This is a genomic window from Clostridioides sp. GD02404, assembly GCF_045898275.1.
In the GTDB taxonomy this organism is placed as follows: Bacteria; Bacillota; Clostridia; order Peptostreptococcales; family Peptostreptococcaceae; genus Clostridioides; species Clostridioides difficile_A.
The window spans coordinates 230,686-288,356 of the sequence record NZ_JBJOCA010000001.1; the positions used below are offsets into that span (position 1 = coordinate 230,686).

At 26.8% G+C, this 57,671-nt stretch carries 54 protein-coding genes (1 of these 54 running past the window's edge); 28 read left to right on the forward strand and 26 right to left on the reverse strand.

Annotated features, from left to right (window positions below; genetic code table 11):
• Window positions 1-22: 22 nt before the first annotated feature.
• Window positions 23-754 (reverse strand): glycerophosphodiester phosphodiesterase, encoded by a 732-nt coding sequence (locus Q3287_RS01055; RefSeq protein WP_054269883.1) that lies wholly within the window; start codon window positions 752-754, stop codon window positions 23-25.
• Between the two features lie 329 nt (window positions 755-1,083).
• Between Q3287_RS01055 and Q3287_RS01060 the strand changes: the two genes are divergently transcribed.
• From Q3287_RS01060 to Q3287_RS01070, 3 genes are all read left to right on the forward strand, one after another.
• Window positions 1,084-3,273 carry an amino acid adenylation domain-containing protein gene (locus tag Q3287_RS01060; RefSeq protein ID WP_407963363.1) on the forward strand — a complete coding sequence of 730 codons (2,190 nt, stop codon included), beginning with the start codon at window positions 1,084-1,086 and terminating at the stop codon, window positions 3,271-3,273.
• A 410-nt stretch (window positions 3,274-3,683) separates the two neighbouring features.
• Window positions 3,684-5,612, forward strand: a complete 1,929-nt coding sequence (locus tag Q3287_RS01065; RefSeq protein ID WP_054276369.1) for an OPT family oligopeptide transporter — start codon at window positions 3,684-3,686, stop codon at window positions 5,610-5,612.
• Window positions 5,599-5,946, forward strand: a complete 348-nt coding sequence (locus Q3287_RS01070; RefSeq protein WP_054269886.1) for a PqqD family protein — start codon at window positions 5,599-5,601, stop codon at window positions 5,944-5,946. The genes Q3287_RS01065 and Q3287_RS01070 overlap by 14 nt, the downstream gene beginning before the upstream one ends.
• 172 nt (window positions 5,947-6,118) lie before the next feature.
• Here the strand turns inward: Q3287_RS01070 and Q3287_RS01075 are convergent, their stop codons facing one another.
• The 4 genes from Q3287_RS01075 to Q3287_RS01090 form a co-directional block, all read right to left on the reverse strand.
• Window positions 6,119-8,038, reverse strand: a complete 1,920-nt coding sequence (locus Q3287_RS01075) for an ATP-binding cassette domain-containing protein (protein ID WP_407963408.1) — start codon at window positions 8,036-8,038, stop codon at window positions 6,119-6,121.
• A 25-nt stretch (window positions 8,039-8,063) separates the two neighbouring features.
• Complete coding sequence (locus tag Q3287_RS01080; RefSeq protein ID WP_407963364.1) at window positions 8,064-8,846, reverse strand: M15 family metallopeptidase; 783 nt, start codon at window positions 8,844-8,846, stop codon at window positions 8,064-8,066.
• An 82-nt stretch (window positions 8,847-8,928) separates the two neighbouring features.
• The gene (gene ddlR, locus Q3287_RS01085; RefSeq protein ID WP_054269888.1) at window positions 8,929-10,377 is read right to left on the reverse strand and encodes a transcriptional regulator DdlR; all 1,449 of its coding nucleotides are present in this window, start codon (window positions 10,375-10,377) and stop codon (window positions 8,929-8,931) included.
• Window positions 10,378-10,400: 23 nt separating this feature from the next.
• The gene (locus Q3287_RS01090) at window positions 10,401-11,300 is read right to left on the reverse strand and encodes a D-alanine--D-alanine ligase (protein ID WP_054269889.1); all 900 of its coding nucleotides are present in this window, start codon (window positions 11,298-11,300) and stop codon (window positions 10,401-10,403) included.
• A gap of 258 nt (window positions 11,301-11,558) precedes the next feature.
• Here Q3287_RS01090 and Q3287_RS01095 point away from each other — a divergent pair, with 258 nt between their 5' ends.
• Together Q3287_RS01095 and Q3287_RS01100 are read left to right on the forward strand one after the other, a co-directional pair.
• Window positions 11,559-12,815: a competence/damage-inducible protein A gene (locus Q3287_RS01095; RefSeq protein ID WP_407963365.1), complete on the forward strand. Its 1,257-nt coding sequence runs from the start codon at window positions 11,559-11,561 to the stop codon at window positions 12,813-12,815.
• A gap of 69 nt (window positions 12,816-12,884) precedes the next feature.
• A complete protein-coding gene (locus tag Q3287_RS01100; RefSeq protein ID WP_407813584.1) occupies window positions 12,885-13,664 on the forward strand; it encodes an HAD family hydrolase in 780 nt (259 codons plus the stop codon).
• Window positions 13,665-13,856: 192 nt separating this feature from the next.
• Here Q3287_RS01100 and Q3287_RS01105 read toward each other — a convergent pair whose 3' ends face one another.
• On the reverse strand, window positions 13,857-14,441 hold the full coding sequence (locus Q3287_RS01105; RefSeq protein ID WP_054269892.1) for a zinc dependent phospholipase C family protein: 585 nt from the start codon (window positions 14,439-14,441) through the stop codon (window positions 13,857-13,859).
• A 199-nt stretch (window positions 14,442-14,640) separates the two neighbouring features.
• Window positions 14,641-16,077: a sigma-54-dependent Fis family transcriptional regulator gene (locus Q3287_RS01110; protein ID WP_054269893.1), complete on the reverse strand. Its 1,437-nt coding sequence runs from the start codon at window positions 16,075-16,077 to the stop codon at window positions 14,641-14,643.
• Window positions 16,078-16,401: 324 nt separating this feature from the next.
• On the opposite strand from Q3287_RS01110, the gene Q3287_RS01115 reads away from it, so the two are divergent.
• A complete protein-coding gene (locus Q3287_RS01115) occupies window positions 16,402-17,346 on the forward strand; it encodes a DMT family transporter (RefSeq protein WP_407963366.1) in 945 nt (314 codons plus the stop codon).
• A gap of 242 nt (window positions 17,347-17,588) precedes the next feature.
• On the opposite strand, the gene Q3287_RS01120 is transcribed toward Q3287_RS01115, so the two are convergent.
• Both Q3287_RS01120 and Q3287_RS01125 read right to left on the reverse strand, forming a co-directional pair.
• A complete protein-coding gene (locus Q3287_RS01120; RefSeq protein ID WP_407963367.1) occupies window positions 17,589-18,524 on the reverse strand; it encodes a TIGR01212 family radical SAM protein in 936 nt (311 codons plus the stop codon).
• 119 nt (window positions 18,525-18,643) lie between these two features.
• Entirely contained in the window at window positions 18,644-19,192 is a 549-nt protein-coding gene (locus tag Q3287_RS01125) for a DUF308 domain-containing protein (protein ID WP_054269896.1), read from the reverse strand.
• Between the two features lie 152 nt (window positions 19,193-19,344).
• Between Q3287_RS01125 and Q3287_RS01130 the strand changes: the two genes are divergently transcribed.
• Together Q3287_RS01130 and Q3287_RS01135 are read left to right on the forward strand one after the other, a co-directional pair.
• On the forward strand, window positions 19,345-19,773 hold the full coding sequence (locus tag Q3287_RS01130) for a DMT family transporter (RefSeq protein WP_054276376.1): 429 nt from the start codon (window positions 19,345-19,347) through the stop codon (window positions 19,771-19,773).
• Window positions 19,774-19,846: 73 nt separating this feature from the next.
• Complete coding sequence (locus Q3287_RS01135; RefSeq protein WP_054269897.1) at window positions 19,847-20,515, forward strand: diphthine--ammonia ligase; 669 nt, start codon at window positions 19,847-19,849, stop codon at window positions 20,513-20,515.
• 108 nt (window positions 20,516-20,623) lie between these two features.
• Here Q3287_RS01135 and Q3287_RS01140 read toward each other — a convergent pair whose 3' ends face one another.
• Window positions 20,624-21,979: an MATE family efflux transporter gene (locus tag Q3287_RS01140; RefSeq protein ID WP_407811824.1), complete on the reverse strand. Its 1,356-nt coding sequence runs from the start codon at window positions 21,977-21,979 to the stop codon at window positions 20,624-20,626.
• A gap of 414 nt (window positions 21,980-22,393) precedes the next feature.
• Between Q3287_RS01140 and Q3287_RS01145 the strand changes: the two genes are divergently transcribed.
• The 4 genes from Q3287_RS01145 to Q3287_RS01160 all read left to right on the forward strand — a co-directional run bounded on the left by Q3287_RS01145 (window position 22,394) and on the right by Q3287_RS01160 (window position 24,503).
• Complete coding sequence (locus tag Q3287_RS01145) at window positions 22,394-22,624, forward strand: helix-turn-helix transcriptional regulator (RefSeq protein ID WP_054269899.1); 231 nt, start codon at window positions 22,394-22,396, stop codon at window positions 22,622-22,624.
• A complete protein-coding gene (locus tag Q3287_RS01150) occupies window positions 22,611-23,042 on the forward strand; it encodes a hypothetical protein (RefSeq protein ID WP_054276378.1) in 432 nt (143 codons plus the stop codon). The genes Q3287_RS01145 and Q3287_RS01150 overlap by 14 nt, the downstream gene beginning before the upstream one ends.
• A 113-nt stretch (window positions 23,043-23,155) precedes the next feature.
• Window positions 23,156-23,911, forward strand: coding sequence for a DUF1835 domain-containing protein (locus Q3287_RS01155; RefSeq protein WP_054276379.1), 756 nt, complete (start codon window positions 23,156-23,158; stop codon window positions 23,909-23,911).
• 19 nt (window positions 23,912-23,930) lie between these two features.
• Window positions 23,931-24,503: a DUF4145 domain-containing protein gene (locus Q3287_RS01160; protein ID WP_054276380.1), complete on the forward strand. Its 573-nt coding sequence runs from the start codon at window positions 23,931-23,933 to the stop codon at window positions 24,501-24,503.
• 314 nt (window positions 24,504-24,817) lie between these two features.
• Here the strand turns inward: Q3287_RS01160 and Q3287_RS01165 are convergent, their stop codons facing one another.
• From Q3287_RS01165 to Q3287_RS01180, 4 genes are all read right to left on the reverse strand, one after another.
• A complete protein-coding gene (locus tag Q3287_RS01165; RefSeq protein ID WP_407963368.1) occupies window positions 24,818-25,828 on the reverse strand; it encodes a substrate-binding domain-containing protein in 1,011 nt (336 codons plus the stop codon).
• Entirely contained in the window at window positions 25,828-28,041 is a 2,214-nt protein-coding gene (locus Q3287_RS01170) for an EAL domain-containing protein (RefSeq protein ID WP_407963369.1), read from the reverse strand. The genes Q3287_RS01165 and Q3287_RS01170 overlap by 1 nt, the downstream gene beginning before the upstream one ends.
• 361 nt (window positions 28,042-28,402) lie before the next feature.
• Complete coding sequence (locus Q3287_RS01175) at window positions 28,403-30,136, reverse strand: diguanylate cyclase (RefSeq protein ID WP_407963370.1); 1,734 nt, start codon at window positions 30,134-30,136, stop codon at window positions 28,403-28,405.
• A 222-nt stretch (window positions 30,137-30,358) separates the two neighbouring features.
• Complete coding sequence (locus Q3287_RS01180) at window positions 30,359-32,593, reverse strand: EAL domain-containing protein (RefSeq protein WP_407963371.1); 2,235 nt, start codon at window positions 32,591-32,593, stop codon at window positions 30,359-30,361.
• 755 nt (window positions 32,594-33,348) lie between these two features.
• Here Q3287_RS01180 and Q3287_RS01185 point away from each other — a divergent pair.
• On the forward strand, window positions 33,349-34,188 hold the full coding sequence (locus Q3287_RS01185) for a MerR family transcriptional regulator (RefSeq protein ID WP_074178959.1): 840 nt from the start codon (window positions 33,349-33,351) through the stop codon (window positions 34,186-34,188).
• 47 nt (window positions 34,189-34,235) lie between these two features.
• On the opposite strand, the gene Q3287_RS01190 is transcribed toward Q3287_RS01185, so the two are convergent.
• Window positions 34,236-34,502 carry a tyrosine-type recombinase/integrase gene (locus tag Q3287_RS01190; RefSeq protein WP_407963372.1) on the reverse strand — a complete coding sequence of 89 codons (267 nt, stop codon included), beginning with the start codon at window positions 34,500-34,502 and terminating at the stop codon, window positions 34,236-34,238.
• Window positions 34,475-34,756: a hypothetical protein gene (locus Q3287_RS01195; RefSeq protein WP_407963373.1), complete on the reverse strand. Its 282-nt coding sequence runs from the start codon at window positions 34,754-34,756 to the stop codon at window positions 34,475-34,477. The genes Q3287_RS01190 and Q3287_RS01195 overlap by 28 nt, the downstream gene beginning before the upstream one ends.
• 740 nt (window positions 34,757-35,496) lie before the next feature.
• On the opposite strand from Q3287_RS01195, the gene Q3287_RS01200 reads away from it, so the two are divergent.
• From Q3287_RS01200 to Q3287_RS01220, 5 genes are all read left to right on the forward strand, one after another.
• Window positions 35,497-36,351, forward strand: coding sequence for an SHOCT domain-containing protein (locus tag Q3287_RS01200; RefSeq protein ID WP_407963374.1), 855 nt, complete (start codon window positions 35,497-35,499; stop codon window positions 36,349-36,351).
• A 515-nt stretch (window positions 36,352-36,866) separates the two neighbouring features.
• The gene (locus Q3287_RS01205; RefSeq protein ID WP_167640078.1) at window positions 36,867-37,115 is read left to right on the forward strand and encodes a hypothetical protein; all 249 of its coding nucleotides are present in this window, start codon (window positions 36,867-36,869) and stop codon (window positions 37,113-37,115) included.
• Between the two features lie 60 nt (window positions 37,116-37,175).
• Window positions 37,176-37,523 (forward strand): DUF6054 family protein, encoded by a 348-nt coding sequence (locus Q3287_RS01210; protein WP_407963375.1) that lies wholly within the window; start codon window positions 37,176-37,178, stop codon window positions 37,521-37,523.
• A 240-nt stretch (window positions 37,524-37,763) separates the two neighbouring features.
• Window positions 37,764-38,393 carry a hypothetical protein gene (locus tag Q3287_RS01215; protein WP_407963376.1) on the forward strand — a complete coding sequence of 210 codons (630 nt, stop codon included), beginning with the start codon at window positions 37,764-37,766 and terminating at the stop codon, window positions 38,391-38,393.
• A gap of 142 nt (window positions 38,394-38,535) precedes the next feature.
• Window positions 38,536-38,724, forward strand: coding sequence for a hypothetical protein (locus tag Q3287_RS01220; RefSeq protein ID WP_054276387.1), 189 nt, complete (start codon window positions 38,536-38,538; stop codon window positions 38,722-38,724).
• Between the two features lie 217 nt (window positions 38,725-38,941).
• Here Q3287_RS01220 and Q3287_RS01225 read toward each other — a convergent pair whose 3' ends face one another.
• The 5 genes from Q3287_RS01225 to Q3287_RS01245 all read right to left on the reverse strand — a co-directional run bounded on the left by Q3287_RS01225 (window position 38,942) and on the right by Q3287_RS01245 (window position 41,792).
• Window positions 38,942-39,259: a hypothetical protein gene (locus Q3287_RS01225; protein ID WP_407963377.1), complete on the reverse strand. Its 318-nt coding sequence runs from the start codon at window positions 39,257-39,259 to the stop codon at window positions 38,942-38,944.
• A gap of 2 nt (window positions 39,260-39,261) precedes the next feature.
• Complete coding sequence (locus Q3287_RS01230) at window positions 39,262-39,405, reverse strand: hypothetical protein (protein ID WP_407963378.1); 144 nt, start codon at window positions 39,403-39,405, stop codon at window positions 39,262-39,264.
• Between the two features lie 135 nt (window positions 39,406-39,540).
• On the reverse strand, window positions 39,541-39,858 hold the full coding sequence (locus Q3287_RS01235) for a hypothetical protein (RefSeq protein WP_407963379.1): 318 nt from the start codon (window positions 39,856-39,858) through the stop codon (window positions 39,541-39,543).
• Window positions 39,859-39,887: 29 nt separating this feature from the next.
• Window positions 39,888-40,856, reverse strand: coding sequence for a CPBP family intramembrane glutamic endopeptidase (locus Q3287_RS01240; protein ID WP_054276389.1), 969 nt, complete (start codon window positions 40,854-40,856; stop codon window positions 39,888-39,890).
• 426 nt (window positions 40,857-41,282) lie between these two features.
• Entirely contained in the window at window positions 41,283-41,792 is a 510-nt protein-coding gene (locus Q3287_RS01245) for a type IV pilin protein (RefSeq protein WP_407963380.1), read from the reverse strand.
• 557 nt (window positions 41,793-42,349) lie between these two features.
• Between Q3287_RS01245 and Q3287_RS01250 the strand changes: the two genes are divergently transcribed.
• The 4 genes from Q3287_RS01250 to Q3287_RS01265 all read left to right on the forward strand — a co-directional run bounded on the left by Q3287_RS01250 (window position 42,350) and on the right by Q3287_RS01265 (window position 45,663).
• Window positions 42,350-42,859: a helix-turn-helix domain-containing protein gene (locus tag Q3287_RS01250; protein ID WP_407963381.1), complete on the forward strand. Its 510-nt coding sequence runs from the start codon at window positions 42,350-42,352 to the stop codon at window positions 42,857-42,859.
• Window positions 42,860-43,051: 192 nt separating this feature from the next.
• Window positions 43,052-43,282 carry a BlaI/MecI/CopY family transcriptional regulator gene (locus Q3287_RS01255; protein WP_407963382.1) on the forward strand — a complete coding sequence of 77 codons (231 nt, stop codon included), beginning with the start codon at window positions 43,052-43,054 and terminating at the stop codon, window positions 43,280-43,282.
• A 382-nt stretch (window positions 43,283-43,664) separates the two neighbouring features.
• Window positions 43,665-44,459: a MerR family transcriptional regulator gene (locus tag Q3287_RS01260; RefSeq protein ID WP_407963383.1), complete on the forward strand. Its 795-nt coding sequence runs from the start codon at window positions 43,665-43,667 to the stop codon at window positions 44,457-44,459.
• 58 nt (window positions 44,460-44,517) lie between these two features.
• Window positions 44,518-45,663, forward strand: a complete 1,146-nt coding sequence (locus Q3287_RS01265) for an agmatine deiminase family protein (protein WP_284181831.1) — start codon at window positions 44,518-44,520, stop codon at window positions 45,661-45,663.
• 206 nt (window positions 45,664-45,869) lie between these two features.
• Here Q3287_RS01265 and Q3287_RS01270 read toward each other — a convergent pair whose 3' ends face one another.
• The 3 genes from Q3287_RS01270 to Q3287_RS01280 form a co-directional block, all read right to left on the reverse strand.
• Window positions 45,870-46,544, reverse strand: a complete 675-nt coding sequence (locus Q3287_RS01270) for an MgtC/SapB family protein (RefSeq protein ID WP_054269910.1) — start codon at window positions 46,542-46,544, stop codon at window positions 45,870-45,872.
• A gap of 220 nt (window positions 46,545-46,764) precedes the next feature.
• A complete protein-coding gene (locus Q3287_RS01275) occupies window positions 46,765-47,319 on the reverse strand; it encodes a cysteine hydrolase family protein (RefSeq protein WP_407963384.1) in 555 nt (184 codons plus the stop codon).
• 77 nt (window positions 47,320-47,396) lie between these two features.
• A complete protein-coding gene (locus tag Q3287_RS01280; protein ID WP_407963385.1) occupies window positions 47,397-47,762 on the reverse strand; it encodes a winged helix-turn-helix transcriptional regulator in 366 nt (121 codons plus the stop codon).
• Between the two features lie 229 nt (window positions 47,763-47,991).
• On the opposite strand from Q3287_RS01280, the gene Q3287_RS01285 reads away from it, so the two are divergent.
• On the forward strand, window positions 47,992-48,126 hold the full coding sequence (locus Q3287_RS01285; protein ID WP_054269913.1) for a hypothetical protein: 135 nt from the start codon (window positions 47,992-47,994) through the stop codon (window positions 48,124-48,126).
• 197 nt (window positions 48,127-48,323) lie between these two features.
• Window positions 48,324-49,109 (forward strand): GNAT family N-acetyltransferase, encoded by a 786-nt coding sequence (locus tag Q3287_RS01290; protein WP_407963386.1) that lies wholly within the window; start codon window positions 48,324-48,326, stop codon window positions 49,107-49,109.
• Window positions 49,110-49,204: 95 nt separating this feature from the next.
• Here Q3287_RS01290 and pdaA read toward each other — a convergent pair whose 3' ends face one another.
• Window positions 49,205-50,029, reverse strand: a complete 825-nt coding sequence (gene pdaA, locus Q3287_RS01295) for a delta-lactam-biosynthetic de-N-acetylase (RefSeq protein ID WP_407963387.1) — start codon at window positions 50,027-50,029, stop codon at window positions 49,205-49,207.
• 222 nt (window positions 50,030-50,251) lie between these two features.
• Between pdaA and Q3287_RS01300 the strand changes: the two genes are divergently transcribed.
• Both Q3287_RS01300 and Q3287_RS01305 read left to right on the forward strand, forming a co-directional pair.
• Window positions 50,252-53,371, forward strand: coding sequence for a helicase C-terminal domain-containing protein (locus Q3287_RS01300; protein WP_407963388.1), 3,120 nt, complete (start codon window positions 50,252-50,254; stop codon window positions 53,369-53,371).
• Between the two features lie 18 nt (window positions 53,372-53,389).
• Window positions 53,390-53,989 carry a viroplasmin family protein gene (locus Q3287_RS01305; RefSeq protein ID WP_054276399.1) on the forward strand — a complete coding sequence of 200 codons (600 nt, stop codon included), beginning with the start codon at window positions 53,390-53,392 and terminating at the stop codon, window positions 53,987-53,989.
• Window positions 53,990-54,192: 203 nt separating this feature from the next.
• Here Q3287_RS01305 and Q3287_RS01310 read toward each other — a convergent pair whose 3' ends face one another.
• On the reverse strand, window positions 54,193-56,283 hold the full coding sequence (locus tag Q3287_RS01310; protein ID WP_054276400.1) for a peroxiredoxin: 2,091 nt from the start codon (window positions 56,281-56,283) through the stop codon (window positions 54,193-54,195).
• 265 nt (window positions 56,284-56,548) lie between these two features.
• Here Q3287_RS01310 and Q3287_RS01315 point away from each other — a divergent pair, with 265 nt between their 5' ends.
• Window positions 56,549-56,797: a hypothetical protein gene (locus Q3287_RS01315; protein ID WP_054269966.1), complete on the forward strand. Its 249-nt coding sequence runs from the start codon at window positions 56,549-56,551 to the stop codon at window positions 56,795-56,797.
• A 165-nt stretch (window positions 56,798-56,962) separates the two neighbouring features.
• Window positions 56,963-57,671, forward strand: the 5' portion of a protein-coding gene (locus Q3287_RS01320; protein ID WP_407963389.1) for a UbiD family decarboxylase. 683 nt of this gene lie beyond the right edge of the window; only the first 709 of its 1,392 coding nucleotides appear in the window; its start codon is at window positions 56,963-56,965; its stop codon lies beyond the right edge, outside the window.

Consider the following 57,671-nt stretch of genomic DNA (forward strand, 5'->3'; position numbering starts at 1 on the left):
AAGGAGTACAAATATTGTAAGGTTAACTATATTGTTTTGAACTTAAAAGATTTGAAGCTATATTTGGATAGTTAGTAAAAATGCCATCTACATTGAGCTTTAGACAATGTAGCATATCATCCTCTTCATTTACAGTATATACATTGATACCAAGTAAGTTTGTATGGCAAAGTTCAACAAGAGATTCATTTACTAAAATTAAAGGTGCATGAAGGTAACTATTACCTAGAAATTTAGCAAAATTGACTACATTGTTTATAGGTAAATAACACAATAATGCCGTTTTTACACTAGGGTCTAATTTATGAAAGTTTTTCAAGCTATTGCCATTAAAACTAGATATAAGAACTCGATTTTTCATATTGTATTTTAAAATAAGTCCCAAAACATCTTTTTCTATATTAGGATAGTTAACCTTGTCAGTTTTTAGTTCTATATTTAAAATAAGGTCTGTAGGTGAAATTAAAATTAATACTTCTTCTAAAGTTGGAATTTTACATTCTTTGTTGTTTTGATATCCTTCAAAAGATGAATTTAGAGTCTTTAGTTTTTTTAAAGTAAGGTCTTTTACAAATCCATGTCCATTAAAAGTTCTATCAACTTTTTCATCATGAATAACTACAATTTTTCCGTCTTTAGTCTTATGAACATCAAGTTCTATTCCATATATGTCCATATCCAAACATTTTTTAAAAGCTAAAATAGTATTTTCTGGATATTTTCCACTAAAACCTCTATGAGCGTAAATATTCATTTATATAGCTCCTTCCAATAAAAATAACTTATCTTAAAAAATTTTAATTAATATAATATATCATATTCTAAAAGGTATTGTTATATATTAATTAAATAACTATTTATAATTTATATATTATATAAATGTAGAAAAATAAAATCATATATGTGTTATAATATATTTTAAACATTGAAAATATTAAGAATTTAGCAGTTATAATAAGTATAATTTTATGCAAGCTCATGTGTTTAGAGCTTGCATATGTATTATTGATATATTTCTGTATCGCGAAAATAAAATTCCAAAAGAATTTTTCTATAGATTTAGTAGTAAGGGGGAATTTTGATATGTATGAAGTTAATTTAGAACGAGCTATGAATTATTGGATGGATTTGTTAGATGATTATACAAATATAGCAAAAATTCCAAATGATTTTTTTTATAAAGACTGTTCTGATGAAGTAGTAGATGAAGTTTTTAAGATGAATATTGAGAAACATGAAAGATTAATTCGGTATTCTAAAAATAATAATATCAGCATAAGTTCTATCATAGAAACTATATATGGTCTTATACTTCAAAAGTATATATATGAGGATGATGTAGTCTTTGGAAAAACAATAAATATAATTCCAATAAGAGTTAAAGTAAGACAAAGTGAGAAATTTATAGATGTTGTAAGAAAGTTAAAAAGACAATGGAGTAGGTCTTTAGAATATGGATATTATTTGTTATCTGATATAGAGAATAAAAATCATCTAAATACTAAACTTATAAATACCATATTTGTAGCTAAAAGTTTTGACTTATCATATGACTATGACATAGAAAAAAAAGGATATGATTTATCTGTAATAGTATATACAAAGAGGGCACTTAAAATAAAAATAAAATATAAGCCTTCTATATACAAAAGAGAGACTATTAGAAGAATACTGAATCAATTTGATTATATAATAGAACAAATAATAAAAGATAACGATATTTTAATAGAGGATTTAGAATTTGTCTGTAAGAAAGAAGAAAAAGTATTATTAGAAGACTTCAATAATAATCAATATAAAGTTCCATATGATAAAAACTACATTGATTTATTTAGTGAACAAGCTAAAATAACACCTGATAATATAGCAGTTAGAGATGAAAATAGAAATTTAACATATAGAGAATTAGATGAGTTAACTGATAAACTTGCAGGTTATTTAAATCATATCGGAGTAAAAAGTGAAGATATAGTAGCTGTAATGTTACCAAGAGATATTAATATAATTATTACAGCAATAGGGATTATGAAATCAGGTGGAGCTTTTTTTCCAATAGATACAAGCAATCCAGAGGAAAGATTAAATTATCTTCTTGAAGATAGTAATGCAAAAGTAGTGATAACTACAGATGAACTTAGATGCAAAGTTGTAAATGAAAATACTATAGTACTTGATATAAATAATGAAAATATATTCAAAATAGGATATGAGTTGACTGCAGAAATAACACCATCAAACTGTGCATATACAATATCTACATCAGGTTCAACTGGTAGGCCAAAGACTATAGCCATAGAGCATAAAAGTCTAGTAAATATGTGCTATTATAGTGTAAAAGTAATAAATGCTACAGAAGATGATATATGTGGTATATACTTAAGCTTTAGCTTTGATGCTGTAATGAAACAGTTATTTCCATATTTGCTTATAGGTGCATCAATAAATATTATGCCTGAAGAAGCTAAATTTGATGAATATACAGTAAATGAATATTGTGAGGAAAATGATATAACTATTTTAGCATTACCAACAGCATTTGCAAAATTGTTTATACAAAATTGTAATAATAGTTCACTTAGAGTTGTACAGACTGGGGGAGAAAGACTAAAAGGGTATAGAAAACGTAACTATGAGTTGTATAATGAGTATGGGCCAACAGAATTTACTGTTGTATCAACTTCTTTCCATGTAGATAAGGAATACGGAAAAATACCAATAGGTAAACCTATATTTAATACTTATGCGTATGTATTGGATAAAAAGAATAAACTATGTCCAATTGGAGTTCCAGGAGAGTTATGTCTATCAGGGATTCAAATATCAAGAGGTTATTTAAATAAAAAAGGGTTAACAGAGCAAGTATTTGTAGAAAATCCTTATAAAACTTGTGAATATAATAAGTTAATGTATAGGACTGGTGACTTAGTAAGATGGTTAGATGATGGAAATTTAGATTATATTGGAAGAATGGATAATCAAGTAAAAATTGATGAGTTTAGGATAGAGCTATATGAGATTGAAAATATAATAAACAATATTGCAGAAATTAAAAGTGTTGTTTGTATATCAAGGACAAATGATGATGGAGATATGTATATATGTGCCTATTATGTTATTGATGATAAAGATAGTGATAAGGTAAATGAAAGAGCAGTTAGAGAATATTTAAACGAGCATCTACCTCCATATATGATTCCAACAATAATAATGAGGATAGATAAAATACCAGTTACACCAATCGGAAAAGTAAATAAAAAAGCACTACCAGAGTGATTTTTTATTATGACAGGTGTTGTAAAGTTATTGCAGAAATTTCTTTATGACACCTGTTTTTTAGAATGAATCAATTTACACAAAAGAAAGAATTTTCTGTACATTTTTACTGTGATGAAAATTTGTTTATGGGAATGATTATTGTATTTTTTATACTTTTGCGTGTTTTAAAGTGTTTTTTTAACAAATTTAATTTTATATTAAAAATTTTTTTTATTTTTTATCTTAATGCTTTTTAGTATAATTGAAAAATAAAAAGAATATTAGCATAAAAATATCTAAAAATAGAAAATAATAATATGGGGTTAAATTTTAGTAACTTTAACTCGCTATTTGTAAAATAATAAAAAGTTAAGTTTTATATGTATATATGTTATAATATATACAAACTGAAAAGGGGTGAAAATTTTATGAACAAAAAATTACCTAAGGGTGCTTATGGTGAGGTTAGTGGAAAAGATTACGTTCCTTACATCACAGATAAGTCCAGAACCGGTGGAAATGTAGCTGTACTGATTATCGGTATCATTTTAGCTGCCATTTTTGCCGCATCTACAACTTATTCTGGAATGAAGGCTGGTCTTACTGTTGCAGCTGGTATTCCAGGAGCTATAATAGGTTCTGCTTTTGTTGGAGCATTTGCTCGTCAAAAGGGTATTCTTGGTAAGAACTTAATCCAAGGTATGTCAAGTGGTGGAGAATCTGTTGCAAGTGGATTCATTTTCGTATTACCAGCAGTTATATTAATTGGAAGCCAAATTACATTTTTAGAAGGCTTAGCTGTTGGAGTTGGTGGAGTTTTATTTGGTATAGGAGTTGCTGCTATAGTTCACAACTATCTAATAGTTGAAGAACATGGTAAACTTATGTACCCAGAATCAATGGCTATATCTGAGACACTTGTTGCTTCAGAAGCTGGTGGAGATTCAATTAAGTACATGGGAATAGGATTTGTAATAAGTGGATTTATTACTGTATTAACTGGTTCATTCTTAAATGTAGCAAACAATGTAATGAGTCTTGTAGGAAGTAAGTTCTACAAATGGAAATTTGATATCGAAGTAAATCCTCTACTTTTAGGAATAGGATTTATAGTAGGACTTGAAGTTTCTTTAACAATGTTTGCAGGAAGTATATTATCAAACTTTGGTATCGCACCTTTAATAGGATACTTTACAGATATGGCTAGAGATGGAGCTATGGTATGGAATAATCCTGCAATGCCTCTTAACCAAATGGATGTTGGAGCTATATCTAGTAGTTATGTAAAATATATAGGTGCTGGTATGATGCTTTGTGGTGGTATTATTGGTGCAATAAAACTTATACCAACTATAATCGCTTCTATAAAAGAAACACTTAAAGCTAAATCAAGTACTGGAGAAGGAGAAGAAGGTTCATCTATACAAATGATACTTTTATTAGGTGGAGTAGTTGTTGGATTCCTAGCAGCGTTCTTAATTTCTGGTAATATTGCTATGGCAATTATTGGAGCTATCATATCTCTTTTATTATCTTTATTATTTGTTATAGTGGCAGGACGTTTAACAGGAACAATCGGAACATCAAACCTTCCAGTTTCTGGTATGACTATTGCTTCTCTAGTTATTGTAACATTAGTATTTGTTGTAATGGGCTGGACTGATTTAGAAGCTAATAAATCATTACTTTTATTTGGTTCATTTATAGTTGTTGCTATTGCTATAGCTGGAGGTTATACTCAATCTCAAAAAGTAACTTATATCATTGGTGGTAGCAAAAATGAAATGCAACGTTACTTTACAATTGCAAGTATAGTTGGTGTTATAGTTGTTGTTGGAGTAATTTTATTACTTTCTGACCAACTTAAAGCAACTGGTGATAATGTTCAATTTGCATTACCACAAGCTAACTTAATGTCAACATTAACTTCTGGTATTATGTCAGGTAGTTTACCTTGGGTTATGATTATTGTTGGAGTATTTATGGCAATTGTTTTATATGCATTAAATTTACCAATAATGACTATAGCTATAGGATTCTATTTACCAATAGCAACTACTTCTATAATATTAGTTGGAGCATTAATCCGTTTATTTGTTGAATTGGTATCTAAAACTGAAAAAGAAAAAGAAGTTAAAGTTTCTAATGGTATAAGTTTATCTTCTGGTCTTGTTGCTGGTGGTTCTATCATTGGTTTAATAGGTATAATATTACAAGTAACTGGAGTTATAACTCCAAAAGTACCAAGTGGATTTGCCGCAACAAATTCAATGGCAATTGCTTTATTGGTAGTTTTAGTTGTACTTACAGCATTACCTATTGTTTTATCTAAAGTAAAAAATAATGAGCAAGAGTAATGATGTTTTAGATATTGTATTTAAAATTACTAGTGGACTTGAATATGAAGTAGATGAAAATAGTATTGTAACGATACTTGAAAAACAGGACCATAAAATCCAAAAGTTTTTTAGAAAGTTAAAAGCTAGGATACCTAAATATAAAAAAATAGAACTAGATGAATATTCTAGTTTCGTATTTTTACAGATTGATGGTCAAAGGACTGTTAGAGCGATAGGCGAGAACCTAGAAGCTAAATATGGAGAAGAATCTTATCCACTTTATGAAAGATTGTTAGTTTTTTTAAATCATATTGAAGTTAATTGTCACTATGTTGAAAGACTGGATATATAAATATAAGGAAGCTTATTATAGGATATATCGGAATGTAAAAGTTAGAAGATAATTATAAAAGAGGCTGTCTCAAAATGGAGATAAGCCTCTTTTTTAGTGTTAAAATTATGAAAATATATTTAAAACCTGTAAATTTAAATTAGAAATTATTAAACTTAATATTAACATATAATTATTTATTATTAGCTATTTCATCAGCTAGATTATTTAAATACTCCCATCTCTCATATTTATGTTCAAGTTCCTTTTCTAGTCTTGACTTTTCATCTAAAATTTCTTGAAGCTTAGTAAAGTCAGTTGAAAATTTTGAAGTACTTTCATCAAGAGTTGAAATTTTAGATTCAAGTTTTTCTATATCAGATTCAATATTTTCAAATTCTCTTTGTTCATTATATGAGAATTTGAGTTTTTTATCATTTTTAGGTTTTTCTTTTTTTGAAGTAGTAGAATCGTCTTTTTTTATTGACTCCTTTTTAGACTCTTCAAACTCAATTCCTTGAATTTCTCTATATATAAGATAATCACTGTAATTACCTGTATATACATGGATTTTTCCGTTTCCTTCATATGCAAAGATTTTATTACAAATTCTATCTAAGAAATATCTATCATGCGATACTGTAATTACTACACCTCTAAATTCATCAAGATATTCTTCTAAGATTTTAAGTGTCTCAATATCTAAGTCATTTGTAGGTTCATCCAACAGAAGTACATTAGGAGCCGTCATAAGGATTCTAAGAAGGTGAAGTCTTCTTCTTTCACCACCAGATAATTTACCTATCAAAGTATACTGCATGGTACCATTAAAAAGGAATCTTTCACACATCTGAGAAGCTGTAATTCTAGTACCATCTGAAGTCTCTATATAATCACTAGCTTCTTTTACATAGTCTATAGCTCTCATATCAATGTTCATATGAGAGTCATCTTGAGAAAAACAACCTATTTTAACTGTCTCTCCAATTGAAATATATCCACTATCAGGTTCTATTTCTCCATTAAGTATGTTTATAAGGGTTGATTTACCCATACCATTTTTTCCTATTATACCAATTCTATCAGTACGAGCTAAAGTATATTCTAAGTTATCTATAACTGTAGTACCTTCAAAAGCTTTGGATATATTGTGTATTTCTATTATTTTATTTCCAAGCCTGCTTGATGCAACTGATATATCAAGATTTTCATCAGGCTTGAAAGTTTCCCTGTTTGTAAGTTCATCGAATCTTTGTAAACGAGCTTTTTGTTTTGTACTACGAGCTTGAGCTCCTCGTCTAACCCAAGCAAGTTCTGTTCTAATTAAATTTTGTCTTTTATCTTCAATACTTGCTTCTAGTGCAAGTCTTTCCATTTTCTTTTCTAGAAATATTGAATAATTACCATCATAACTAAATAATCTACCTTTATCTAGTTCAATGATTCTATTCGTAACACGGTCCAAAAAGTATCTATCATGAGTTATCATAAGTAGTGAACCTTTTCTTGAATTGAGATATTCCTCAAGCCAATCTATAGTATCATTATCTAGATGATTAGTAGGCTCATCCAGTATCAAAAGCTCACAAGGAGTAATAAGGGCTGATGCTAAAGAAACTCTCTTTCTTTGACCTCCAGAAAGTTCTGCTATTTTTTGATTAAAGTCATTTATACCAAGTTTCGTAAGTACTGACTTGGCTTCACTTTCCAAATCCCAAAGATTTAAAGCATCTATTTTTTCGTGTATTGATAATAATTTTTTATTCAATTCATCTGTAAAGTTCGAATTAAGTCTTTCCAAAATTTCTTGATATTCACCAAGTAGTTTTAATTCCTCTGAAGTCCCATTAAATACTTGTTCAAGTACAGTTGAATTTTCATTATAAGTTGGGTTTTGAGGTAGATACTCTATTCTAATACCATTAGTTTTTGTTATATTACCAGTTTCGCTTTCTTCAACTCCTGCAATAATCTTAAGTAAAGTAGATTTACCAGTTCCATTTACACCAATAAGTCCTATTTTTTCACCATCATTGATTCCAAGAGATATACTTTCAAGTAATTTTTTTTCGGAATAACTTTTACTTATGTTTTCCAATGTCATTAAATTCATATAATTCACCTTTATTTCTAATCTATTATTTTTCAAAATGTTGATAGTCTGGGTTTTTCCAATATCCACCCCAACTCCAACCTCTGCTTACAAAAGCATTATAACAATCATCACCTTTTTTTATCATTCCAAATTTCGAAGTAGACCTATCAGCATAGACTGTGCTTACTTTAGGACTAACATTATCTCCAGAAACTTGAGGATTCTGTAATGGATTTATATCTATAGCACGTCCTTTACCATGGTTTGAAACGACACTTGTACCAGCTACAGTTCTATAACAAAATGATGAGGTATTATTATCAGACATAGATTTTTCATCTACAGCATCATAATCATCTATTAGTTTGATTTTTTCAATTGGATATTTTTTTTCGTATAATTCCTTAAAAATATCAACAATTTCTGGAGCTAGTTCACTATTTACTATCATTTCTCCTTGATGAGTCTTTTCATCAAATCCATAGTATGTAAGCTTTAAATAAGATAGGCTATCAAAGCTTATAGGTTCATCAGAAGGCATAGATTTACCAATCATCTTGTTTTTTATATTATCTGGTATTGAAGAATATGAAAAAGTAGGTTTGATATTGTTGTCTTCCTGCTTTTTACTAGAGCTTTGATTATTTTTAGAATCATCTGTTGTATTGTTTTTATTTTGCATAGTTTCTTGGCTGTTTATGTTATCTTTTTTGTTAGGATTAGAGAAAAGTATCTCATATATAGATAATAAGGCAAGAAATAATACAGTTATTACAATTGTTAGTTTTAATTTATTAATCTTTTTTCGTTTTGACTTTTTACTCATATTATCCCCCAGTGTTAGATTCATATAAACTATATATATTATACATCATAAAAATAAACTAGGCTAACAATATTTAGTTAACCTAGGACATTTCATCTATAGTTTCTCCAATTATTTTTATTCCAATTTCAATGTCTTTGAAAGATAATCTAGAAAATCCAAGTCTTAAAGTGTCATAACCAGAATCGTCTGTAAAGAATAAATCTCCAGGCATAAATATAACATTTTTTTCATAACATTTTTCCAATAGTTTTCTAGTATCTATGTTTTTTAATTTTATAAATATATGCAAACCACCATCACCTAAGATGTATTCTGTGTTTATATATTTTTTTATACATTCATATGCAAAGTTAAATTTATCTCCATAGAATTTACGTATTTTTTTAACATATTTTTCAAAAGCACCATTGCTCAAATAGTCAAATAAAATTCCTTGGTCCAAAAATGATACATGTATATTTCTGCATCTTTTAACACTTTCTAATTTATCGATTACTTTTTTATCTGCAAATATCCATCCAATTCTCATTCCAGGAAATAAAATTTTTGAGAAACTGCCAATATATACAACTCCATTATTCATATTGTCAAGAGAGCAGATAGGAAATATATGAGAACTATTGTAGAGCAATTCTTCATTAAAACCATCTTCTATAATTGCTATGTTATACTTTTTCATAAGATTATAGAATTTGTATCTATTTTCAGGAGTCATTACAATCCCTGTAGGATTATGATAAGAAGGTGTAATATATGCAAATTTTATTTTATTTTTGTACTCAATTAAGCGTTTCTCTAGCATATTAAAATCCAAACCATCTTCATGTATGTCTACACCTAAGATATTAAGATTATGTGATTTCATAATTTTTATAGCAGTATTATGAGTAGGATTCTCACATATTATGTAATCTTTTTCTTGAGTAAAAGATGACATAATAATGTCAAAGCCTTCTGTAAATCCATTTGTTATTAGTATATCTTTGTTATTAATATCAACACCCTTGTTTGTCATGTATTTTAGTAAATAATCAATAAGGGGTTTGTAACCCTGTGCATATCCATAATTGAGCAATTTGTGACCTTCTAACGATATTCTATTTAGAAAAGATTTTTTGAATTCTTCCATATCAAATAAATCTCCATCTGGAGAGATACTTTTAAATGAGATTAAGTCAGAGCTCCAAGGAATCTCACTTTTTATAATATCCAATTCATTAGCTTTTTTGGAGTATGTATTCTCTAAACAGTCCCAGTTCAAAGACCATGTAGTATTTGAAGATTTATTCTTTGATTTAACAAATGTACCTTTTCCGGAAATAGAGTAGATTAGTCCTTCAGATTTTAATTCTTCATAGGTTAAGACTATAGAATTTCGACTAACTTGTAAAAGCTGACTAAGCTCCCTTGTAGAAGGGAGCTTACTATTGTCTGGAATTAATCCTTTTGATATCATATCACTTATATAATTTTTAATTTGTATATAAATTGGTTCATTATCATTTAATTTTAGATTTGAAAATATCAAATTACCACCTCAAATTATTTTATCTAATTTAAAGAGTATTCTATAAGTTTATCTAATAGCTCACTATACTTAATACCTCTAGCAGATGCACTTCTAGGAATTAAACTAGTTTGAGTCATGCCAGGAAGAGTATTTAGTTCAAGAACATATGGAATACCTTCACTTATAATCATATCAACTCTTACATATGCTTTGCAATTAAAAATTTTCCAACAAGTCTCAGAAATTTCATTTACTCTTTTTTGAAGTTCATCTTCTAAATAAACAACTTCTTCTTTTGCTCCTTTTTCAACTGAGTATTTAGCTTCATAATCAAAGAAGCCTGAATCGGATTTTATAGATATTGTAGGGAATACTTCTCCATTTAGTATAAATGAAGTATATTCTCCACCTGGTATATACTTTTCAATCATTACAAATTCATCAACTTCTAGTCCTTTGCGAACTGCATCCTCAACTTCATCTTTAGAATGAATAAAGAATGTGGCTACACTTGAACCTCCTGAATTTGGTTTTATAAATACTGGATAACCTATCTTATCTATTTCATCATAGTCTATTTCATCAACTGATTTTACTAAAGCCCATGGAGCAGTAGGAAGATTTGAATCTCTAAGCATTTTTTTAGTTATATTTTTATCCATACACATTCCACTGCAAAGAGGTCCACATCCAGAATATGGTATATCCATAGTTTCAAGTATTGATTGAATACATCCATCTTCTCCAAACTTACCATGTAGGGCAAGTATTGCAAAATCTACATCTTCTGGTATTTTTGTAAATATATCTTTTTTATCATCTATTATTACTTTTACAACATCATATTTATTTTTATCAAGATTATTATATATCTCTTTTCCTGAGTTTAAAGAAACTTCTCTCTCTGATGATATTCCACCCATTATAACTGCTATTTTCATATTATACACTCCTATTTTGATTTTTATTATTTTAAATTAAATTTTTTATTTACTTACTTAATTATATGAATTAAGAGTTGATGATGAAAGTACCACTATATATGAAGTTTGTATCATGTGTGGTTTTAGAGTAATAATCTAATTTAAAGATATATTTAAATGATTTTTTAACTTTATTTATGTTATTATTTTTGCTAAAATTATTGTTATGAACTTAAGACTAGTCTTAATGGCTATAAAATCAAGGAGTGATAAATTTTGAAAGCTGAAATAATAAGTGTAGGAACAGAAATATTATTAGGTGATATAGTAAATACAAATTCTCAATTTTTGGCTAAAGAGCTTGCATCATTGGGAATAGAAGTATACCATCAGAGTACAGTTGGAGACAATAAGCAAAGACTTTTAGAATGTTTTGATGAAAGTTTAAAGAGAAGTGATTTAGTAATTACTACAGGTGGTCTTGGACCAACTGGTGATGATATGACAAAAGAAACTGCAGCAGAATACTTTGGTCAGGAACTAGAATTACATAAACCATCATTAGAAGTTTTGGAATCTTTCTTCGTTAAAACAGGAAGAAAAATGGCTGAAAACAATATGAAACAAGTATACTTTCCAAAAGATGCTATAGTACTAAAAAATAATAATGGTACAGCTCCAGGAGCAATTCTAAAGAAAAATGATAAAAGTATAATAGTATTACCTGGACCACCAAGAGAAATGAAAGCTATGTTTAATGAGAGTGTCAAACCTTACTTACAACAATTTACAAATGAAATGCTAGTATCCAAGACTTTAAGACTATATGGAATAGGGGAGTCAAATCTGGAATTAGAAATTCTCGATATAATCAATGAACAAACCAATCCAACAGTTGCTTTGTATGCAAAGGAGTTAGAAGTTACAATAAGAATAACTGCAAAAGCTAAAAATGAAAAGGATGCTTTTGAATTAATAAAACCAGTGGAAGAAGAAATAAAAAATAGAGTTGGTAAATATGTATATACTGAAGGTGATATTTCAGTGTCTGAAGGAGAGACTGCATTAGAAGATGCTGTTGCTAAACTTCTTGTAGAAAAAAACTTAACAATAGCAGTAGCTGAATCTTGTACTGGAGGTTTAGTTTCTTCATCTCTTATAAATTATTCAGGAATATCTTCTGTGTTTCTTGAAGGTTGTGTAACATATTCTAATGAGGCTAAAATGAAAAGATTAGGAGTAAAAAGAGAAACTTTAGAAGAATTTGGAGCAGTAAGTGAGCAAACAGCAATAGAAATGGCTGAGGGCGTTGCTAAAGGGCTAGGAGCTAATATAGGCATATCTACAACTGGAGTAGCTGGACCTGGCGGAGGAACTGAAGAGAAGCCTGTAGGATTAGTTTATACTGCAATATATATAAATGGGAAAACGGTAGTGAAAAAAAATATATTTAATGGAGATAGAAGAAAGATAAGATTAAGAGCTGCTAGAGATTTGCTTAATGAATTGAGAATACAATTAGAAAAGCTTTAAATTATTATTATATTGGATATATTTAAAGCATTGGTATAATATAAAATCATTTTTGGAGGCTTTTAATTTATGATAAAACATATATTTTGTGATTTAGATGGAACTCTATACGAAAATGGAACTATAACAGAAGAGGATATATCAGCAATTGAAGAAGTAGAAAAAAAGGGTGTGCAGTTTAATGTTGCTACAGGTAGAATATTTAAACAGGCTCGTAATATTATTAAAGACAATTTAGATATGAATGGATATTATATATGTGAAAATGGCTCATTTATACATGATAAAGATTATAATGTAATTTTTAAAAGAACTATAGACGATAATTTAGTGAAAAAAGTTATTGATAGATTTGAGTCAAGTGATGCACAATTGTACTTTAAGTATAAAGGTGATGTAATCGTGGGTAGTGATACAACTGCTTTTAGACACTATTCTAGTGATTTCATAGTTGACCCTGACTTTGAGAAAAGAAGTAGTTTTGATAACCTTATAGGAAATATAGGGGTATGCTCTGAAAATTTAGAAGAGTTATCTAGAATAGAATTGTATCTAAAAAGTGAGTTCAGTGATGTATTAGAAATATATTTTTCTGGAACTTATACTTTAAATATAGTACCTAAAAGTGTATCAAAAAGAGGAAGTATAGAACATGTAATAAAAACTTTAAATGTAAGTCCAGATGAGGTTGCTACTATTGGAGATTCTCCAAATGATATTTGCATGTTGGAAGGATTTAAATACAGTTTTGCAATGTCCAAAGCGAGGGAAGAAGTAAAACAAAGTGCAAATTATATAGTGGATAGTGTGAAAAATGCTATTGATGTTATAATGGCGATAAATAGTTAGATACAAGATTTATATAGTTAATAAAAATTTAATGGAATATATTTTCCTACAAATATATTAAGTAATTAATTTTAGAGATTTTGTTTACTTAATATAAAAAATGACTGTTCTAAAGAATTATAAAATTATCTTTTATATTCTATAGAGCAGTCATTTTGATTATACTTAATTATAAGTTCAAAAGTTCTTAAATTAACCACAATTTGCTATATGATATGATTTTATTGTATTAGATAAAATAGCATCCAATATATAATTTATAACACTATTACAAGTATAAGCTGAAAACTTTAAATCATTCATATAATCAGTTTTCTTTTTATATTCATTGTAAAGCTTAGTAAAAAATTTTTCAAAACCGTTATTTATACTAGTACCTTTAATTTTAGACAAATCAACATCTTTTGCAAATGCTCCAAGTTCTCTTTCATAAGTAACATGTTTATTTAGACTATGTTTAAATTCCCAACGTTCACTATGAGCTACACAGAAAAAATCGCATAGAAAGTGACATATAACTCCTAGCTCTTGGCTAAGTCTGCTTACTGAGAAATATTTAGAAAGACTATCTATAGTAAGACTACACAAATAGTTTATTTTGGAAACAACCATATTAAATGATTCATCTAAATAATGTTTTTTTAATTTATATTTAGAAAAAGCATCTGGCTTTATATTACCATATATAAAGTTTTTTTCACTTATAAAGAATGTTTTATTTTCATCTATATTATCAAGTATTGATTTTGCCATAATAAAATGAGTATTCATTAACATATTTACACCTCGTATAGTTTGTTAGACTTATTAAATATATTATTATGATATGATATTTATGATAAAAGTTTAATGGTAAATATATGAAACTAAGTCAATCATATTTATTTAAATAATTTCAACCATATTCATAATACCAGTAAATGGCCAAATTTACAATATGTAAATAGTGTTAAGTTTTTGTTTATCAAATTTAAAATTAAGTATTAGTATACTTTCTAATTAACCTACTAGCTTTAGATTGAGAAATTTCAAGGTGTTTGGCTACTTTATAAGAGCTGCCAAATTTTTCATAACTATCCAAAATTATATTTTTTTCATATTCCATAATTAGTGTGTCAAGATTTTTATTCTTACAATTAATGGATGTTAAATCAGATACTATATCTTCGTTAATTTGAGATATATTCAATTTATTTTCATTATTGTCAATAGTTACATTTTTTGTAAGTATATTTGGTAAATCATTTACTGTTATATGATTGTTTGTGCAGGTAAGTAAGATTTTTTGAATTATATTTTGTAATTCTCTTATATTACCTGGGAATCTATAGTTTGCAATAATATTTATAGCCTCTTTAGAAATAGTTTTATTTAAATTAAAGTCACTTGAATACCTATTAAAATAATATTTTATAATTTCTACGAGATTATCTTTTCTTTCTCTAAGAGGGGGTAATTTTATTTCTATAACGTTTAATCTATAATACAAATCTTCTCTAAACTTTTTTTCCTTTACTTTTGAAATTAAATCAGCATTTGTAGCAGATATAATCCTTATATCAACTTTTTTGTTTTTTAAACTTCCAACTGGGGTAAAAGTTTTATCTTGTATTAATTGTAAAAATTTTGCTTGTAAATTTTGTGGTATATCTCCTATTTCATCTAGGAAAAGAGTACCTCCATCAGCTAATTCTACAAGTCCAACCTTACCCCTGGTACTTGCACCTGTAAAAGCACCTGAAGTATATCCAAAAAGTTCAGATTCAAGGAGTTGTGGAGATATAGTAGCACAATTTATAGTTATAAATGGACCATTAGCTCTATTGCTATTGTGATGTATATATCTAGCAAGTGAACTTTTTCCTGTTCCTGACTCTCCCAAGAGAAGAACACTTACGTCTGTTTTAGAAACATGATTTACTGTATTTATGATAGGTCTCATAACTAGACCATCCATAATTACAGTATCTTCAATTCTAAGAGCAGTTCTATATAATGTTTCTACTTCAGACTTATATTTTTTTACTTGTTTTCTTGTATCTTCAAGTTTATTCTTTATATTATTAAGTTCAGTTATGTCTCTACAATTCTCAACAGTAAATTCTAAGTTTCCATTTTCATCAAATACAGGGGTAGCAGTTATAATGAGTTTTTTTCCTGTTTGAGTATCTTGTTCTAGTGAAAATTTAGACTTTGTTTTTAATACAACTGGTATGGGGCTTTTTGTTGAATATCCAGATTCTTCTAAAAAAGAAACGTTTTTTCCTAAAATATCTTCTTTTTTTAGACCGTAATTTTCCTCAAATGCTTTATTACAATATATTATTATTCCTTTATTATCAGAGGCACATATTTCGTCATGAGAAGCCTCCAATATCTTTTGGTAAAATTCCAAATCTAATTCAAAATTCATTTTTCCGTTGTCCTCCTAAAATTTTAATGATATATTAAAATAGGTTTAATTTGTTAAATATAATTAAAATTTAATATTTATATAATATATAAGTTTCAGTCTATTTTAACTTTAAATAAGTTATATATAACTTATTTTACAATTAAAACAAGTCTAAATCAACTTAAAATGTATATGAAACAAATATGAAAAAATTGAAAATTTATCAGTATTATTGAAAATACTAGGTTTTTGGTGTCGACACATATTGGATTAAAATGGCATAATTTTTGCTTAACAAAAACGATGTGCATTGACTTAAATAAAATTAGAGGGGATTTTAAAATGGGAGAAAAAAGTAAAGGGTATGTATTTATAGCGACAGCAGGAATATTATGGGCTACACTTGGTTTATTTGGAAAGTTTTTAATGGGAAATGGATTGACATCAGAACAGGTAGCATTTACAAGGTTGTTTTTTGGGTTTATAGTTTTGGGAGTATATTCTTCTATAAGAACACCACATATTTTAAAAATAAGTAAAAAGGGAATCATATATTCAATAATAATAGGTATTATATGTCAAGCTATGTTTAACTTATGTTATTTTAAAGCAATTGAAACGGTAGGTGTATCAGTAGCAGCAGTTTTATTATATACTTCACCATTATTTTTAGCAGTATTTTCAAAAATCTGTTATAAAGAGAGCATTACTAGAAGTAAAGTACTTTCACTTATTTTTTGCTTTATGGGTGCAGTTATGGCAGTGACTGGTGGAAGTTTAGATTTTCAAGATTTAAGTGCTTTTGGACTTTTACTTGGTATATTATCAGCAATAGCATATGCACTTATGCCAACTATTAGTAAAAATGCCTTGAAAGAATTCTCAAGTTCGACAATATTAGTATACAGTTTCTTATTTGGAGCTATCTTTATGATTCCATCTGCTAGACCTTGGGAGATATTGTATTATGCTAAAGATTTAAATATTTTATCTTGTATGTTAATGTTAGGTGTTGTACCAGCTGCACTGGCATATATTTTTTATGCAGCAGGTATATCTAAGGGAGTAGAGTTATCTGTTGCAGGTGTTGTGGCATCAGTAGAGCTAGTTGGTTCTGTAATAATCGGTTGTACTATATTAGGAGAAAATTTTTCTTTATGGAAGTTATTTGGAGTGATGTTGATGCTAATATCAGCAGTAGTAGCACTTAATCTTTCTTATGATGGAATAAAAATGTTTTGTAAATCCAACAAGTTAAAGCAGATTGAAGAAACAGAAAGTATTTAGAATTAGAGGTTTAAAGGTATTGAGATTTAAAAACATTGAAATTAATAATGTTACATAAAATCATAGGTAATTGTAGTTAATTTAGAAATATAAATTAAATTTTTTATTATATACTATAAAATATACAAATTAATATCTTGTTTTATAAATACTAAATAACTATAGAGAGAATCATGTTTACATAACTCTTTCTATAGTTATTATTATTTTGATACTGTTTTATGTGCAATACATATGCATAATTAAAAAAACTTGCAACCTTGATAAGAATTTCGAGCTTTCAAGGTATCATCAATTTGATTTAAAATTTCCCATTTCTTTAGACTCCATAAAGGGCCAACTAGTTCATCTCTTTTGCCATCACCAGTAAGTCTATGGATTATCATAGTTTTGGGAAGTATTTCTAATTGGTCACATACTAGATTTATATATTCATCTTGTTCCATAAGAGTTAGCATGCCATTTTGTAGCATTTTTTCCATAGGAGTGTCTTTTATAACATGTAATAGATGGATTTTTATGCCATCTACACCCATTTTACCAACAGCTTTTGCAGTTTCCATCATCATATTATAATCTTCGCCAGGAAGACCGTTTATAATGTGTACAACAACCTTTATATTTTTAGCTTTTAGTTTTTCAACACCTTCTACAAACGATTTATAATCATGACCTCTATTTATAATTTTAGATGTGGAATCATGAATCGTTTGAAGGCCAAGCTCAACCCATAAGTTAGTTCTTTTATTTAGTTCAGATAAGTATTCTACAACATCATCTGGCAAACAGTCAGGTCTTGTTGATATTGAAAGACCTATGACATCATCTAGTTCTAATATGGTTTCATACTTTTCTTTTAAAATTTCAAGAGGAGCATACGTATTTGTATAGGCTTGAAAGTAACCAATATATTTTGCATGAGGCCATTTTTTTAACATCATTTCTCTTATATTATAAAATTGACTGATAAGATTATCTTTAGGGTTACCAGCAAAGTCACCAGAACCTTCCTTGCTACAATAGGTACATCCACCATAGCCAATACTTCCATCAATGTTTGGGCAAGTAAATCCTGCGTTTATTGATACCTTAAAAACTTTTTCACCAAAAGTATTTCTAAGATAATAATTCCAAGTATGATACCTTTTATTATCAAAAGCATATTTAAATTTATCCAAAGTAATCACCTATTTCTAATAAAATTGTACACTGGACTTGTACAAAAAACATATTACCATAAATATATAACTTAAACAAATTCTATTTTAAATTATATGAAAATAATGCAAGAAAATATTTAATATTTTCTTGCATTATTTCCAGAAAAGAATAGAATTAGTCCAAATAATATTATGAAAAAAGACATTATTGATACTATAAATCTAGATAGAAAAAGTGGAGACAGTATAAGACATATGCCAAATAGAGTCTTAATTATATTCCAAGTTGTAAATTTAGAATATGGATTGTTTTTACTATTTACAAGTGCCACCAATTGATTAAATATTAAATAAAATCCTAAAAATAATGAAAATATACTTTGTATTTTTTGCGGAAATATAAAAAGTAATATACATGCAATTATTAGAATCCATTGAACATTAGTAGATGGCTTAATTTCTTCTTTAGTAGCATATCTTTTTAATTCATTGATATTTTTTAGATTTAAATATGCAAAGAATAAAAGAGCAATACCAAAAGTCCAAGAAATTAGTTTTATCCCTAATGTCTTAAATGTAAGGCATAATACTCCTAATACGATGAGTAATACTCCCATTAACATAAACTTAGTAGCATTTTCTTTTTTATTAAAGTTATTAAAATCGATATTAAAATTTGTGTACATAAAATCACCTCCAAAATCAATAGAACAATTATAACAGAAATTTATATTCAAATAAAGTCACCAAGTATAAAAATTAAACTGTACTTAGTAATTAATTGATAGGTTGTATCATAAACTTTTATTAATAGAATTATATAGGAGGAGGTTTGTCCATGACAAAATTATGGGCAATAATATTTGCATTATTAGCAGGTGGGTCTACTGCTCTTGAAGCCTTTATAAATGGAGAACTAGGTAAAAGTACAACAGCGTTAGTTGCAACATTTATAAGCTTAACTGTAGGGGCAATATTTTTTTTGGCAAGTATAATAGTTACAGGTGATTTAAAGTGTTTGGTGTCTATAAATGGTTTTAACTATAAGTTATTACTAGGGGGAGTATTTGGTGGGCTAATAATATATTTTACAGTAAAAGCAATTCCAAATTTAGGCGTATCAAATACACTTATATTAACTCTTGTATCTCAAGTTCTAGTTGGTTTTTTTATTGATAGCGTGATTTTAGGACAAGAAACAATGCATTTATACAAGTATATAGGTGTTATGCTTTTAATATTGGGAACATTTTTTATAGTAAATTAGTAATTTAAAGTACTATATAATTTGCTATACAACTCAGATATTTGGTATAATTATGGTAACAAAACAAAGTTAGATGAAAGAGGTGTTAGAATTGGCTGATGAAAAATTTGTAATGTCATTTAGTGGTGGTAAAGATAGTATATTAGCATTAAATCGAATGTTGAAAAAAGGATATAAGCCTGTGGCACTCTTGACAACTATAAGTGAAGAACATGGGAAATCATGGACACATAATTTAGAATATAATATGCTTAAACAGGTAAGTAGCAATATAGGATTACCTTTATTAGTTGCTGAGTGTGGAGTAGAAGGATATGAAGAGAGTTTTGAGAGAGCTTTAATAAAAGCTAAAAATATGGGAGCAACAATATGTGCATATGGAGATATAGACATAGAAAGTCATAGAAAATGGGATTCTGATAGATGTGATGCAGTTGGTATGAAAGTAAGTTTACCATTGTGGCAAGAGAGTAGAGAAAATTTAGTATATGAATTTATAGAAAGTGGATTTTGCAGTGTTGTAACAAAAGTAAACTTAAAGTATCTAGGAGAGGAATTCTTAGGAGAAAAATTGACTAGAGAGCTTGTAAAAAAGATAAAAGATGCAGGTGCTGACCCATGTGGAGAACATGGTGAATATCATACATTTGTAGTGGATGGTCCAATATTTAAAAAGCCTGTAGAGTATGAAGTGAAAGGAACTTCAACAAAAGATGGTTATGGATATTTAGAAATAAAATAATTACATAAATAAAATACCTATTATATAATCCTAGTTTTTGCAAAGGTCTAATTTTTGCAAGATTGTATAATAGGTATTTTTTATTTTATATATTTTACATAATATTCTTTAAGCAACCTTATTTAGATTAGAGTCTAATGTAGAATAATTCTTTTTTAGGAAAACTATTGATAAAATAAGGCATATAAATTCTGAAACAATAGTAGTCATCCATATTCCTTGACCGCCAAATATTAGTATCATTGAAATTAGACTTAGAACAACTATTACAAGTCCTCTACCAAGGGATATAACAGTAGAAATTGATGGTTTTTCTACTGAAACAAAGAATCCAGAAATTATTACGTTAATTCCTACAAGTAAGAAAGATATAGAGAATATTTTAAATACACGAATTCCTTCATTGAATAGTACGGTTTCCTCTGGGTGTATGAATAAAGAAACTATTGGTCCTGAAAAAGCCATACAAGTTGCAAATACAGCAATTGATGCTATTATTGTGGCTTTTATCCCCATCTTTAATAATTTTTTTACGTTATCTATATTCCCTGCACCGTAATAAAAACTAGTAAGAGGTTGCATACCCTGAGTTATACCCATCATAGTCATAAGTACCAATGTATTTATATAATTTATAACACTGTAATAGATAAGAGCACTTTCACCAATATATTTAGTAAGACTCAAGTTAAAAAGCAAGACAACTATACCACAACTTAATTCAGTAGTCGAATCTGGGAAGCCTATAAATATAATTTTTCTAAGTGTTTTGAAATCGACTTTAAATTTTGAGAAATTCAAAGTTGAGTTTTTTCTTAAAAAATGTATCAAGAAAAAAACAGTAGAAAAGACTTGAGATAGACCTGTCGCGATGCCAGCACCTTTTACACCCCATCCAAATTCAATTACAAATAAGTAATCAAGTACGATGTTTGTAAGAGCAGATATTATTACACCAACAGTAGCTAATATTGGGAATCCATCAGTTTTTATTATAACTTCTAGAGAGTAAGATACTATAAAGAAGCCATTAAAAAATATTATTATTCCTAGATAATCTTTAACCATACCAATTGTAGATTCTGTGGCTCCTAAAAATAATGCTAATCTGTCTAAATTAAAAAAAGTTATAGCTAAAATAATTATAGATAATATAATTATTGATACTAAGTTGAATGAAAAGACTTCATTTGCAGACTTAATATCTTTTTTGCCAAGATAAATTGCAATTATAGTAGATGCACCAGTTGAAAATAACAGAGAAACTGCAAATATAAAATTAATAAATGGCATTGATATGTTTACAGCAGCTAAAGCTAATTCACCAACTCCTTTACTTACAAATATTCCATCAACCATTGTATATAATGAGAAAACCCACATTGCAACTACAGATGGTGCTAGGTATTTAAAAAATCTCTTACCTAGGCTCATGTTTTCGTTTATAGATATTTTGGTATCCATTTATTACCACTCCTTGTAAATCTATTATAAAAATATTCAACTATTAATTAATAATTTTATTTCTAGTATAAATGATAAACTATGGTATAGTACTAATGTCAACAGCAAATAGTAAATAATTATAGATTTTATTAAATAATAGTAAATTCAAGTGTTTTATAAGTAGATTTTATTATCTATATTGCTGATATTTAACTGACTAATAAAAAAAGAACTTAAAATGGCATTTAGCTGACCATTATTTGAATAATATTTTACTTATATTTTCACATGCTTCTTTGTCCATTTCTTCTAATAAGTAATAATATCTATTCATATTTATTTTTATATCTGCATGCCTAATCTTCCTGAAACAGCTTTTATATTAGTACTTATTTATATAAAGTGAACTTAATATTATAAAAGGAGTATTCAATGAAAACTAAAATTAAAATATTAAGAATTTCCATTGGAATGACACAACGACAACTTGCTGATTTAGTTTATGTGAGCGAGAGAACAATTATTTCTATAGAAAAAGAACAGTATGCTCCTTCGCTCATGCTTGCTTATCGTATTTCAGAGGTATTTGGCACAACAGTAGAAGATTTATGCTATCTTAAAGAAAATAAAGAGTTGGAGGATAAACAATATGAAAATTTATAATAAAAAAGGTTTTACCTTTGGTGTTTTGGCTACAATATTAGGAATATGTAGTTTAACAAAAGACATTATATATCCTGAAGATTGGCTAACACTGCAAATTAAGCATGTTGTATTTTCTATAATAATTTTATTATTTGGGATTATAACTCTTATTCGGGCATTTTCTAAAAAAGCTACACAAGAAGATAGGATTGAATCTATGGATGAAAGAAATCGTCTTATAAAGTTAAAAAGTGAAGCTAAGAGTGGAAATATTATGTTTTGGATTACAACAATTATTAGTATATGTAGCTTTTTATTTTATTATTTAACAGAAAATATATTGTATATGTTTATTTTTATTCCAACTGCAATTCTAAGCATGATGTATATTATTATAGAGTTTATTTCATACTTATATTATGAAAAGCGTGAATAAAAATATATCAACTAATTTTATAAATAATACTATAATAATCTAGGATTGTTTAACAAATACAGTTTATATATTATAATAAAATAAATTATTAATTGTACAGAGAGGTGAGTTGCATGGCATACATATGTTTTGATGATGTTTGTTATTATATATTAAAAGAAGCAATGAAGCTAAAGTTAATACCACATAATAAAATTGTAGTATTTGAAGATGATTTATCAATAGGTTATATTTCAGATGTAAATAATTATGAATTAAGAAAAGATATTTTTAAAGTTAGAGCTGATTTTGAAAATAATCCTAAACTATTATTCAAGCCCAATTTATTAGAGGATAGAAGCTTGGTAAAACATAGAGATATAATAATATGGTGTGCAAATAACTCAAGGGATTTATGTGGCGTATATTATATAGTGAGTAAGTTTCAAGATAAAAACATAAAAATTGCATTAATAGATGAAAAAAAGATAGAAGAGGGTATAATGAAATATTCGTTTACTAGTGAAATGTCTCCAGAAGATACTTATTTCTTTTTAAACAAGGCATCAGAAATTGAATTTAATGAAAAGCTAGAAATTAAAAATAAATGGGATGTATTAGTTAAAGAAAATACTATTTTTAGAGCATTGATAGGAAAAGAAATTAAAAGTGTTGAAGAAACTTATTTTGATAAATATATACTAAAAAATATTAGTGATAAATGGAAACCCTTAATTGAAGTTGTTGCAGAATCTTTGTTTGAAGATGAAATGCGTGTAAAAGATTGGTTTATACTTTGGAGAATAATGAATTTGGTAAATTTAAAAATAGTAGAAATTAAAGGAAGTAAAGATGATTTATATTCTGATACTGAAATAAGAAAAATTTAAGTATTTGGAGGTGAAGACGATGAATTTTTGGGAAGGAATAGACAATGAATTGTTAGGTAAAAACTACACTTGTGGATATTGTGGTTGCTATGTAGGAAGTGAAAAAGGTTATGAAGGTATTTATCGTACTAGTCCAGAAAAAGAGGTTGAAATAAGCATATATGTATGTCCTAGTTGTGGCAATCCAACTTATTTTGATAAAGACAATAGACAGTATCCAATGTCCAAAGCTGGGAATGATGTATTACATATTAATAATAAAGATGTTGAAAATTTATATGAAGAAGCTCGAAATTCATTTAGTGTAAATGCATTTACATCAGTAGCTTTATGTTGCAGAAAGTTACTAATGAATGTAGCAGTACATTTAGGTGCTGAAGAAAATAAGACATTTATATTTTATGTTGAATGGCTTGATAAAAAGAATTATATATTGCCTAATTCTAAAAAATGGGTGAACCAAATAAGAAAGATAGGAAATGAAGCTACTCATGAAATTTGTATTGTAAGTGAGGACGATGCTAAGAAGACATTAATTTTCACTGAAATGTTGTTAAAGATAGTCTATGAATTTCCAGCTATGGCAGAATAATAGGGAGAAGATGTATTTTGGTATTTAATACATAATAGATTTTATAAATGGAGTAGATGGTATACCAGTAGAAATGAAGTATAGTATATGTGCAATAGCTATGAACTTGAGCTTAATATTTAAAAATTATGAATGTGAAAGTTTCTAAGAAAAAATTTGCATTTATAGACAGACAATTTTATATTTAAAATAAAAAGTGAACTCTTTTAAGAGTCCACTTTTTTATATAAATAAGTTGTTATTTGATAGACTATATTAATATTAAGTATTTGTAATAAAATATTTATAATCTGATATTTTTATATACTTAAAGTTTAATTCTTACCATAGACTTGTTCTTTAGTAAAGTAACCATTATCAATGAGTATTTTATCTAAATTCTCTTTAGTAACCAGTTGACCAGTTATAAGGTTAGCTTTAATTGTACTACCACTTTGATTATCAAATTCTGAATTTACATTTATAGTTTCATTCTTTACCATATGAACTGCTTCATTCACAGCAGTACAAGCAAGCTCATTTAAATCCATATATATTGTGACATCTTGTGTACCTTCAACAATACGTTTAGCAGCATCTATTTCTGCATCCATACCAGTAATAACTACATGTTTTGAAATTCCTAATTCTTTTAATGCATCAACACATGCTCCTGCTATTTTATCATTTGGGGCAAGAATAGCATCTATATTGTTATTATTAGAACTTACTGCTTCAATGACCATCTTCTTTGCTTCATCAGGAGACCAACCTTTTACAGGAGCATCCAAAAGAATATTGATATTGTCTTTAATAGGAGAGATATATCTCATTGCTCCTTGGTACAATAATTTAGCATTATTGTCACCAGTGTCACCTTGAAGTATAATATAATCTCCATCATAAACTATTTCTGAAAGGTATTGACCTAATCTCTGTCCAATTCTACTACTATCATATCCTACAAAGAGGTCAACTTTTTCACCCAAAACAACACGAGCATAATTTATAACTGGTACATTTTTTTCCTTAGCATAATCTAATATTTCTTGAACTTTATTTACATCACGTGGAGTAATAATAAGGACATCAATTCCATTATCTATCATTTCAAAACAATCTTGTTTTTGTGTCTTTGGTTTATCTGTTTGATTAAGGCGTACCTCTATATCAGCACCAAGTTTTTTAGCTTGTTGCTCCATATATTCTTTTTCATGTTGCCAACGTGTGGCACTTCCAACACCAAAAGAAACACCAATTTTTACATTTTGTTTTGCACTTTCACATCCTGATAAACTAACTAAAAAAAGAACTGCTATACAAATCAAACTTATAATACGTTTCATTATATTTTTCCCTCCTGATAAAGTCTCTCAAAATCTTGTTCACTTATAGGTTTTGAATAGAAATAGCCTTGTGCAATAGAACATCCAAACTCTCGCATAAGTTCTACATTTTCTATATTCTCAACTCCCTCTACTACCACCTTGATATTTAAACTTCTTGCCATCTGAGTAATGGCAGCAAAAATAGATTTTTGTCTATCACTATTTGCAGTATCTTTTAAGAAGCCTCTATCAATTTTCAAAATATCTATGTCCATATCTTTTAGCATATGTAGTGAGGAATAACCAGAGCCAAAATCATCCATAGAAATTTGAAGCTTATTATCATGTACTTTGTTTATAAATTCTTCAATCATTTTATAATTATCAAAAATTATAGTTTCAGTAAGTTCTAATTCAATTAGATGAGGTGGTATTTTATACTCATCTAATTTTTGAAGAAGTACATCTAAGAAGTCATTATTAAGAAAGTGCATGCGCGAAAAGTTTACAGAAATTGGAACACAATTCACACCTTTTTCTAAATTTCTCTTAATAAATTTTAGAGTCTTTTCAAATATAGTCATATCAACAGCTGTAATTAATCCAGTTTTCTCACATACTGAAATAAATTCACCAGGAGGTCTTAATTTTCCATCATCAGTTCTCCAACGTGCCAACGCTTCAGCACCAACTAACTTGTGACTATTAATATCAACTTTAGGTTGATAGAAAGGAATAATTTCATCATTATCAAGTGCCTTTTCAATAGCTCTCTTTATTTGTTCATTGTGAATCATCTGTTTATCAAACTTCTCAGAGTAAATTTCCACTCTTTTATATCTCATCCCTTTAATTTTTTGAGCTGCCATGTTTGCTTTATCAACCATAAGATTGATGCTTTCATCTCGATTAATAATTGGATATAAACCAGCAGAAAGGTATACTGTAACACCTTCTATCTTTAATTCTGAATCAAATAAGGAATTAAGTCTTTGTTCAGAGGCATCTTCTAGAAGAACAACAAAATGGTCACTATAAACTCTAGCAATTTGTTCATTTATAGAAAGTCTCTTAGTATAAATCTCATTAATTTTTCTTAAAATTTTATCTCCAACATCAAATCCGTAAAAATTGTTTATGTATTTAAAATTATCAATATCAAAAGTAAAAATATAAAATTGCTTGTTTACATTTGTGCGTAGGAGATTTTGTAAATCAAACATAAATTTTGTATATGTATTGCCTTGTGTAATAGTATCTACAAATGCAATTTTTTTTAACTTAGTCTGTTGTTTGTCTTTTAAATATAAAAAATATATCATGCTAAAACCAAAAAACATTACAACAACCAATAAAATAAAATAGAATAACTTAATAACAATATTTGTATTTGCTGAAACTGCGTTAGTAGATACACTTGAGATTAAATACCAATCATAGACTTTGTCTATAGGAGTATAAGCAGAAAAATATTTTTCACCATTTAGCTCTGTTTCCATAATGCCTGAATGATTATTTTGTATATCTTTCTCTAGACTCTTAGAAACCTCTGGGTTCTGTAAAAAAATCATTCTATAATAGTTATCAGATTCTCTATTGTATATATCCTGCTCAGAACTTATAAGAATGTATCCTTGACTATTAATAATGTACATATGACCTTTTTCAGAAAATAGAGAAACTGAACAGAGATTATACATTTCTTTCAGTGTATACTGTTTTTGAATTGAGCCAATAACTTCTCCATGAGATTCTATAGGAACACTTATAACAAAAATGTCCTCTCCATCTAATCTAGAAACTATTCGTTCAGATATGTTTTGAATCCCCTTAGAAACTAGCTTAAAATAGTGCCTTCCTGAAATATCAAGTTCTTTTCCATTTGGAAAAGTTGCCTTTCCATCTTCTGATGCAAAGAAAAGTCTATCATCATTTTTTTCTTTTGAATAATTTAAAGCTATAGATTTTAAACTATCCTGACTTTTGTCTTTTGATTGTGAAAATCTTTCTGACACTTGGTTGGAAACAAGGTCTAAATTATTAACCTCCATCATTAATTTATTTGTAATTACATCTTTATTTTGTGTTACAATTTCAGTTAAATTAATTTTAACATCTGATTGCAGTAAATATTGTACATAGTTCATTAGATAGAAAACTGCAATTGCCATTAAAATATCCACAAAGACTGTAAGTAAAAACGGAATATTCTTTAAATTTTTTGTTTTCATCATATAGTAATCCTTTCTGTAGATGAAAGATGTTTTAAATAGTATCAGTATATCATCGATATAATTCAGAGGCAATGATATAAGCCAAAAATATATTTAAAAATGATGATTAATTTATATAAAAAATAAAATTAAAAATAAACTGGATTTATGTCTTTAGATAAATTTATTTTAAAAATTTATATGGAATTAGGGAAGGAGTTTAAATATAAAGTTTCGAAAGGTTTATTTATATAAAATAATCATAAAGTATATGATGATTGTTTTTAAATAATCATATACTTTATGATTAATATAATTATAAATAACAATACCTAAGTTATAAGTTATTTTTAGGCAAAGATATAATATAATAATTTTATTATTCACATATGCTATAACGATTTTTTCCAGCTGCTTTTGATATATACAGAGCTTTATCCGCTTTAGAAAATAAATCTTTATATGATTTAATTGAATCATTAACAAAAGCAATGCCAATGCTTAGTGTTATTTTATGATTATCTTTCACTTTTATTTTACTTGTATCATTTAAAATATTATTAGTAGCTTTGATTACTAAATCATTTGTTAATGATTTTATAAATATCATAAATTCATCTCCACCAATGCGAGCAACTATATCTTTATCACATGTGTTTTGTAGTAATATTTTTGATACAGCAACTAAAACTTCATTCCCCTCTAAATGTCCAAAAGTATCATTTACAGTTTTAAAATCGTCAATATCAATAACTAATAGAGCATCACTAGTTTTTTTATCAGAACTACAGAAGTACTCTTGTATAAAGTTTTCTGATACTCTTTGATTGTATAGTTGTGTTAGTGGGTCACGTTGAGCTTGATTAATTAAAATTTCTAATTTAGATTTATCTTCAGTTATATCTTTCAAAACACCAATTGTTTTGATAGGATTATGGTCACTATCATAGATAACTGAACACTGAACACGAATCCATCTCCATTCATCTCTAGTTAATGAGTTTAATTGTCTTATTTCAATTGTCTCTCTAAGGTTTCCACGAAGTACTTCTAGTAATTTGCCAATATCATCAAGATGAATGATTGCTCCAGACTCTAACAATTTAGAATAATTTTTTGTTTCAAAGTTTTCTAATTCAATTTTCTTGTCAATTTCTACACGTTGATACTTTATCAAATTATCATTTCCAATGTCATATTCAAACATAATGTCTGTAATATTTTGTAGAGCAATACGATAGCGTTCTCTTTCTAATTTTAGTTCAGATTCGATATTTTTTAGTTGAGTGATGTCAGTAATAATACTATTAATTTTTACTACACCATCATTATTTAACGATTTCATTCCAGAATCCAATACCCACATTAATGTCCCATCTTTTTTGCGTATTCTATACTCAGTTGAATATGTAGTTCCATTTGCAAAACATCTTTCACAATCTCCTAGCGCTTTAGGCAAGTCTGGTGGATATACAGCTCCTACTGCGGTACCACCACTCATTTCGATAAACTCATCATAGGTATATCCCAATATTTTAGGCAATCCTTCATTAACATAGAAAAAGGAGAATGTATCATCATCATTGCTACCCTTTAATCCACCATTGATATTATTTGTAATCATTTCAATAACTTCTGTTTTTTCTTTTAACAATCTTTGTAAATAATCATAACTTTGTGTTCCAATTTTAGTAGGGAAGTATTCATCAATTTGCATTTCACCATAAGGATTTGATATATGCATGTGTTTTACTAGTAATCTTTCTCTATCTTCAATTATATCAAATGTGCAACGTTGATTTACTTCTAAGACCATTTGTGCATTTTCTTTAGTACTAACAGTATATTTTCCTAATACCATACATCTATTTTTATCTTCACTTACAATTTCAAATGTATCATTACTTATATCACAAGAAGGTACTTCATTTTGACCTGCATAAAAATAATCTTTTATTTCATTAAAAGAAGTGAGAAATTCCTGTTCTCCTGGTCCAATCCATGTGATATCTTTAGAAAGGTGTTTTAATATTTCATCAATATCTCTATTTACATAAAAGTTTATTATAATATGTTTTGCAAATTTAGGTGCTTTTTTTAGGAGTATACTCATGATATTCCCCCTTTCTTTTTATTATACATCTCAGTTATATTATACATTAATATACTTAAATTAAAAATGTTGTTAAACAGTGTTTTATATAAGTATATCATCATAGATTCAAAATTTTTTACTCTATCAACAATATAACTTAATGAAAGATGCTTACATTTATAAAATACTTTGAAAAATTTATTTAAATATATTAGTTTCTTTAAAATAAAGGGTTTTGGATTAGACTTCTGTTAAATTTTTTATTTTATTTATATCTATATACATACCTTGTGCAATAGCTCTTCCGTCAATTGCATATAGATTACATTGTGTATACATAACTGTAACAATTTGACCATCACGCTTTATAAATCTATATAAAAAAGGTTCAATTTTATTTGTATCAATCATTTCCAAACTCTTTTTATAAATAAAGTCTAAATCGTCTGGATGAACAATTGCTCTTAAGTTACCACCCATCTCACCAAAAAATTGTTCTTTTGTATAACCTATAATATCAAACATTTCTTCATTCATATAAGTAATAATCATATCACCAAATAAATCATAACGAATTATACCTACAGGTAACATTGAATAAAATTGTGATAAAATATTACTTTCATCAAGATGAGTGTTTGTCATTTTAGGTATAGAATATGATTCAAACTCATTTATATAGCCAGCTGTTTTAATTAAGTCTAGGTTTAATTTTTTTAAAAGCAATCTATTTTCTGAAATTATACAATTTGCACTAAAATAGAAATTACTATACTTTTGATATTCAGCAGACTCATCTGATAAAACAGCTTCTCCACTAATTAATAATAAATTTGAGTCAGTATCATGTGGAGTTATACTTTTATAAAGAATAGAAAATTTTTTACCTTTAATATGTTTCTCAAAGTGTTCTATTATTTTAGCAAAAGATGTAATTTCCGTTTTGCTGTAAAAGTCAGACCATTGAATATCTTCAGTTACATTTGATTTTAGTTTTTTCATGTCTTGCATAATAAAAAATTCATCAAATATCTTTTCTACTAAGGATTTTCCTATATCAGAATATTTTATAAACATTTCTCCTGAATTATTTTCTTTAGATAGTAATTTTTCAAATTGAGCACATTCCATAGGTTTTGCATAATAATAACCTTGAGCAATATCGCAATTTATACTTTTAATAAATTCTACATGTTGTTCTGTCTCAACACCTTCACACACTGTAAGCATTCCAAGAGCTCTTGCAATATTTATTATAGAGTATAAAATTGTTGCATTTTTGAAATCATTCAAATTATGAGATAAAAATATTCTATCAATTTTGATTATATCAAAAGGTAGATTTTGCAACATACCAAAAGATGAATATCCAGAACCAAAATCGTCCATAGATACAGAAAAACCATAAGAACGAAGCTCATTTAAATGTTGAATAATAGTATTTGTATTTTCTAGCAATACATTTTCTGTGATTTCAATGCTGAAATTTGATGTAGAAACACTATACTTTTCGGTAATGCCTTTTAGCATACTTGGAAAATTAGGATTAAAAAAGTGAAGACGAGAAAAATTACAACAAATTGGAACAAAAACATCATTGTTATCAATCCATCTTCTTATATTTTTGCAGTTTTCTTCAAATAAATATAAATCTAATTCTGTTATTAAACCAAATTGCTCAAATAAAGGTATAAACTTATCTGGAGTAAGAAGTCCTTTAATGGGATGTCTCCATCGAGCAAGAGCTTCACATCCTACTATAGTATTGTTTTTTATATTATAGAGTGGTTGATAAAATGCTTCAATTTGTTTAGTTTGTAAAGCATGTGATATTTCGTATAAAAATTCTTTATCATTTTCCAATTTGTTATAAAAATTATTATCATCAAAATCAAATGGTATGTATCTATTTTTACCTTCTATTTTGGCCTTTTTTAAAGCACTGTATACTTGATTGAAAATCACTAAAGTAGTTACATTTGGTTCGCCATCCCAAATAGTACTACCAATACTAAATGTAACATTAGAGTATATTTCTTTTTCATTAGGAAGTTGTACTTTTAATTCTCTAGCACTCTTTATAATGGTTGTACCTATATTATCTAGTTCTTCATTTGATACATTAGGAATTACAATTAAAAATCCTTCACCTTTTAGATAAGCAACTATTCCATTTGATTCTGGAATAAAGTACAACAGTTCTTGAGTTAGGTTGATTAATAGATTTTCTCCAACCAAGTATCCATATATATCATTAAATAATTTAAAGTTATCAATATTTAATAACATAACTCCAATATGTATATTTTTTGAAATACAGTCATCAATATATTGGTATACAAACTCCCTGTTTGGTATTTTAGAAAAAAAATCTATTTCATTTGAGACTTTTAATTTATAATCTCTATTATCTAATTCATTAGCTAATAGTTCTACCTTTTTATTTAACATTTTTATATAATCATAATTTTGCATGGTATTCCTCCATAAGATATTTGAAATTTTGACGATAAACATATTTATGCTAAAAATATTTAAATGTTAATTTATAAATAATTTGACTAATCTATTTTTAATAAGTATTTCAAACCTAGATGTATCAACTTACTTGTTATAATATTAAAAATAAAAATTTTTTAGTCTAGTAATAATCTTAGATAAAATTAGTTAATTATTAAGTTCGAGTATTGAAAGATTTCCTTTTTGAATGCAATTATATCATATTTTTTTATAAATAGATAGATTGCAGATTATGCAGTTGACACTATAGAACTCATTATAGCTAATATTAATTTTAATAATTTTATGAATAAATAATTTATTTATAATTAATTTATTATAAATAAATTCGTATCATAGCAATGATTTCATAGACTTAATTTCAGTTATTTGAATTAAGTCTAATTTTATATTTTTACCATAATAAATATTAACTTACTAAATCAATAAAATGATAATTTATAGAAATTTATTTTAATATAAAAAATATTGTAAAAAAGACATAATATCTATAGGTGTAAAAAACTACAAATCTAAAAATGTTGTTTATAAAGATTAAAATTAGAAATATTATAATAGGAAAATAAATAGATTTTAATGGGTGATTACAGATTACTATTTTCGTATCCTTGTTTTAGAGGTATTTTTAGTATATTCTAAAACTATAGTTATAGATAGAAACATATAGATTATAAAATAAAAATAAGATTATGGAGGATTTTATTGTATAAATGAAAGATTACTATAAAATAGGAGAGATATCTAAAATATATGGAATTGGAAGAGATTCATTAATGTATTATGAAGAAATAGGTATTCTAAAGCCAGTTAGAGATGTAAATGGATATAGAATGTATAACATATCAGATATATGGAAACTAAATTTAATAAAAGAGTTTAGAAGTTTGAATTTTCCAATGAAAAAAATAAAAGAATATTTAGATGATAGAAGTATAGAGTCTACAAAGAGCATTTTAAATGAAGAGTTAGAATTAATTGATAAAAAAATATTTGAACTTATAAGTCATAAGGAAAATATTATAAAAAGATTAAGTTCAATTGAAAGTGTAATTCAAAATACAAAAATAGATGAGATAGAGGTTGTATATATAGAAAAAAGAAAAGCTTTAGAGTTAAATGCTGATATAAAAAGAGATGAGGATTTTGATTTTTTGATTCAAAAATTACAAAAAGAATACGAAGATAGATTTAATATACTTGGAAATAATAATATTGGTTCTGCTTTTTCTACTGAGGCAATCAGCAAAGGTATATTTAATGAGTTTAAATCTGTATTTTGTTTTTTAGAGAATAGTGAGGAAATATATAATATAGTTTTTGATGAGGGATATTATGTAACTTTAAACTATGCTGGAAGCAATTCTAATAATAAAATATATATGGAAAAGGTGTTTAAATTTATAAAAGAAAATAATTATAAAGTAATTGCTGCACCTATAGAAATATACAAGATAGATATACATGAGACTGGGATTGTAGAGGAATTTGTAACTGAAATTCAAGTACTTGTAACTAAATCGCTAGATTTCAACGAATTAGATGATAAATAGAGTGAAAAAATGCTGATTTGCCACCGTATTATAAAATCGGTGGCAAATTATATTCTGAGATCTTCTAAAGTATTTACTGTTTCACTTTCCATTTTATGTGTGACATGAGAGTAAGTATCCATTGTTGTAGTTATTTTACTGTAACCTAGACGCTTTTGTATATCTTTAATATTAGCACCATTTTCTAAAAGTAAAGTAGCATGTGTATGTCTTAAACAATGAAAATTGAAATCAATATTTAAATCTTTATTTATTATTGCTATTGCCATGTCAATATCACCATGAGTTACAAATGAACAATCTTTTTTTTGCATACCCAATTATATTCTGTTTTTTTATACCATTTTCCTATTTTAACTTTCTGCTTTTTTTGATTTAGTTTTTCATCTTTTAATATTTTAGATAGAGTATCACCAATTTTAATATTTCTTATTGAAGAATCTGTTTTAGGGAGATCTAATTCAAAATTGGAATCTTTTTTCCTTACTAAGCTTCTTCTAATTTTAATTATATTATTTTCTAAATCTATATCTTCCCCAAATAAGCCTAATACTTCACCTTTTCTCATACCTGTATAAAGTTTTATATTAACAATGTGATATGTAAAGGTTTTTGAATATGGAGATAAAGTAAAAATTATACTTGTTTTATATTAACTATGTGGACTTAAAATTAAAAATACTAAAAACACTTACTCAGGTAGGTGTTTTTTTATTGAGAGGATGTGATGATAATGTAAAAAATAATATATAGGAAAAATATGTAATAATATGTGTTATAATAATTATCGCAATAAGATATAACTTACAATCTATAGAGTGGAGTTCATACAAAAGATTATCCTCCCAACATTGGTAAGGAAGGTGAATATGTATGGATAATTTTTTTATTAGCGTATTAGCTAGTTTAACAGATAGTCTAATCTGTTACATAGTTTGTCTATGTATCAAAAAAATAAAAAGCCACTCTGTGCGAGAGAGTGCCTTAGACGTTGAGCTTAAACTTTCATTTAAGTTCAAAAAAATAAGCATTAAACTGTTTAGAACTTCACTCTACTTCTAAATAAATTGTAGTTCTTCTTGCTTTTATTATACCACAATAAAAAAATTTTAACATTAATTATTGCCAGTTTTGACAATAATTAATGTTAATTTTTATAAACAATGATAATGAATCTAAATTAATGAATAAATCTAATTGTAAAAATTGTAAATTAAGAAAGCACTTACTTAAATGGTAGGTGCTTTTGTTTTGCCAAATTATGCTATAATATTGAGTGAGATGAGTAATTTGTGGGGGAATTTTACAATGTGGATATTAGTACCAATAATAACAATAGCACTACTTATAATAGCTATTTCTTCTATGCAATATATTTTAGTTATGATAGCTTTTTTATTGATTATATATTCTTTTATAGAAAAGAAAATAGTTATGGGTTTTGTGTCAGTTCTTTTTTTCACTTATTCAATTTATCTTTGTGCAACTTGGGAAGATAAATCATTGATAGCAGATAGTAAAGTTGAGACTGTTAAGACACAAAGAGAAACTGTAGAAAGAGAAACTGTAGAAAGAGAAAAAGAAATGGAAAGAAGAAGAATACAAGAAGAAATAGATAGAGAAAAACATATTAAAAAATATGGAATAAAAATCTCAAAAGAGGATTTAGAAGCAAAATTAGATTCTTTAATATCTCAAGAATATAGAGGGAGCCATTATAAAGTGGATATATTATGCTTATACAATAGTTCTGATGTTAGATCATTTGACCTAGCTGTTCAGAATGAGAAATTTAATGATTCTAAAGAATGTAAATTATTTATAGGCTATATAGCAAAGCAGTTAGAGCAATATTACATTTGGAAGCCAGACTTTGAGTTTTATACAAAGGATGATGGTGGTATTGGTAAAAGTGCTATAATTAAAAATTTTAGAAGTATCCAAAATGGTACAGAATCAGCAGAAAATGTAGAATTTTATGAGTATGAAATTATGACAAAGCAAGAAGAAAAGGCATTAAACGAAAAAAATAATGATAATAATTATATTCTATCTAGTGGAATTGACCCACTAGATAGAATAAAGAAACTAAAAGAGTTGTTAGACTCAGGTGCAATAACACAGGAAGAATATAATAAAAAGAAAAAGGTATTATTAGAATAGATGATATAGTAAGCACTTACAAATATGTAGGTGCTCTTAAATTGATAAATTATTCCATTTTAATTTTATAGTTTGAATTTTATGATATAATAAGAATATAGAAATTTTGCAGTGAGCGATATTTGTGATAAAGTAGATTTTAACAGTTGCAATGTAAGGCATTGTGGTTGTGTGATAAGTGTTATCAATTGCACTACTTATAGTTCATTGCAAATTTAAGAGATTTGTATATGTGTAGGTACTGGAAATACTTAGTTTATTTTGGGGTCTTAGATTAACTATATGGAATGTAAATGTTGCTATATACACTTCATTTAATCCAGCCTTTACTTGTTTTATATTAACTATGTGGATTTAAAATTAAAAATAATGAAAAACACTTACTTGAATAGTAGGTGTTTTTTTAATGAAAGGATGTGATTATAATGTAAAAATTTTACTTGTATAGTATAATATAGATAGTATATCACCTAGTAAAAATCAGCAAATAAATCTAAACAATAAGAGGTATAGCTATGGAGAAAAAGACTTTAAAAACGATATGTATATTTGCTTTTGTAATTGGAATGATGGTTCTATTTTGTTGCATAGGTTTAGGTCAAATTAGTGCAGATTATCTTATTAATCAAAATGGTGTAATAGTGGATGCTAGTAAATACGATATTTATTTAGAACAATCTATTTCACAATATAGAAACGTTGGTTCTATATTAGCTTTATTAGGAGGAATAGGAATACTGTTTGATAAAAGCGCTAGAAAATAATAAAGAAGTACGTTTTTATTAAGATAAAAATTAATCTTTATTTAGGGTGTGATGAATGATATGGCAAAAGAAGTATTTACTGTAAAAATGACACCATTAGAAGCTCAAAAAATGATAGAAGAAAACATGGATGCAGACATCATTTTTACTGATGCTTATAATTTAGGAGATGGAAAATTTATATTAATCACAGCTTTTGATAGGTATTATGTAAGGAGTAGCAGTAATACAGGTCTTTTAGTTATATGTGAAAATACAACAGAAGAAACACTAGTTAAAGTTGTTTCAACTGGTAGTGGTGCTGGATTATTTCAAATTGACTGGGGAGCAGGTAGTAATTTTACTAGAAGAATAAGAAAGATACTTAATGAGTATATTATAAAAGTAATTGATATAGATAAAGATTAATATAAAACATATTGAGAATAGAGAAGCACTTACTTTTATGGTAGGTGCTTTTGTTATTCGATAAAGTAGACATGATTATATGAACAAATATATAGAACTTATAAAAAGATATAGATTGTACAGCTAGATATGTTTAAGTACATGTATTATGACTAATTAGATATTTAATGAAAATAAAGGTAAATCCATATTTTATGTTGAAATATATTATGAAATAAAAAAATATGGAGGATTTAGGAAATGAAAAGATTTTTTTTATTAATCATATTATGTTTACTAAGTATGGGAGTAGTTGCATGTTCCTCAAATGATGATGAAGAAGACTATGATGACGTACCTAAGATAGAAAAAAGGTCTAACCCAAATGAAATAGATGGAATTAGAATTACAGTTAAAGATGTTTCAAAAGAAGAAATGAAAGGCGATTATGATAAAGATGGAACTCCTAATAAAAATGGAGAATATTTTGGTGTAGGGTCAGATGCAAAAAAGGCTGCTGATTATGAATATAAGATTGTAAATGTAACTGTAGAAAATACAACAGATAGACCTGTAAAATTGTTTGAAGCTGGATGGAATGCAGATGGTACAGATTGGGATAAAAAAATTAAAGATATAAAAGTGACTGATAAGTTAGATAATAAAGAAGTTCCAGCACATGATAAATTTGATGCACAAGTTAAAATATTAACTGAGAAGAAGATGAATGTCAAAGAAATTGTATTAAAATATAATTTAACAAATTATACGAATTTAGAAGAATCAATAAATTATGGGGATAATGGGGCATCTGAAGAAGATTCAAAAAAGAGATATCCAGAACTTTACAAAGAAAACTGGATAGAGTTAGGGACAATAAAATTTGAATAAAGATTTAATGTGGATTTGAAACAAAAATTAGGCACTTACTTAAATGGTAGGTGCTTTTGTTTTGCTCAGATTGGTCGGTTGAGTAAAATGATTAGAAAAAAATGGTGAAAACTCTTGAAAAGTATCGCAATACAGAAAAGAGGTGAAAATTATTACTGATAGCAGTAGAGCAGATTACTTCAAGCAAAGACGACAGAATAAGAAAACTTTCAGTGTTCTATTAGATAAAGAGAAAGTAGAAAAAATTGAAGAACATTTAAAAAAGCAGAACAAGACTAAAACTATTTGGCTTGAAGAAAAGATTAATGAAGAATTAGAAAAAGAGGAATAAAAATAAGGGACATTCTCTTCGACCAAAGATTGAACATCCCTTATTGACGTATATTATATATACAATTTAGTATAGATGATATAAATAAAACTCTGGAAAAAAATCTAGAGAACTTGAAAATAATAGTAACTAATATTTTAAACAAGTAACCAATTTTAAAATATTCAATACTTAAATACTAGGTATAGAAAAAGAAGGTGACAACTATCTCCAGTTGTTACCTTCTTTTTTTATATTTTCTTTCTCTAAGTTTTTCATTTTTCATACTTTCTAGTACTTCTAGAGCTGTTGTATAAAATTGTATATTACTTCTATAAGGTATAGCTATTGAAATTATTCCTTTATTAACTAAAATAGTAAGAGTTACAATAAGTGCGAAGGTCATCGCTGATTTAATAAAATAATTGGCTATATCCGATAAATCAAATGTTAAATTAATTATTGTAGAAAAAAGAACAGCCATTATAGATATATACAAAGCAAATATAGGATTATTATTTTTTTGTAATTGCCCCTTAAGTCTAGTCTGTTCCATTTCTATATCTCGAATACTTTTATAGAATCCATTTCACTATAATGCTTATAAACCTTTAAATAATATTTTTTATAATTATTTAAGTTTTCTTTGTTATCTTCAAGATATTTATTACTTAAATCTTGTTTAACCTCTCCAAAATCCATACTATTCCTCCTAGATTGTTATATAATATACTTTAAGTTATAGCATATTTAAGAGTTTATATCAGCAATTTGTCGAATGATTTTATATAAAGATAAATGATAATAATAGACTTAATCTTTATAAGGGATTGCTTTTTATACAGTTATATATCTTTTTCTAATTAAATAATATAACAATGTTGTTATAATAACAACTAATATCATTGCTATTATTGCAATTCCTAAATTTCTTGCAAATAAGCCTATTGCCATGTATTCAAGTCCTATTACATATCGATAAAGTACTTCCAGTTTAACAGTCTTTTTTCTATCTATATTTCCATACTTTAATTCTAATTTATCTAAATATTCATTACTACAAAAACCAATTTTATATTTAACTAAGAATATTATTGTAGTTAATATTATAATTCCTATTCCAATAAGTATAAGATAGGTATTCCAAATTTTCATAGAAAAGACCTCCTTTAAAATATAATTTCTTATGTATGTTGTTTATATTCTTTTGTAAATAGGAAAGGAAGATAAAATAATGATACAAATATAAGTCTCTCTAAAATAACGTAATAGTTAAGTGGGATTTCAGAACTATTACAAATAACATTTAAACTATTAATTAAAGCATGAATTACAGAACAAAACCATATATTTTTAGTTTTCATATAGACATAACCTAAAAATATAGAAAGTCCAATTCCATATATCAAATGAATTACACTTCCAAGTATCGGATTATTTGGACTATATAATGTAAATTGTAAAGGTAAGTGCCATAAACTCCAACAAATGCCTACCATTATAATTCCTATTCTTTTCCCAAATTTATTAAATAATATATTTTGGAGATAACATCTCCAACCATATTCTTCACATAAAAAATGATAAATATATATTAATGATGTTATAGGAACAAGGATATAATATAAAATACCATTATAGTTAAGTTGATTTTTACTTATTATTAATCCCAAAATAATTTGAGAAAATATAAAGTAGACAATTAATAAAATACCTATTCTTAGATTTTTTAGAAGATACAAATCTGTTGGTTTAGAAGAATAAATAATAACACATAAACTACTTATAAAGGTTAATACAATATTCATTATTGAGAATTCATTATTTGTTATTAACTTTAATAAATCAATAATAAATAATAAAAAGTACAAAAGGAAAAAAAATATTATCAATGAATAAAACTTATACCTATCATTAGTTTTTCCTTCTGTATAAAATTTTGCGATAGCAACAGAAGATAAGGGTAATATCATCATGAATAATCCAAAATTTTCTGAGTCAATAAATTCCTTGAAATACAATAGTAAACCCAATAAATAAGTCAGACCAAAAGTTATAGAAAAAAATATTATAACCTGAATTTTATTTCTTTTTGCTTCATCTTCAATATATATTGGATTTAACAAATTTATCCATTTTTCTTGTAAGTTCAACAGAAAAAACCTCCTTTAAGATATTATTTTCTTTTCATATACTCATATAATATTTATTTTATTAATAAAAGTATAGCAGCAGAACAAATATAAAGAGTGTCTAAAAAATTACAAATATTAACAAATAACATAAAACTTATAGTATAACCTGTAACAATAAAACGAATGAAAATTATCATACTAAAACATAAGAACTGTTATAATTGTATTAGATATATACATTAACATACACCAAAGCACTCTTTTTATAGGAGTACTTATTTTTTTGAAATACATTAAGGTATAAAATCAATAACCTTACTCAACATATCTTAAAAACGATTTAAATAGGCCTTTTTAATAGAGTAAATATGATACAATAAAAAATAGAAGTGTATTGTAAATACACTTCTATAGTTGGAATTAAGCATTATTATATTGTTATATTTAAGATTTTGGTTCATTGTTAAGTAATGTTAGAATTATATTCATTTCACCTTGGGAAGAGTCTATCTTTATTGAATTTCCATAATCATTTGTTAATTTTTTTAAACCGCTTTGACTTATTTCTCCGTCTGGAATTATAATTAGCTGTAAGAACTCTTTTTCTCCACCGCTAGACATCAATGTATATGAACCATTATAAGGCATACCTAAACCTTCTATGTTATTAGCTAGAGGGTCAACTTTAAGACCACCATTTACTACTATCTTTCCATCTTTTTTCACCCATGAAATTGTATTTCCATCAGTAAACTTAGATTTATCGGCATAATAACTAAGTGATGCACTTTTTATTGCAGTTACATCAGACTCTAACTTAGCTATTTTAGCCTTTTCTATATTTTTAAATAAAGCTGGGAGAGCTATTACTGCTAAGATACCTATTATAGCAACTACCACCAATAATTCCACCATAGTAAATCCTCTTTTGCTTTTCCATCTGCTGTTCTTCATTTACTCAGCCTCCTTATTATTAAAATAGATAATATATAAAATTATAACATTGGTATATTGTTACGACCTATATTTTACCATTAATGGATACAAAAGTCACTTTTTGTAATAATAGTTAATTAGTAAATATATATTTTAAAAAACAATTTAAGTAACTTTTTTATAATGTAATAAAAAATTGTATTGGGTTCAAATTTTTTTCGACTTTATTAAAGGCGCGACAATGCCAAGAACACCAATGAATAGGTATTTTAACATTTTTCCAACTTGTATTTTTTAGGTGTTTACAAAGTATGAATTATCCAGAATCCCGCCCGATTCCCGCATGGATTTTATAAAGACTTGAAACACGATATAAGGATACGCAGAATAACTTGACAGATCCAATGTTTGAATTTAGAGTAAAAGAAAGAAGAGTGTTCACCTTTGGCATAGAAGGCGTACTCGGTAAATCACAATTTTCCTATTAAAAGTTAAATGTTAATATGCGTTGCTTGTAGCAACAGGCACTTCCTCATACAATAGTGGTGACACTAAAAGAAAGGAGGTTATCACTAATGTTAAGCGAAAACATTAAAGCAATCAGAAAATCAAAAGGGCTTTCACAAGAAGAACTTGCTATCAAGTTGAATATAGTGCGACAAACAATTTCTAAATGGGAGAAGGGATTGTCCGTTCCTGACTCTGATATGTTAATTTCTATATCAGAAGTGCTCGAAACACCTGTAAGCATTTTGCTTGGAGAAAATGTTATTGAGTCTAAGGTTGATGACTTAAAAGTGATTTCTGAAAAACTGGAGATTATAAACTTGCAGCTTGCACAAAGGAAGACCATGAAACAGAAAATGGTTCATTGGCTACTTATCTCATTGTGTGCGGTCATAGTAATAATTTCTGCGGTTCTAATAGCAATAAATAGTCCTTATTTGGGTTGGAATTATAGTGACCCTGAAACAGCCGTTTTCGGAGCAGCTTTTCACATATTTGAATGGCTGTTTGTTAGGTTAGCACCTATTATCCTTATCGGGGCAATCTTTGGAATTTTCTTGACACGAAAGGAAGTATAAAATTGTACTACTTTTGGGTATAGCTTAGACTTCAAACTATTAGTTTGTCGGTCGGTTGAAATGCGCCCTATTGGTAAAAGGCGCATTTCTTATTTTGCTATTTTCAATACTGGCAAGTAGGGCACAATGGTATACACTGTTGCGAGTTTGCTTATTTTCCTCATTAGAAGAGTATTATAGAAACTTAAAAGTATGAATGGAAAGATACAACTTACATTTACAGTATTAAAAAGATTGCAAAGAAGAGAGTCTTTAGAAACAGAGAAAATAGATAAACGTACTCACTATAATGTACTAGTAAAAGAAAAGCAATATCAGAGATTTGAAACAAGAGAATTTATAAAAAATATACATAAAAATTCAATTAAAAGTTTGATTTCAGCATTACATAAAGATGACGAGAATGTAGATGAAAAAAACTAAATGAGTTAGAAGAATATTTTAAGAATTTGGAAGAAGATGATTAATAAAAAATATAGTATTATTTAATAAAAAAATGGAGTAGCAATTTTTTGCCACCCATTTGCCACCGAACTTACTATATAAAATTAACTATAAATAAACATAAAGAAAATACTACAATTTGTAACTGAAATTCAAGTACTTGTAACTAAATAATTAAATTTTAATTGATGATAAAATAATATAAAAATTCTGGATTAAATAATATGAAAATAGACTAGTGATTATCTAGTCTATTTTTATTTGGTAAAATTGTACCATTTACACTTTGTTCAAGTTTTATTTACAGTATATAATAGTAAAGTAATAAACTTACAATCAATAAAATAAAGAAGGTGTTTGTATGTATAAAATAGGTGAAGCTTCAAAAATAACTAAAATATCATCTAGAATGCTCAGATATTATGATAAAGAAAATATATTGAAACCTAGTCACATAGAAAATAATGGATATAGATACTATACAAAGGGAGACATTAATGTAATATCAAAAATCAAAAACTTAAGAAGGTATGAATTTACTTATGAAGAAATAAAAGATATATTCGATAATAATAAATATGAAAGTATAGATATATATATCAATAAGATTGAAGAATTAACAAAAAAGGTAAATACATATGGGTATTTAATTTCAGAAATAGAAGAAAAGGTGAAATTTAAAGATATAATCATAAATAATTATGATATTAATATTTGTGAACGACAATCAGTTAATACATTGTGCCAAAAAGCTATTATTAGTTATAAGGATATAGGAGAATTTATAGAATCTTGCTATAATGCGATTTCAAAAAGCAAATCTAATAAAGTTGGATATTATTATGTAATGTTTTACAATAATGAAAATGTAGATGAAAACACATATGAAATAGAATATTATCAACCTATTATAGATAATAAAGATATAAAAGGATTTAATAATAAGGTAATTGAAAGCGGTACATATATTAGTACAATATGTTATGGAGATTATGAAAATTTAACTGGTGCTTATTCTGCTTTGTACAAGTGGATTAAAAATAACGATTTTAAAATTAAAGGAAATTTTGTTGAAAAATACTTTGTAGACTCATTATTAACTCCATTTAGCTACGAATTTATAACAGAAGTATCTATAAAAGTTTCAAAAGATTAGTTGACCTTGACATTATGATAACCTTTATACTTGAAATATAAAAATAGAGGAGGTTATTATGAATAAGAAAATTTTAATGCTGGGATTATCACTACCATTATTATTGATGATAAGAGAATTTACAAAAGGATATGAAAACAAAACCATAAATCAAAATAATCAACAAAAGTATTATATGCCACTAGAAGATGAAGAACATGAAGGAACTTGGTTGCAATGGCCTCATAGTTATACTTATGGGAAAAAATATCAAAATGGAATAGAAGATGTATGGGTAAATATGACAAAGTCTTTAGTTAAAGGTGAGAATGTTCATATAGTAGTTTATAATAAAAGTGAAAAAGATAGAATAGAAAATTTATTGAAAAAAGAAAATATTGATATGAATTATATAGATTTTTATATTTATAAAACTGATGATGTTTGGATAAGAGATAATGGTCCTATATTTGTATATGATGAAAGCGATGAACTTGTAATATTAGATTGGGGATTTAATGGTTGGGGAAGAAAAGAACCATATAGTAAATCAAATCAAATTCCTAAAAATATAAGTGAAGACTTAGGAGTGAAAAGTATAAATTTAAAAGAAGTAGTTTTGGAGGGTGGAGCAATGGAACTTGATGGTGGTGGAACATTTCTAGCAACTAAAAGTTCTATAATAAATAAAAATAGAAATAAAAACTTAAGCCAAGGTGATATAGAAAAATATATAAGAAGATATTATGGTGTAGAAAAATTTATATGGTTAGATGGTGTGGTTGGAATAGATATAACAGACTTTCATATTGATGGATTTGCAAAATTTTATGATGAATCAACAATAATTACATTAAATGAAAAAGGATTGATAGATTGGGGTCTAAAACAAAACGATATTAATATATTATTGAATTCAACTAATGCAAAAGGAGAAAAGTATAATTATATATATCTACCACTTACACAAAATAATGTTAAATTAAAAAATGGAAAAAACTTAGAATATCAAGGTTCATATATGAATTTTTATATAGGTAATAAAGTTGTATTAGTTCCAAATTACAATGACCCAAATGATAAAGTTGCAAATCAGATTATACAAGATTTATATCCTGATAGAAAAGTAATAGGAATAGATATAAGAGAGTTGTATAAAGATGGTGGAATGATTCATTGTGTAACTCAACAACAACCTATAGATATAGTTAAAAATAGAGAATAATAGAGTGTGATATGAATTGATATTGGCAGAGTATTTATGGACAAAAGATTCTTTAATGAGTAAAAGAAAAATTTAAGAGTTTAGAAGAAAATGATTAATAAGACACATTATTGTTTAACAAAGAAAAATGGAGTGGCAATTTTTTTGCCACCCATTTGCCACTACATTTTCAAATCGGTGGCAAATTGTATCATTATAGTTGTTTTTTATATTTCTAAAGTTTCTATAAGAGGGTTATCACTAAATAATTTTAATAAATTTGTTTTTTTGTATCCTTTAGGTAACTTAGTATATATAACTATTTCTAACCAATCTCCATCAAGACGTTTAATATTCATGTTTATAATTTCAATATTAGATTTCTTAAATTTCTCCTCAATGTACTCTATAGAATCAGTGCTATTAGAAATTTTGAGAGAAACTTGTTCTGCTGTAGGAAGTTTCATCCATTTCCTATCTCTATGGAGTAATATCTGTACAATAACAATGATAATACTTGAAACAATACCTAATAAATATAGTCCAGAGCCAATAGCAAGCCCTGTACCAGCTGTTGCCCATATACCAGCAGCTGTAGTAAGTCCACTTACTGATTGATTTCTAATAAATATTAATCCAGCTCCTAAGAAACCTATTCCACTAACAACTTGTGCTGCAACACGGGCTGGGTCTAGACCAATACCTGGAGTACCTACTATATCATTAAACCCATACTTAGAAACAATAATTATAAGTGCTGAACCTAATGCCACTATAAAATGAGTTCGTATTCCAGCTTCTTTTAGTCTATTTTTCCTTTCATATCCAATTAAAGCTCCACAGAAACCAGCAATAATGATTCTTGCTATATACCCAAATTGAATTAGTATATGATTATTCATTTGTCTAGCACCCCTTTCTATATAATATTATATATACTATAATACTACATTTTTTATGTGGATATAGTAAAGTTTAAAATTTATATAATAGTTATATATGAATATAAAATAGATAAGGGTATTTTATATATATAAAAATGGTAGAAAGTATCTAATTTTAAATGATTAAAAAGCATACTTAAATAGGTTAAGTTTGCTTTTTTTAATATGGTGAATATTTTTATTTATAACAACTAGACAAAAAAATATCTGTATTTTTTATATCTGCAAAACTATTCTGCAATGATGCCATGAATACTTGATGGACAGTGTTTGCATGAATTTCTACATCACACCAAGATAAATTTTTTGTTGTACAGGCATCATCTATAAGAGTTATGTCGTATCCCAATTTTTTTGCTGTTCTTACACTTGTATCAATGCACATATGACTCATCATCCCACAAATCACCAACTTAGTTATACTTTTTTTCTCAAGTACAGTGTGTAGGCTGGTTTGAAAAAAACTGTCTGGTGAATGTTTAATTATAATTTCTTCATTTGCCAGTGGAAAAACAGTTTCATTTATTTCTGAACCATAAGTGTGAGGAAGAAAAAAAGAAGCTGTTTTATCTGTTGATATATGTTGTACATGAATAACTGGTAAGTCATTTTCTCTAAAGAACAGCAATATCTTCTTTGTATCTTCAGCAGCTTTTTTTGATTCAAATAATTCGCATTTTCCGTTTTTAAAATAATCATTCTGAATATCAATTAGTATTAAAGCTATAGACATGTTTATACCTCCTATCTATCCTTATTATAATATTCATATAAGAAATGTAAATTACTTACTTTTTGGTATGTATAAAACTATTTATTATAACAAATTCCTTTGCTATCTAGAACCTCTTGTTGACCGTTTTCAAGCATATATTCTATACCTATTTCTTGCATTATTTCCACAGCCTTTAACATTTTTTTACCACGGTCAGTAAGAAAATATTCAACATGTAATGGATAACCGGCTGAACTTATCTTATCAATGATACCAAATTCATGTAGTTCTTTTAATTGTTGAATTAACATTTTTTGATTTATTCCCAAAATACTATGTTCTAACTCAGAAAATGTCTTATTAGACTGTCTCAATTCAAATACAAGGATAGTTTTCCATTTTCCTTTGATTATGTCATGTACAATTTCAAGAGGACATGTGTATTCATCTCTTATTTTCATAATATATCACCCCCATAAAATGATAATAAATTATATCACTTGTATTGTGATATGACAAATATATATGAATTGTATGTAAAGTTTATGGTTTATTAAGTTCTAAAATTCTTCTAGCGTAGTTCACATTTAATACACAAATAATTAGTAAGATATAAGTAAATAAACATATAAAATAACTACAGAAATTTAACTTTAAAATAATTTGTGATAATTTAGAGGAGGAAAATATATGAATATATCAAGAAAAGCTATGAAAATAATAGAATTGGCACAAAGAATTGCAATTAAGAAAGGAATCTCAGTGGAAGAGGCTTGGAATGAAGCGATGACAGAATATAAAAATAAATATGAACATATTGCATAGACATTAAAAAATGTAATTTAATTAAAATATAAAAATGACATATAATATTTTAATTGTATACTTTTATAAGAAATTAATTAGCTTGCAATTCTAAATTATTTTTGAAAAATTAAGAATATTTGGTGGAATATAATGGATTTAAATGATACTATAAATTATAAGGTATATCATTATTAATACAAAAGGAGGATATATACTTGATTGTAAAAATAGATAATACTTTAGAAAAAGAATTTTGGCAATATGTATCACATGAAGAAAGTCTAAACTTATTCATAATTGGATATGTTGAAAACTATGGGTTTAGCTCCTACTCTCAAGATATATGGTCTCAAATGAAAGGAGGAAATATAACTTCTATAATATTAAAGAATAAGTCAAAACTTATAATTTATAGTCTAAAAAATGACTTTGATGTAAAAGAGATGAAACATCATATAAAAGATTTGGATGTAGAAAGTATAAGTGGAAAAAAGTGTGTAATAGATAGACTAATAGGCGAATATAAAGATTTTTATGAAAAACTAGATAATAAATTTTGTATATTAAAGGAAATAAAAGAAATAGATTTTTCTCACATGAAAGAGTATAAAATAGAAACAGCTCATGAAAAAGATATTGATGAGATAGGAAAACTTTTAAATATCTCAGATTATAAAGTAAGTAAAAATTACATAGAAGAAAGAAAAGAGCATTTAAAAGAAGGAAATGTAAGAGCATATTTTATTAAAAATAATGATACTATGATTAGCACTGCATCAACTGGAATGGAAACTAGTTTTTTGGCAATGGTAGTATCTGTAAGTACAGATAAAGCATATAGAGGAAAAGGATTTGCAAGTTATATAGTTTACAATTTAAGTAAAGAATTATTGTTGGAAGGAAAAGTCCCATGTCTTTTTTATAACAATGATATAGCAGGTAAAATATATCAAAATATAGGATATAAAGAGATAAATGAATGGACAATTCTTTTTAAATAAATATAAAAAATAAAAAACTCCATTAGGAATTAAAGTATTTATAAATAGTTTTATTTTTACTCTAATTCATGATGGAGTTTTGTTTAAATAAAATATTATTTTTTATTACTTAGATAATCAAGAGTTTTAAGTTTATAACCTTCTTTTTCCCAATGTGTAAGTACTTCATCCAATATTTCAGTATTTGTTGAAGAATTTGGATGTAATAAAACTATTGCACCAGGATGCGTTCTTGAATAAATTTTGTTTTTAGCAAATTCATGTGTAGGCTGTTTCTTTTCATACCAATCCACATAAGCAAAACTCCAAAATATAGATTTATATCCTAAATCTTTTGTGTATTTTAAAGATTGCTCACTGAATTTACCCATTGGAGGTCTAAAATATTTGGGCATTTCTTTTCCAGTAACATCTTTATATGCCTTTTCTACACTTGTAATTTCTTCTTTGAATTTTTCAAAATCTGTAATACCTGCCATTGATGCATGGCTTTTTGAATGATTACAAACTAAATGACCTTCTTTTTCCATACGTTTTACTAAATCTGGATTGCTTTTTATATAACTTTCAACTACGAAAAACTGTGCTTTAGCATTATGTTTTTTTAATGTATCTAATAGCTTTGGAGTGTTCCCACTTTCATATCCAGCATCAAATGATAGGTATATAACTTTCTCATTAGGATTTCCTACATAGTAAGAATCATATTTTTTAAAAAAAGTTGCTTCTTTTATAGGAGATGGCTGTTTACCATCCTCTCTAGGATTAAAATACCAATCATATTCATGTGTATCGAGTGTTGGGCTAGAAATTTGAGTTTTTGTCTTATCTAATGATTTAAAGTTTACACTAGCGATTCCCAAAAGTATTAGAGCAAATGTTCCTATCATAATGTATTTTTTTAGGCTATCTTTTTTCACAATTTCACCTCTTATTTAAAATTTCAAGTGCATTTCTTACAATATAGTTTGAATATTTATAGTTAAAAATATTCATATATACAGATAATAAATTAAAGAAATTTGTTGTAAGATATATAAAATTAATATTAATTATATTAAATAAAGTACATATAAATGATAAAATATAAAGAGCAATTATTGTAAATAAGTTAGACTTGTTTAACTTGAAGGGATATAAAAATGTATAATATAATAAGTATGTTGAATAATGTTGTTTTTTTAGATATAGAAATTAGTGGATTAGATTATTTAAATTCAGAAATTTTAGAAGTTGGAGCTGTTAAGGTTAAAGATTGGAAGATAGATACATATCAATCATTAATAAAAAATAAATATGATGTACCTATAGAAGTATTTTCACTATGTAGTAATTTAAATAAAAGTGATTTAGAAATAGCTTATGATATAGAAAAAGTAGAAGATGAACTTATAAATTTTGTAGAAGATAGTTTGATTATATGTCATGATTTAAGTTTGAAAAAAAAGTTTTTTGAGTATCATATGCCAAAGTTAAAAAATAAGTTTATTGATTTAATTGAATTAGCAGTTATTTTAGAACCATATCATAAAGAGTATAGTTTAGAGTATTTAAAAAATAATTTGACTGCTTGCGATTCTAAAATAAAAAATAGAGCTCTATCAGATGTATTTGATATCATAAATATTTTAAATTGTCTCCTAGTAAGATTTAATAATTATGAGAAAAGTACTTTGGAGCCATTGAGTTTTAAAATAAATTCTTATCTTAAGAAGTTTAATCTTTCAATCTGGGAATGGGGTAAATTTTTAGAGGATGCAAACTATGATTTATCAAATAATATAAATATTAAAAAAGAATATAAGAAGCCTAATTCAAAAGAAGAGAAGAAAAAAGAAAGAGAAACATTAAAAATTTTAGATGAAGAGAAAAATAATTATGAAGAACTATTGAGATACAAGACCATATGGGAGAATAAAGAAGGATTTACATATGAGTATAGAACAGGTCAGTATGAGCTTACTAAAATGATAAGAGAGTTGTTTAGAAATAGTGAAGATGATGAAAAAATTGCATGTATAGAAGCACCAACTGGTATAGGTAAAAGTGTAGGGTATTTATTGCCAGCGATATTAGAATCTAGAATTAATAAGAAAAGGTTGTTAATTTCTACTGATACAAAGGAATTGCAGATACAATTAATAAATAAAGACATTCCAAACGTGTTAGACTCTTTAGGGTTAAATGGAAAAGTAAGTTATGGGTATATAAAAGGAAAAAATAACTATATTTGCATAGATAGACTGGAAGCATATATAGCAGACTACGAATCTCAAGAGCCTACTAAGGGAGAAATATTGTCTTTGATATTTTTAGAGAGATTAGTTGAAGGTGGTAAACATGGAGATATAGAAGAAATAAATTATTGGGTGTTGGATAATTTTAAGGAAATAAATGTACACTTGAGAAATATAAGCTGTGACCCAAATATGTGTAGACCTAAAAAGTGTAAAAAAGATTGCCTATATAAGAAAAGAACAGAAGAATTGAAAGAAGAACATATAACAGTAGTAAACCATTCTTTATTAGCTAAATGGCCATATAAAGATGAAAAACCTCTAGAAAATATAATAGTAGATGAAGCACATAATTTGACTGAAAAAGGATATGATTTTTTTTCAAGCATCATAAATTCAAAATCTTTAAGATACTTATTGCAAGAAATTTATCCATATGAATTCATTCAAGATAGTAGCTTCATATATAAAAAATATAGTAAAAACATGAGAAAAATAAAGGCTTTTGATAAATTTTATCATGTATTAAAAATTGAAAGAAAAGATAAACAAAAAATTGCTAGAAGTATAAATCTTATTCTTGAAGAGATAGATTCAATATTAGACTTTGGTAGTTGTAATGAATATAATAGTGTAAGTAATTATAATTTAAGATGGGAATTAAATCTGCAAATAGATGAAATTGTGGGAAAACTAAAAAAAGATGGTATAGATACTGAAATAAGTTATAGATTGTATAGTGAAAAGATAAAATCAAGTTGTGAAAAAATAATAAAAAATTTAGTTGCAATAATAATAACAATTTATAGAAATATTGATGATGATAGTATAGATAAAGAAACTGACATATATAAATTTGGAAAAGCAAAGGCGAGAGACTTAGAGGATATAAAGATTATATTTGAAATATTTTTAGAGTATGATGAAAAAGATGATTATGCAAGGATAGTTGAAATTGAGAAGAATTATAATGATTTTGAATTTAGAGTAGTTCCATTAAAAATAGCAGATTTATTTGAAGAAAATATCTTATCTCAGTTAGAAAAAGGAATATTTTTATCTGCAACCTTGAGTTTATCTGAAAATATGTCTTATTTTAAAAATACATTAGGAATAGATAGAGTTAAGAATGTAGAAAAGATTATAGAACCAATTTTTGATTATAAAAATATGGTATCTGTAGTTGCATTTTCGGATATATGTGAATACAGGAATACTGAATTCCCAAATGAAATGAGTAAAATTATATCTAATATATCACAAATTACAGAAGGTCATACATTGGCTCTTTTTAATAGTAAAGATAGACAGGAAAAGACTTATGAAATATTGAAAAAATATTTACATGGTTTTAATTTAGAAATTTATGCTGATAAAAAAGGGATTAGACATCTTAATGATTTGAATCGAAAGTGTGTTGTACTTGGTTCAAAAGGATGTTTCGAAGGTGTAGATATTCCAGGAGATGGTCTGGTATGTGTAACTTTAGACAAGCTTCCAAATCTAAATCCAAAAGACCCTTTATATTTTACTATAATGAAGAAGTATAATATAGATTACTACACTATAAATTATCCACAAATGACAATCAAGGTAAAACAAGCTATGGGGAGAATTTTAAGAAGTAAATATGATTATGGATGTTTTGTGATTTTTGATGCAGGAACCAATATAAGTGTACTAAAGAGGTTGGAGAAAGATTTGCATGGTTGTAAAATTTCTAAAATGAATAGTAATGAATTTTATACCTATATAAAGCATCATTTAAATAAATCTAGATGTTCAATCCTAAAATCTGTTATATTTGACACTGTAAAAGCACTAAATGTTGATGCTAGAATAGATAAGAATGATGTTGATAAAGATATAATAAGAAAAGATATGAATGAAAATATAAGACAAAGAGCTATAAAAGGGGAAGTGTATTATATAGATATTATAAATAAAGATATGAAAGTAAAGTATTTTGATAGGAACTATCTGATAAATCTAGATATATTTATGAGAGAAGAACATAAAAACTAGAAGGTGGGAGTGATATATTTGGCAAAACAAAAGTTTTATGCTGTAAAAAAGGGTAAAAATATAGGTGTATATAATACATGGGATGAGTGCAAAAAGCAGGTAAACGGATTTTCAGGAGCTGAATATAAGAGTTTTCCTACTTTACAAGAAGCAAAAGAATATATTTATGGTTCAAAAAAAACTAGCTTTAAAGAAGATGAAGAATTTATAGAGGCATATGTAGATGGAAGCTATGAACATTCAATAAAGATGTATGGTTCAGGTGTTGTGATTTTAAAACATAATGAAGTTATAAAAACATATAGTGAAAAAGGAAAAGATGAAACTCTTGTAGGAATGAGAAATGTAGCTGGAGAAATAGAAGCTTCTAAAATTGCAATGCAATACTGTCTTGAGAATAATATTCAAAATTTGATTTTATATTTTGATTATGAAGGTATAGAAAAGTGGTGTACTGGAGTTTGGAAAACAAATAAAGAAGGAACTATAGCATATAAAAACTTCTATAATAGTATCAAAGCTAAACTAAATGTAAAATTTACAAAAGTCAAAGCACATTCTGGAAACCAATATAATGAGGAAGCTGACAAATTGGCTAAAAAAGCTATTGGCATATAATAAAAGATTATTGATATATAGTAAGATGTTGTAAGAGTATATTTAAACTCTTAACTCATAATTAAAAAGCAGTATTGTATTATTAGAAAATAAGTAGCTAATTTATAAATAACTAATCAGTATTATTAATTAGACAAAGCTTATTTAATATAATACAATCTGCTTTTTTGTATAACAAAACTATAAAATTTCCTTACATTATATTAGAACTGACCATAGATACCTTCAAGTTCATCTTTTAATACATCAGGGTCATTTATACCAATGGACATAGTTCTAGCCAATATATTTGCTTGGTCATAAGTTGATGTCCATGAGAATACACCACCTAGACAATTTCTAAGAACATATTGAGTTTTTAAGAATATAGATAAAGAATCATCATAAGACATTGCAAACTCTCCATCCTTAACTAAATATGGTACTTGAGCAACATTATCAAATCTATATTCATATCCATTTTTATTTATATAATCTCTTCTAAGTTCATCGTAAGTTCTTGTTATAGTAGCACCTAATCTTCCATAAAATGGAATACCGAGAAGTATTTTTTCAGAAGGCATTCCAGCATTTTCGAGATTTCTTACCATTATATCAACGCTATATCCTGGTAAAGATAAATCAGATTCAAAAAGATTTGCTTGATGTTTTCTACCATTTGGACCTGTTTCACCTGCTGTAAAATCATAACTCATAAGATTAAAATAATCTATTATTGGAGCTATTTTATCTATTTCAGCACTTGAATTTATATACCCTCTATCTCCCGTTCCAGCCACACTAAGCCATTTTTCATCTCCTATAACATCTCTTATGGCTGTTAATAAAAGTGTAAAGTTTTCTCTATCCTCAGGTCTTGATACTATTCCAGATGCACTACTTCCAGGATATTCCCAGTCTATATCAACTCCATCTAAAGCATATTCATTTATCATCTGATTAACCTGTCTTGCAAAATTGTATCTGGATGTAGGAGTTAATGCTGCATCAGAGAAGCCTTCAGCTCCCCAACCTCCAATAGCTACAATTACTTTTAAACTAGGCTTTTCAGCTTTAAGAGCAAGTAATTGATTTAAAAATCTAGGATAAGGGATAAATAAATTACCAGACTGGTCTATCTCTGCAAAAGCAAAAATAACTGCATCTAATAGTTGAGCATCTACATTAGTTGGATTACCAAGAACATATTCTACCACAATTGGATTTATATCTGGACAATTTGCATTTTCAACTATTGGATTGTATGGGTCTGTTATTTGTGGTCTAACTAATTTTTTTGAATCCTTCAAAGTCTTCATAGCTATTTTCTTAGTATTTTTTTCACTAGTATAATCATAATTTTTATAATTTTCTTTATAGAAATCCTCATAACTACTATCTTCTTTATCGTAGTTATAATTCATTACATCACAAGATTTATCTTTAAGCTTATTTTGTTTAGAGTTACAAGTTTTATTGGTATTTTTAGTGTGTTTTTGTTCACAGTTAAAATCTTTTTTAATATCATTACTGTGTTCTTCTTTACAATCGTGAGTTTTGTGCATGTAGTCAGTATTTTTGTCTTCACAATCACCTTTATTTTCAATATTTTTAGTATGTTCTGTATTCCAGCTACAAGTATTATCAATTTTCTTGTTTAATTCTTCGTCATTATAATTATCTGGTACAAAACATAAGTACCAGTCCATGCAGGAATATTTCTTATTACAACTGTTAACCCTGTTTTTTAATTCTTTATAGTTTTTAGGATATGGTAAAATCACTGGCATACCAGGGAACCAGTTTGCAGGTGTAACTATGTTGTCTCTGTCGCTAGTTTGAAGAGCATCTACTATTCTAAGTATTTCTGGAATATTTCTTCCTGTAGTAAGTGGATAATAAAGAATCGTTCTCAAAATTTGATTATTATCTATAATAAATACAGAACGAACAGTTGATGTATCACTCATTGGTTTTGATATCATACCATATAACTTTGCAATTCTCATATCTCTATCTTCTATAATAGGGAATGGAATTTCTACACCTGTAAGCAAAGAAATATTGTACATCCAAGCTAGATGTGAACTGTTACTATCAACGCTTAGACCAATTAACTCTGTATTTCTTTTTTTGAACTCGTCATAATATTTAGCAAAGCACAAAAATTCTGTAGTACAAACTGGTGTAAAATCACCAGGATGTGAAAATAAAACAATCCAATTACCTTTATAATCAGAGAGTCTAATAGGGCCGTTTGTTGTATTGGCTTTAAAATCAGGAGCCTTTGATCCTAAACTTGGCAAATTTGGCATGTAAATCACCCCTCAATAAATTATCATTTATTTTATTCTATTAATTAATACAGATTAGTGTTACTACTTTATTAAAAATTAACGAATCCTAATGTCAAAAAAAGATATTTATTAAAAATATTTAATATATTCCTAATATAAATGACAATAGTAATTGCTATTTTTTTACTAATTTGGTATAGTAATGGATAAGGGGTAGTGTCAATATTAGTGATTATACGAGGTGATTGGATTGAAAAAAATTCTAAGAATTTTAGTTATCTCCATGATGATATGTTTTGCAATGACTTTTGCATTAGTATTAATAAATTCAGTTATGGGAGTACATATAGGATTGGATTATTACTTTTTGATGGGCGGTGTAGTTACAGTTTGTTTAACAACTGGAATTGTTTTATGCAATGCTAGAAAAATATTTGATAATAAAACTGTACATAAAACAAGAATGAAAAATGTCAGTGCTAATAAAAAACAAAAAAGTCATTCTAGAGATATAAAGAGAAAGATATCATAGTTTATGTAAAGGAAATATTTATGTATAAAATAATGATTGATAGGTAAAATAAAAACACGATTTAACTTGTGTTTTTATTTTTTTTCAGGAATTATGATATAATAACCAATAAGAAATTTAGTTTACCATAGAATATAAATATTGCTAAATGGAGAGGGAACCATAATGAATTTTAGAGATTTATTTGAGAAAACTGTAGATTTTATTGATGAAAAAAGAAAGTCTATAGTTGCAGTTTCATTATCAGCATTAGGCGTAATTGTTTTAATGATAGTATTTTTCTTAAGTAGTAATGAATTTAGTGTAGGGAATGAAGCTAATGAATTGTTGAAAATCATAGATAAAAGACAATATTCTATAGCTGTTGATTACTATGCGAGTATAGAAAAAAAGTTTTCTGCTTCAAAAATGGAAAGATTCAATAAGTCTGTTTCTAAAAAAATTAACAAATTATTATTAAATAGTGGTGATAAATATTTAGATGGAGATATAAGTCAAGAAAATTTTATTGGATTAATAAATACAGTAAAAGAGTTAAATAAAATAAATATAGGTGTGGATGATTTGCTAGCTCAGGCGGATAGAGTTAAGGAAATGTATAAGGAAGAGAATACTACTTATGATGTTGCCATTAACTATATAAACACTGTTTCAATATTAAATGGAGTGGGTAGTAATTTAGATGTATACAAACAGAATATAGAAACAATTAGGGAATCTAGAGATGTTTATGATTCAGCAGTCAAAGATCAAAAAGTATATAAGTATTATGAAGCTATCGAAAAGTATAATAAAGTATTAAAAGAAGATGAGAAGTATTATAATATGGCTCAAAATGCGAAAAAGCAATGTATTGAGGAAATGTATGATTATT

Excerpts from the sequence above, each read along its gene's own strand:
- Q3287_RS01055 (WP_054269883.1), bottom strand. The coding sequence starts at position 754 with ATGAATATTTACGCTCATAGAGGTTTTAGTGGAAAATATCCAGAAAAT.
- Q3287_RS01060 (WP_407963363.1), top strand. The coding sequence starts at position 1,084 with ATGTATGAAGTTAATTTAGAACGAGCTATGAATTATTGGATGGATTTG.
- Q3287_RS01065 (WP_054276369.1), top strand. The coding sequence starts at position 3,684 with ATGAACAAAAAATTACCTAAGGGTGCTTATGGTGAGGTTAGTGGAAAA.
- Q3287_RS01070 (WP_054269886.1), top strand. The coding sequence starts at position 5,599 with ATGAGCAAGAGTAATGATGTTTTAGATATTGTATTTAAAATTACTAGT.
- Q3287_RS01075 (WP_407963408.1), bottom strand. The coding sequence starts at position 8,038 with ATGAATTTAATGACATTGGAAAACATAAGTAAAAGTTATTCCGAAAAA.
- Q3287_RS01080 (WP_407963364.1), bottom strand. The coding sequence starts at position 8,846 with ATGAGTAAAAAGTCAAAACGAAAAAAGATTAATAAATTAAAACTAACA.
- Q3287_RS01090 (WP_054269889.1), bottom strand. The coding sequence starts at position 11,300 with ATGAAAATAGCAGTTATAATGGGTGGAATATCATCAGAGAGAGAAGTT.
- Q3287_RS01100 (WP_407813584.1), top strand. The coding sequence starts at position 12,885 with ATGATAAAACATATATTTTGTGATTTAGATGGAACTCTATACGAAAAT.
- Q3287_RS01105 (WP_054269892.1), bottom strand. The coding sequence starts at position 14,441 with ATGTTAATGAATACTCATTTTATTATGGCAAAATCAATACTTGATAAT.
- Q3287_RS01110 (WP_054269893.1), bottom strand. The coding sequence starts at position 16,077 with ATGAATTTTGAATTAGATTTGGAATTTTACCAAAAGATATTGGAGGCT.
- Q3287_RS01115 (WP_407963366.1), top strand. The coding sequence starts at position 16,402 with ATGGGAGAAAAAAGTAAAGGGTATGTATTTATAGCGACAGCAGGAATA.
- Q3287_RS01125 (WP_054269896.1), bottom strand. The coding sequence starts at position 19,192 with ATGTACACAAATTTTAATATCGATTTTAATAACTTTAATAAAAAAGAA.
- Q3287_RS01130 (WP_054276376.1), top strand. The coding sequence starts at position 19,345 with ATGACAAAATTATGGGCAATAATATTTGCATTATTAGCAGGTGGGTCT.
- Q3287_RS01135 (WP_054269897.1), top strand. The coding sequence starts at position 19,847 with ATGAAAGAGGTGTTAGAATTGGCTGATGAAAAATTTGTAATGTCATTT.
- Q3287_RS01140 (WP_407811824.1), bottom strand. The coding sequence starts at position 21,979 with ATGGATACCAAAATATCTATAAACGAAAACATGAGCCTAGGTAAGAGA.
- Q3287_RS01145 (WP_054269899.1), top strand. The coding sequence starts at position 22,394 with ATGAAAACTAAAATTAAAATATTAAGAATTTCCATTGGAATGACACAA.
- Q3287_RS01150 (WP_054276378.1), top strand. The coding sequence starts at position 22,611 with ATGAAAATTTATAATAAAAAAGGTTTTACCTTTGGTGTTTTGGCTACA.
- Q3287_RS01155 (WP_054276379.1), top strand. The coding sequence starts at position 23,156 with ATGGCATACATATGTTTTGATGATGTTTGTTATTATATATTAAAAGAA.
- Q3287_RS01160 (WP_054276380.1), top strand. The coding sequence starts at position 23,931 with ATGAATTTTTGGGAAGGAATAGACAATGAATTGTTAGGTAAAAACTAC.
- Q3287_RS01165 (WP_407963368.1), bottom strand. The coding sequence starts at position 25,828 with ATGAAACGTATTATAAGTTTGATTTGTATAGCAGTTCTTTTTTTAGTT.
- Q3287_RS01170 (WP_407963369.1), bottom strand. The coding sequence starts at position 28,041 with ATGAAAACAAAAAATTTAAAGAATATTCCGTTTTTACTTACAGTCTTT.
- Q3287_RS01175 (WP_407963370.1), bottom strand. The coding sequence starts at position 30,136 with ATGAGTATACTCCTAAAAAAAGCACCTAAATTTGCAAAACATATTATA.
- Q3287_RS01180 (WP_407963371.1), bottom strand. The coding sequence starts at position 32,593 with ATGCAAAATTATGATTATATAAAAATGTTAAATAAAAAGGTAGAACTA.
- Q3287_RS01185 (WP_074178959.1), top strand. The coding sequence starts at position 33,349 with ATGAAAGATTACTATAAAATAGGAGAGATATCTAAAATATATGGAATT.
- Q3287_RS01190 (WP_407963372.1), bottom strand. The coding sequence starts at position 34,502 with ATGCAAAAAAAAGATTGTTCATTTGTAACTCATGGTGATATTGACATG.
- Q3287_RS01195 (WP_407963373.1), bottom strand. The coding sequence starts at position 34,756 with ATGAGAAAAGGTGAAGTATTAGGCTTATTTGGGGAAGATATAGATTTA.
- Q3287_RS01200 (WP_407963374.1), top strand. The coding sequence starts at position 35,497 with ATGTGGATATTAGTACCAATAATAACAATAGCACTACTTATAATAGCT.
- Q3287_RS01205 (WP_167640078.1), top strand. The coding sequence starts at position 36,867 with ATGGAGAAAAAGACTTTAAAAACGATATGTATATTTGCTTTTGTAATT.
- Q3287_RS01210 (WP_407963375.1), top strand. The coding sequence starts at position 37,176 with ATGGCAAAAGAAGTATTTACTGTAAAAATGACACCATTAGAAGCTCAA.
- Q3287_RS01215 (WP_407963376.1), top strand. The coding sequence starts at position 37,764 with ATGAAAAGATTTTTTTTATTAATCATATTATGTTTACTAAGTATGGGA.
- Q3287_RS01225 (WP_407963377.1), bottom strand. The coding sequence starts at position 39,259 with ATGGAACAGACTAGACTTAAGGGGCAATTACAAAAAAATAATAATCCT.
- Q3287_RS01230 (WP_407963378.1), bottom strand. The coding sequence starts at position 39,405 with ATGGATTTTGGAGAGGTTAAACAAGATTTAAGTAATAAATATCTTGAA.
- Q3287_RS01235 (WP_407963379.1), bottom strand. The coding sequence starts at position 39,858 with ATGAAAATTTGGAATACCTATCTTATACTTATTGGAATAGGAATTATA.
- Q3287_RS01245 (WP_407963380.1), bottom strand. The coding sequence starts at position 41,792 with ATGAAGAACAGCAGATGGAAAAGCAAAAGAGGATTTACTATGGTGGAA.
- Q3287_RS01250 (WP_407963381.1), top strand. The coding sequence starts at position 42,350 with ATGTTAAGCGAAAACATTAAAGCAATCAGAAAATCAAAAGGGCTTTCA.
- Q3287_RS01255 (WP_407963382.1), top strand. The coding sequence starts at position 43,052 with ATGAATGGAAAGATACAACTTACATTTACAGTATTAAAAAGATTGCAA.
- Q3287_RS01260 (WP_407963383.1), top strand. The coding sequence starts at position 43,665 with ATGTATAAAATAGGTGAAGCTTCAAAAATAACTAAAATATCATCTAGA.
- Q3287_RS01265 (WP_284181831.1), top strand. The coding sequence starts at position 44,518 with ATGAATAAGAAAATTTTAATGCTGGGATTATCACTACCATTATTATTG.
- Q3287_RS01270 (WP_054269910.1), bottom strand. The coding sequence starts at position 46,544 with ATGAATAATCATATACTAATTCAATTTGGGTATATAGCAAGAATCATT.
- Q3287_RS01275 (WP_407963384.1), bottom strand. The coding sequence starts at position 47,319 with ATGTCTATAGCTTTAATACTAATTGATATTCAGAATGATTATTTTAAA.
- Q3287_RS01280 (WP_407963385.1), bottom strand. The coding sequence starts at position 47,762 with ATGAAAATAAGAGATGAATACACATGTCCTCTTGAAATTGTACATGAC.
- Q3287_RS01285 (WP_054269913.1), top strand. The coding sequence starts at position 47,992 with ATGAATATATCAAGAAAAGCTATGAAAATAATAGAATTGGCACAAAGA.
- Q3287_RS01300 (WP_407963388.1), top strand. The coding sequence starts at position 50,252 with ATGTATAATATAATAAGTATGTTGAATAATGTTGTTTTTTTAGATATA.
- Q3287_RS01310 (WP_054276400.1), bottom strand. The coding sequence starts at position 56,283 with ATGCCAAATTTGCCAAGTTTAGGATCAAAGGCTCCTGATTTTAAAGCC.
- Q3287_RS01315 (WP_054269966.1), top strand. The coding sequence starts at position 56,549 with ATGATGATATGTTTTGCAATGACTTTTGCATTAGTATTAATAAATTCA.